Below are 57,671 nucleotides of genomic sequence, written 5' to 3' on the forward strand. Positions count from 1 at the left end.
CTGTCGGTTAGCATGAGCTCTTTTCCTTTTTTCATTTCTTGACGTTTTTTCGCGTCAAGCTATTTCAGTAGATGACATTTGTCATGTCTATCTAATCAATTAACATCTTTGGATGTCAGTAATAATCCTGCTCTTACATATTTATCATGTCTATCTAATCAACTAACATCTTTGGATGTCAGTAATAACCCTGCTCTTACATCTTTATTGTGTATATCCAATCAACTAGCATCTTTAGATGTCAGCAATAATCCTGCTCTTACATCTTTACGGTGCGATAATAATCAACTAATGTCTTTAGATGTCAAAAATAGTACTGTCCTTACGCGATTAGATTGTGGTTTTAATCAACTAATAGCTTTAGATGTCAGCAATAATCCTGCTCTTAAATCTTTACGTTGTAATAATAATCAATTAAGATCTTTAGATGTTAGCAATAATCCTGCTCTTATTTCTTTAAAGTGCAATAATAATCAACTAACAAGTTTAAATCTCAGAAATGGAAATAACACAACAATGTGGGCTGACACAACATTCCAAACAATTAATAATCCTAATCTTTATTGCATACAAGTCGATGATATCGATTATTCGATGGCGAATTGGAGTAGTTCGAGTTTTGATCCTTGGACTTCATTTGGCGAAGATTGTCTCTATGATATAGATTATCCAAATAGTATAAGTGGTAAAGTTCTAAAAGATATAGATTGCAATATTGATGATATGCCACAGGGTATTCAAAACATAATAGTAAAAACAGAACCATCAAATTTTTACGGAATAACAGATAGCTTGGGGTACTATACAATATCAGCCGATACGGGAAATTATCATGTGACCCAAGTACTTAACGATCCCCTGATCAATCCCATATGTCCGATGCCAAATTATCATTCTGTTTATTTTGAGTCATTGGAACAAGATACATCCGGATTAAACTTTTTTAATGCAATAGCAGCTTGTCCTTATCTTACTGTTGAGATAACTAGTAACCGTCGCAGGAGGTGTTTTAAAAGCCACACTTATGTAAGATACTGTAATAAAGGTTATGCTGATGCAACAGGAGTAGAGGTACATGTTCAGCTTCCAGAATATGTTCATCTTTTAAGTGCAGACCAGGCTTATACAGTTGATGCGGATGGTAGTTTTCTTTTTAATATTGGGGATTTAGCTCAAGGAGAATGTTCGCAGATTCATATCGTCGATTCCGTTTCTTGCGAAGAAGGCATTACTGGTTTAACGCAATGCACTAGGGCGTGGATACTTCCTTCAAATGATTGTGCAGAAAGTTTAGAGCCAAACATAAATCAATGGGATAAATCAACAGTTACTGTAAAAGGGGGTTGTGTCGGAGATACTGTTGTCCAATTTGTAATATCCAACTCTGGAGAATATGGAGTTGGGGACATGGATATTGCATCAGAGTACCGTATTTACGCTGATAATGAGTTAGTGCATACCGATATATTTCAGTTATTTGGAGGGGAGGAAATGATTGTTGAGGTTCCAGCTAATGGACAAACAATTCGATTGGAGGCTGACCAACATCCAATGTATCCAGGTAATAGTCATCCTCGTGAAACAATTGAAGCTTGTGGGGATGTTGAAGAGGCAATTAGTCTTGGTTTTGTGAATGCTGCCCCAATGGATGATGCAGATGTGAATGTAGAAATAGATTGCATAGAGATAAGGGATAGTTATGATCCAAATGATAAAAGCGTTAGTCCTCAGGGGGTAACAGAAAATAATTATTTAATGCTGGGAACACCATTAGATTATCTTATCCGTTTCCAGAACACCGGTTCTGATACCGCTTATACAATAGTTGTGGTGGATTCATTATCAGCCAACCTTGATATATCAACGATAGAATGGGGAGCAAGTTCTCACCCTTATACATTGAATGTGTCAGGTTATGGAAAACCAGTACTAAAGTTTACATTTAACAATGTTAATTTACCGGACAGTACGACTGATGAGGTAAATAGTCATGGGTTTGTTAAGTTCAAGATAGCACCATACAATAATATTCCGATGGAAACAGAAATCAATAATGCGGCTGATATCTATTTTGATTACAACTTGCCAGTACGCACGAATACTGCTCATGTAACAATTTCAGATACCGTGCTGATTGGTGATTTGATTAATGTTAAAATTATTACAGACATCACTGAGGACAAGTTATTAAACTACCAATTAATGCCAAATCCATTCTCAAATCATATAGATATTGTGTTTGATAAGTATTCAAATTATGACATCAAAATATTTGATCTGTTGGGTAACCAAATTTTAACAAAAACAACACGAGGAAGACAATATTCTCTTTCTACTTCAGAACTGCCAAGAGGAGTCTATTTGTTGCAGATAAAGTCAGATGAAGTCACTCGTGTTAAAAAAATGATTAAACAATAAATGCGTATATTAACAATAAAGCGTTCGAGTCATGAGTGGCATATTGCATGAGTGTCCAGAAAATTGCAGGAATTGAGTCTGCAGATTCATGACCTTTCCTAAACCAGCTTTTTATAACCAATCCAAATTAGCTAATCATAAAAATTTATTCTGATCAATTTTGTAAATTGGGTGAATTAAAAAATCTCAATTATGCCTCCAAACAAAAAGTTTATTAGCCTTAATTTTTAAGTGTAATATTTATACACACAATAACATAAAAGGATGACTTTATAAGGAGTATGTTATACACTTTTATATGCACGTACGTCAGCCACAAATATAAAATAGATAGCATGAGGAATACCAGATTAAATCCAGATATTGCAAAAAACATACTGGAAAATAATTTGAAAAGAGAACATAAAACTTTTTCTGAATTTGCATGCTTTAGTAAATCTGCAATCCGATTTGGAGAGGATAAAATCCCAGACAGAGAGAATATTCGTCCACCATTTTTTCATGATACAGATAAGATAATTCATTCACTAGCGTACACTCGGTATATTGACAAAACCCAAGTGTTCTATCTATTTGAAAATGATCATATAACTCATAGGGTTTTACATGTTCAATTAGTCTCAAAAATTGCAAGAGTGATTGGTAGAGCACTATCTTTAAATGAGGATCTAATTGATGCAATCGCACTTGGACATGACTTAGGACATGTGCCTTATGGACATGACGGAGAAAGAAAATTAACGGAACTACTTCAAAATGAAACAAATGAATTTTTCTGTCATAATGCCCAAAGCGTAAGAGCACTTCAACTACTTGAATTAAAAGGGAAAGGACTAAACTTAACACTTCAAGTTCTTGACGGAATACTCTGTCACAATGGGGAATTAATGCTTGACCAATACAATCCAGATTATCAAAAAACAAAAGAGAAATTTTTAAAGGAATATGAAAATTGTTGGAGAGTAGAAGATTATAGTAAAAAGATCATATCTATGACTCTTGAGGGCTGTGTTATGCGAATCTCAGATGTGGTTGCCTATATAGGTCGAGATTTAGAAGATGCAATTACGTTAGGATTAATTGAAAGAAGTGATATACCAAAATCTGTTGCTGAAACAATTGGAAATACTAATGGACAAATTATCAATAACCTTGCGCTTGATATCATAAATAATAGTTTCGGTAAAAATTACATAAAAATGTCCGATGAAAAATATGAAGCACTAAAAGAATTTTACAAATTTAGTACAGAAGCGATTTATCAAAATCCTAAAAAGTCTAATCAGGATGATAAAATCAAAAATATGTTTGACGTGCTTTTTGATAAATACCTAATTGACCTGCGAGAGAATAATCTAAGTTCAACTATTGTGAAGTACTACATTAGAAATATGAGTAACGATTATAGGGAGAAAACATCGCAACCAAGAATTGTCTGTGATTATATTGCAGGTATGACAGATGACTATTTCAATAAAGAATTTAAAGATGTGATGATTCCCCATAGTTTTGGATATAAAGTGTAAAAAAGTCAGTGGCGAACATTTTATATAAGTAATGGCAGTAAAAGCACTAAATATCAAGGTTTGTAGCCTGCTCAAACTGAATAGCAGTTTGACAGGAAACTATCATGCAATCTGTCAGTACTAATTCAAACTACCGTTATTCCCATGCTTGGAGTTGACATGAAAATATAAACCAATAGTTAATAACAGAATTATGAATTTTGACATTAGAGAATTAATTGTAATACTATTTCTTGGACTTTTATGGTATCTATTAATTGGAAGGTTTTGGTTAAGGGCGTTACTTTCAGGTGTTAGAATTACTCCAACCCAGATCATTTTAATGAGACTTCGAAATAATCCTGTTAATCTTATAGTAAATGAGCTTATTAAAGCTGCAAAGGGAGGTGTAATTGTTAGTCGAGATGAGTTAGAAGCTTGCCACATGGCTGGAGGTAATGTAAGCAATGTTGTTGACGGACTTATTTACGCAAATGCACACAACATTGAATTAGATATAAAAACTGCAATGAAATTAGACTTGCAAAGGCATAATATCATTAACCACCTAATAAATAAATAAAAGCCAGGACACAACAATTTATTATATGGTAGATTGATCTTCGAACGAACCTTTAGAGGATTACCCAAACACAACATCTACCTCCAACAATCCAAAGCTATCTTTCTGTCGCTTGATTTTTTATACCTTTATACAATCCGTTTTAGCGGGCATTGTAAAACTAAGAATTGACTAATGATTTACGACGATAAATCTTTTCACCCTGATATGTTGGAGAATCCGGAAGTGCATCAAAAAATTATTGATGCGTTACCCATTCCGATTTTTTACAGAGATGTAAAAGGCGTATATATCGCCAGTAATAAGGCCTATGAGAAATTTATCGGCCTGACAAAGAATCAACTTATTGGTAAAACGGTATTCGATCTTCAACCGAAGGAATTGGCTGAAATCTATTCGGCCAGGGATCAGGAATTGATGCAAAACCCGGGAGAACAGGTGTATGAAACCAAGTTTCGTTATACGGATGGCACCATGCATGATGTAGTTTTTAACAAGGCTGCCATTTTGAATGATGAGAATAACGTAATCGGAATTGTAGGGTCTATATTTGACATTACCGATCGGAAAAAAGCAGAGCGTAAGTTGGAAAAAGCACAGGAGGGAGCGGTAATTGCCTCTGCAATGATGCATAAAATTAGGGCTGGTGTTATTATTGTCGATCAGGATTTAAAAGTGATTGATTCGAATAACGGGTTTGCCAAATTGTTTGGTGAAGAGATTGAGGAGCTTTTTGAAACCATTCCCGGATTAGCTGGAGCTGATTTAAAAGAATTAGTTCCGGAAGTAGTGTATAAAATGTTTACTTCCTTAATGGCATCCGGTGAGAACACCATTGAGCGAGACCTAAAGATACAGAATAAATTATTGCATGTGTCAGTGGTTACCATTCATAAAAACAGGGTGGTTGGAGCCTTGATTCGTGATATGTCTGCTCCTTCGCTGGTTCGCGAGGAAATTATCAGCAGGGCACAGCGGGTGAACAAGCAAAACCTGGAAACGGTACAAAAGATTGCCTTTTTACTCGGGGAAAATGCTTCGCTGACAGAGGCTCTGTTAAATTCAATCATCGAATCTTATAAATACGGCGAAGAGTAAACATGACAGATTATCACATTGAAATTGAGTTTCAACAAAACCGTCCAAAGGGTGAGGTGGTATGTGGCGATGTGTTTTATACAAGACGTATTCGGGAAGAAGGACGGACAATATTGGTGTTGTCTGACGGAATTGGGCATGGTGTAAAAGCCAATGTCCTTGCAACCCTCACCGCATCAATGGCATTAAATTACAGTTCATTTCATACCAAGCCGGAAGTAGCTGCCAATATTTTTATGCGGGCACTGCCAAAGAGTGCCGATGGAAAAGAAAATTACGCAACATTTACCATTATTGAAATGGAGGATGAGGGGCTGGTGCGCATCATCAATTACGATAACCCAACCGTTTTAATTTTTAGAAATGGGAAACAGTATTTTCCAAGAGAAGTTGAAACCAGTATTCGCGGGAAAGAAAATGAAGGGAAAATATTAAGGATCCGGCAGTTTACTCCGCAAAAAGAAGATCGCATCATTTTTATGACCGATGGCGTTGACCAGTCGGGTTTGGGAACCAAAAAATATCCAATGGGCTGGGGGCTGGAAAATATAGCCTACTTTATTGAAAGTCAGTTGGAGCGTGAGCCCAATATGTCTGCCGGTAAGTTGGTTCGTAAAATTGTTTCGAAAGCTGGGTTGAATGATGATTTTGAGGTGAAAGATGATACCAGTTGTGGCTCTGTTTACTTTAGGGAGCCTCGCGAGTTTATGCTGATTACCGGACCACCTTTCTATAAAATTAAGGATAATGATTTTGTACAGCGCATTCAGGATTTTAAAGGGAAGAAGATAATCTGTGGAGGAACAACGGCGGAGATTATTGCCCGCGAGTTGGACTTGGAAGTGCATATTCAGCACCGTTATCATACCGAAGGAATTCCACCGGCTGCTGAAATGTTTGGTTTCGATATGGTGACGGAAGGCATTTTAACTTTAGGACGTGTTGAGGAAATTCTGGAATCCTATAACAGTGAAACGCGACTTGGAGAAACTCCACCAGAAGAAGTTGTAAAGTTGTTGTTAAAGCACGATTACATCCATATTATTGTTGGTACCCGCATTAACTGGGCGCATCACGATCCGGATCAACCCGTAGAATTGGAAATTCGGAAGTTTGTAATTAAGCGAATTGTGAAATTGCTGGAAGAGCAGTTTTTTAAGCGAGTACTTGTTGAATATGTTTGATTCTTCCAGACAGTTCTTTCTAAAAAAAAGTTAACAGCCCCGAGGTACCGGGCCAAGGCTGACGGACCTTTTGAAGGAAAACTACGGTTTGGCAATGGCATTCGACCCAACTTGTCGGTCCTCCTTAAATACGGCCGTATACGCGTTTACGCTGCGGATTCTTTTCCCTTGTTTTCTGATTCAAAGCTCCCGTAGGCCAATTAATATCGGCTTTTCTATTTATTATCTCCGTTTACTAGGATTTATCAACCAAAAATGCTGTGTGGGTTATTCTCTTTAGCTTTCAGCAGGTGTTGATCGGAGCGAGTACTTCGGCCGTCAGAACGCCCGGGTGAGGGTTCGTTTTGACAAGATTTTTGTTTCCTTTTCATTGATTGGAAAAGGAAAAACTAGTCCGGCTTGAGGACAAAGAATTTGAATTTTCCATTTGAGTCGGTGATTTGTAACAAGTTATATAAACTGGATATTCTATTCAAAATTCCAGAACCAATAAAGGGCACCTTAATTCAATGTCGAAAAGATTTTATTGTTCTGCTTTTTTACTCTTTAGGAAATGTGTTGAAAGCAAAAAAGGCCGGAATAACCGGCCTTAAATATAGTTTTTAATAGTATTATACCATTGGGTATTTCTTAAATACTTCTTCCGATTTCATTAAAATATCAACATATTGAGCACGCTGATAAGCGAAAGGATCTTTCAGGTTTTTCCTTGAAAGTTTTCCTTTGAAATCATCGATCGATTTGTATCCTTTTTTATCCATCCATGCTGAAAGTCCGTCGAGAATAGTTTTTACAACGGATGGATGATTTCGGTATATTACCGAAACAATCTGAACAACATCAGCACCAGCAAGCAATAATTTAATAACGTCTTCAACATTGGAAATGCCTCTGCTGGCACAAATACTGGCGTCAATATTTCCATGTAGCAAGCCCGCAAATCGTAAAGAAAGCTGGTGTTCTTTCTCGTGACTCAAATCCCAGGGATAGTGAAATACTTCATCGTCAATGTCAATTTCCGGTTGGAAAAAGCGATTGAAAAGAACGTAACCATCGGCACCGGCTTCATCCAGTTTTTTAATGAAATTCAAGGTGTTTGTGTAAAATGGGCTTAGTTTCACACTCACCGGAATTTTCACCGCTTTCTTGATGCTTTTAACAACCTGAACTTGTTTCTTTTCAATATTTGTACCTTCAACTTCAAAATAACCTGGAGTAGCGTAAAGATTGATTTCCAATGCATCTACCCCTGTTTGTTCAAGTTCTTTGGCATACTCAACCCATGTTGTTTCGTACAAGGCATTTAAACTGGCAATAACCGGTACGGAAGAATTCTTCTTCAAAGTCTTAACGTTGAAAAGGTGCTCTTTGGGGCCTGCATGCTCAATGTCAGGGAACAAACGAGTCATTTCAGCATTTCTGTTTTCATATTCATGAAGTTCATCATCAAGCTGAATACTTTCCAATTGAATTTGTTCTTCGAATAAAGATTTGTAAACAATTGCAGCAACGCCTGCTTCTTCGAGCTGACTGATAACTTCGGGTTTGTTAACCAGGTTACTGGCTCCCAGGATAATGGGGTTTTTAAGATTAAGCCCCATATAGGTGGTTGATAAATTTGCCATATGGTAGTTTTTAGTTTACATTTCAGTAACATAAACTACATTAAATGTCTTTTGTTCAAATTGAAAAATGAAAAGTTTGCAGAGTCTTGATTATTAGCTTTAAAAGAATATTGTTGTTGATTTCCTAGCTACGCGCAAATAGGCTGAACAGAGAATTAAAAACTCCACTTCAAGCGGGCAAACAGGAGCTGTCCGATGTCGCCAAATTCGCTTCCTTCTTCTCCAAAAAATAATTGTCCGGTGAGCATAAACTCCAGATTGTTAAGAATTGAATAGGTGAATGCCGGACCAAAATAGAAAGAACCATCACTTGGATTAATAATTCCGGTTATGTTTGAACCCAATAACGGGGTGATTGGATAGGAAACTTGTCCAAATAATGCATATTTGGCAAATGACAAATATTTGGCTGACAAATCGTTATTGAAAAACGGATCAAATCCACCTGCTTTGCCGGTTTTGCCGTGGCTATTATACAGAACACTTGCATGGATATAAAGTGAATTGCTAAATGTATAATCTCCGGAGATGGACGCTACCGTTGCTGTTTCAGAGCCTGAATCTTTCTCTCGTGGTATGAATTGAGTGATTTCACCTCTGAAACCACCGCCATAAATATCTCCGGCCCATCCGCCACCAATAACCATATCCTGGCCAACCCAGCCTCCCATTAACTGAATGTCGTAATCCCATTGTGAAAAACGGAACAATCCGGCTAAAGCCATTTCGTTTGCATTTTCTCCAAGCTTGTAAACCAACTCGGCCGAAGAAGTCATACCGGTATAATATTGTACCCGCAAAGCATCTGTTCCGGGCCGTTCTTCATAATCAAAATCAAAGTATGAAAATGAATTAAAAACGTCATTTGGATTCCATACCAGGTTGATTCCCCAATTGATACGTTGCCGCCCAACCCGAACTTGCCAGTTGCCTTTCATCCAATCAAAATAAGCCCGGTCTATCATAGAGTGCATGAACCAACTGTTTCCTGAAAAGGGTACAGTTGAAAGGTTTACAAACCCATTGTCAACATCTACAGTGGATTGGTAGCCTGGAAATTCACGAACTAGATTTCCAGACATCAATCGGTTCCTCATATCTATAGCAACTGTAATTTGGTCGTTTGCATAATATCTAAAATTCAATCGATTGTGAATTGTATTTGTTGTGAGGTGATCCAGATCAAGTCCCGGTATGGATTGTTCGGGAGTATAATACATGAATAACTCCTTAACATAGCCATCAAGTGTTACTTTATCCTGTGCATGTAAAACCACAGGAAGTATGATTATAAATAATACAAAAATGCGTTTCATCCTGTTGAATTTTCAGGGTAGAGATAGGAGCAGACCTATAACTACCTTGAGTTTTGTGAAATTAAAAGAGATCGGCTATTTGTTATTTTTCAATGAAATCATCAGTGAATTCAATGGTACAGAAATAGCGATAAGTCGGGTGAGTATCGGCAGCAACACCAATCTTTTGAAACTCCGGATCCAAAATGTTATTGCGGTGTCCTCTGTTGGAAACTCCATCATCTATTAGCATGGAAATGACTGCATGTCTGGCATCCTGATGCCCATAAACAATATTTTCAGCTAATCGGGATTGCCACTCTCCAAATCTGCGTAATCGTACATCGGTCGTCCATCCGCTTTTTGTTATATGTCCAGATCCTCCATACGTTTTTTGGTCGTTAACCAGTAACTTCGCACCCTGCGATAAGCCCTTGGAAGGAAGCAGGGCAGGAGCAGATTCAGCTGTTTTTAAAGCTTGAATGCATTCGTTTAATGCAACAACACCTTCTCTTGTTTTTAAAGGAATTTCCCCCGGATAAGTGAATTTCAGCCCATCGAATGTTGAACGTAGAGGCTCCAGGTATTCTGTTGCATAGCGTGCCGGGTCACTTCTAACTTTATTTATTTCCAAGATGATGTCTTTCTCATATTGCTTCAGGTAGACCGCTTTTTCCGCAGTATTTAGCGATGTCGACCATGCTTGTCCACTTGAGGTCTCAGCTAACAGGCTTGTATTTGTAGGGATAAAATTCAAAAAACAAGCTAATGTCAGAATATTAAGAATTGCATTCATAGTATTTAGTTTTTGCGGATATCGCTGATTATTTGTCCATCTTCGAGCGTAATAACCCTTCTTGCTTTATTCACCACTCGTTGATCATGAGTACTAAATATAAACGTAATTTTTTCTTTTTTATTAAGTTCTTCCATGATGTCGAGCAGGTTTTCTGTCGACTTGGAATCCAGGTTGGCCGTCGGTTCGTCAGCTAAAACGAATTTTGGTTTCGATGCCAAGGCGCGTGCTACGGCCACTCGTTGTTGCTGCCCACCAGAAAGTTTAGAAGGACGACTGTTTATTCTGTCGCCAAGTCCGACATGTTCCAAAAGCTCGGCTGCCCTATCCTGACGTTCCTTTTTACCAACACCCTGAAGTTGCATGATGAATTCCACATTTTCCATAGCTGTTAGAACCGGTATCAAATTGTATGCCTGAAATACAAAACCAATGTTGTGTAAACGAAAATCAATTAATTCTGAAGATTTAAGATTTTGTATATCTGTTCCTCCAATTTGAATGTCGCCGGTTGTCGGCAAATCCAGACCACCAAGCATATTTAGAAAGGTAGTCTTTCCAGATCCCGATGGACCAACGATTGCTGTAAATTCACCTTGCTCAATTTTAAGGTCAATTCCATTCAGGGCGTTTACTTTTACTTCTGATTCGTTGTATATCTTTTTTAAGTCTTTAACTTCTATTACGTTCATGATTTTAAATTTAATGGTTGTTTTACATGTCGATTCTTACAGCTTCTGCTGGTTTCAATCGTAATGCTTTTAAGGCCGGATAGATTGCTGCGATGATACCGGTAATGATTACCATAACAGCAATTTGAAAAGAGACAGAAGCGGGTAGGTGAGTGAATACAAGTGTATCGTAACCCATCGATTTGTAAGCTGTTGACCAGGTTCCCAAGTCGATTCCCTGGATACCAAACCAAAAGTTCAATGCCCAGCCCAGGACGATGCCACATACACCACCGAAAAGCGACAGTAGGACAGTTTCAAGCAGAATCATCATAAATACCCTGAATTTATTCATTCCTACAGCCATTAGCATTCCCAGCTCCTTGGTGCGTTCAAGAACAGCCATTAGCATGGTATTGATGATTCCAAAGAGAAGGGCCATCAGTATGATTCCGATGAAAAAGACCATTGTCACTCCGAAGCTACTTTCAACCAGGCTAACTTCAGGCATGACTTCCCTCCATGTTTTTACATCGAGACCAGGAAGTATTTCTTTGATCTGGCTGGTAATCGGATTTAATTGATCGTTGTTTTCTAGCAAAACAGCAATTTCATGACAAGCTTTTTCGTCCATTGACATGACTCTGGCAAGGTCTGATTTTTTCACAAAGACAGAGAATTCATCATAAGCCGAATTGGAAGTTTCATAAATGCCAACGACTTTAAATGCAGCACCCGTAATATTGCCATGCATGTCCTGCAAAGTGATCACCACTTTAGATTTAACTTTCACCTTCATTTTATCAGCCAGTTTCTGACTGATTACAATAGGGTTTCGTTTATTGCTTTCAAACCAAGTTCCATCATTCAATTTTGAGTAGAGATTGGTTACTTTCCTTTCCTGCTCAGGAATTACTCCGGTGACTTTCACTCCTGCACTTGTGGCTGCAGACTGAATCATCGTGTTAATAATAATTCGTGCAGAGGAGGCCTCGACTCCTTCAATATTTTGAATCTCTGTTGAAATTGAATCACAGACAGGAATGGTAAACTTTTTATCAGGATTCGTCAAATAATTTTTATGATGAATCTGAATGTGTGAAGACTCCGTTTTGATTGCTGAATTGATCCGCTGATCAATCATGCCTCTGTAAAAGCCCATATAGAAAATGCCGGATGCCAGCCCTAAACAAATTGCAATCAAAATGATGAGGCTTCGGCTTTTGTTTCTCCATATATTTCTCCAGGCAACTGCTATAATCATGATTCTTAATTTTAAATTATGCACGAAGAGCTTTGGTTAATTTCAGCTTGGTTGTTCTCACAAGCGGATAAATGTATACCAATAGCGTAAGTATAAAAATGATTAGTAACTGGCGTCCAAATACAAACCATTGAGATGAGAAGTACATTGCAGGTTCAAAACCAAATTCTTCGTAAACCTTTCCGGTTTCACCGGTCAGTGGAATCGGGTGATAAACTAAGTATTGAATTAGTGGGAAACTGATCACAAAACCAACGAATACACCAGCGAAGCCGATAAGTATCGTTTCGAAGAATAGAATTTTGCTGAGTTGACTTTTTTGCATGCCAATGGCAACCAGAATTCCCATTTCCTTGCGCCTTTCTGCCATCATCATAATAATGGTACCAAAGATTCCAAAACCAACCAGAGCATATAAAATTCCTTTAGTCAAATAAGCACCTGATCGGTCTGCATCAATCATGTTTTTTGTAAGGGGATCCATCTCGTCCCATGTCATGACTTTGTAATTGGAACTTAGTTGGCTTTCTAATTGTCGTTTAGTTTGATTTACATTATCGTATTCATCAAGCATTATAACCAGCGAGGTGAGTCTGTCTGGAACAGAGTAAAAATCCTGCGATGTTTTCAGTTCGATGTAGCCACCCAGGTTATTCATTGTTGGTGATGGGAACTTCAAAATTCCCCGAACCGGAAATAATCCAGCAGCACTGGCACCATGGTATCCCTGGCTGAGAAGCACAAGTGTGTCATTAACAGTTACTCCTAGATTTTTTGCAAGGTTTACAGCTAGCAGGATTCCATTGTCATTTGATTCCAGGTAGCTTCCCTCGACAATCCAGTTTGAAAGATTCGTCATCTGATTTTCTTTCGTTGGATCGATTCCAATTACTGCTGCTCCTTTGGTGTTTTCTTCAAAAGACATCAGGGCAAACGACTCTAATCGAGGCACGGTAGATTTAACTGCAGGCAGTTGATTAATTGCCATATCAATTGAATCGGTTGGTGTGAATGTATGATCGATTGTTTTCTCCTCCCAATATTCCGGATGATGAATTTGGATGTATCCGGAATATAAACCAACTACATTATCAATCATTTTTGAATAAGTTCCTTCCTGCATGGAGGTCATGAACGTACTGAGCAAAACTCCGAAGAAAATGGATGCGATGGTAATAGCAGTCCTTCGCCTGTTTCTCCAGATGTTTCTCCATGCCAGTTTTAGATTTGTATTCATAGTTAATTGGTTTATTTAATTACTGACTGATTGATTTATTGATTAACTGAATTACTGAATTACTGATTGGTTATTACAGAGCTAGAGTTTTTTCTGGCCTTTGACATAATCTTAAGTATTTCCAAGCTCTCTTGATGAAGTTTTAATGTGATTTCATTGTTACTTATTTTAGATAAGATCAATAATTCCAACCACATTTCGGTTTCATCAGCTTCTTCTACAACTATACTGAGTTTGCTGAAGAATTCATTTTTAGAGCGGGCTCTGGATGCAGCCCTGTAATTTGCATAAACCGAACTGCCGGAACGAATAAGTTGCCGTTTTATTACTCTACTTTCATCATTCGAAGGAAGTTGTTTTGTAAAAACAATTAGATCGAGAACAAAGCTTTTGAGCCGATCTTTCATTTTTTCTCTGAATTTTATTTTAGATGATTGATCCATGAGTATATGTTCTTAATAAATAACTACTTCAATTTTTTTATCTAAAATTCAGTTCCTCAGTCCTTCTGTTATTCACTCCAGCATTGCTCATCTTATCCGTTTCATATTCTGTATTGAGAAAAATGATTCCTTTAAATTCACGTCGAAATCAATTTCTTCGAAAATCATGATGGTTTTTTGTCCGGGTTTATCTGATGGAATCATTTCAAGATGAGTGGGCATGATGCGGTCATCCATTTGTTTGATATCAGAAAGAATTTCGGTGTTGACAAGGTCTTCATCTTCATCATAAAATTCAGCTTTTAGCCAAAGAAGTTCTTTTTCGCTTACCCACATGTAGATTTTGCCCCAAACTACGGCGGCATCTTCCAGTGGAATTAATTCAATTTTGTAGCATTCATATCCTTCAATAAGTTCTTTGCCTAACAACTTGTGGTCGTAGTCTTTTACCAGAGACGATTCTTTAACCAAATCATCGTTGGTGAAATCTGATCCCATCCAGGATTGCATCATCATGGATGGAGGAATCTTAATCATTCGCTCAATACTGGGGACCCAGTTCCACATCTCACTTTCTCTTTTTAAGAATACCTGCCCTTTTTCTTTTGCAGGTGCAGTAATGTAGATGAGTGAATATTCATTACCTAATGTCCAGTTTTTCATTGAAATAGTCCTCGACCAACCCGGACGTTGGATAGTCATTGTAAGTTTACCAGTGCTGGATGTTCCTCTAAATTTTTCATCAGCTTGCCTTACAATATCCTTTACATCTTGACCAAATGTGAAAATGGATGAGAACGTTAATAATAATAAGATTCTTGCTTTCATGATTTTGAGGCTTTATTTGTTTCTAGAATTCGTTTTATGGTATTTATTATTTTTTCAATCATAACATCAATCGGGAACATATCCGGAGTTAACACTGCGTACATCATGGCTCCTTCAAGCATACTGTTAATGGCAATTAAATCGCCTTCAGGATCTGCACTTCCTTTATTCACTATATATTGAAACATCATTTCCATTATTGGTTTTGTTTGTTCCGCATAAGAATCCATCAGACTTTCGGCAACAACAGGTTGTAACATAAGCGAGTAGAATAGTTTCCAATATCTCGGATTTCGTTTTACGATCTCGAAGCTCTTTCTAATGAATGCAAAAAACTCTTCATCTGACAAGACCCCATCATGATTTAAATCGATGTTTCCAAAAAAGACTTCGAATCCATTTGAAATAATATCCTGTAAAATATTTGATTTGCTTTCGTAATAATTATAGGTAAGTCCTTTTGATATGCTTGCTTTCTTTGCAATCTGGCTAATTGAAGTTCCATGGTAGCCATATTCGGCAAACAACTCAAGGGCTGTCTGCCGAATTAATTCTTTCTTCTCTTTTCTGATCTGTTCAAATTGTTCTTCTGTCCGAGGCATATCTTGTTTTTTAATGACTGAACGGTTGGTCAAAATTAGGGAGCCTGATTTATTAATCAATGCTTTTTGTGTTAAATTAAAGTTAAATGACCGATTGGTCATTTGTTTTGTTGCTGATTTATAGAGTTGATAGGGATTTAAGGTGTAAGAGTATTTTTATGCAATCGAATTCACTGTTTTAGTTATTTCAGTTATATTTGTTATGCGTACACGGAAACCAAACTAAACTACCTAATATGGAAGATACCAGACGAAACTTCATAAAGCAATCTGCTGTGATTACAGCTGGGATTGCAGCTTTTCCAACCATAATGAATGCTGGTTGTGCTTCTCCAAATGATAAAATAACGGTAGGATTAATCGGATGCAGGGGTATGGGCTTCAATGATCTGAAATCTTTTCTGAAAAATAAGGAAGTTGAATGTGTTGCAATGTGCGATGTGGACAAGCGGGTATTGGAACCGCGTGCTGCTGAGGTGGAAAAGATCACTGGTAAAAAGCCAATCATGTATAGTGATTTTAGAGACTTGATTGACAATAAAGATATTGATGCTGTTATAGTTGGAACGCCGGACCACTGGCATTGTTTGCCAATGGTATATGCTTCCGAAGCCGGGAAAGATGTCTATTGTGAGAAGCCGTTGGGGAATACTATTGAAGAGTGTAATGTAATGGTTGCCGCTCAAAATCGCTATAATAATGTTGTTCAGGTGGGGCAATGGCAACGAAGCCATTCACATTGGCTTGATGCTGTTGAATATTTACATGCTGGAAACATTGGAAGAGTTAGAAAAGTGAATGTATGGTCGAATGTCGGATGGAAAGGTTCAATACCAATTGTGCCGGACACAGAAGCACCGGAAGGAGTTGACTATGACATGTGGTTAGGGCCTGCTCCGAAACGCCCTTACAATAAAAATCGTTTCCATTTTACTTTCCGTTGGTTTTGGGATTATGCCGGTGGCTTAATGACAGATTGGGGAGTGCACTTGCTGGATTACGCATTGTTTGGGATGAATCAATATGTGCCCAACTCGATTATGGCTGTTGGAGGTAAATACGCCTTTCCGGATGATGCGATGGAGACACCGGATACCGCAACTACTGTTTATGATTTTGGTGACTTTGGAGTTGTTTGGGATCATACAATTGGGGTGTATGGTGCAAACTACAAAAGCCGAGGTCATGGTTTGGCATTTTTAGGTGAGTACGGAACGTTGGTTGTTGATCGAAATGGGTGGGAAGTAATTCCGGAAACCGTGAGCACCGGTAAAAAGGAAGGATATGATGGAGTGAAGCTGCAGTCTGCTGTTGGAGATGGCTTGGATATTCATGTGAGAAACTTTTTAGATTGCATGCGTGATCGTGATAAAACCCCAAATTGCAGTATTGAAATTGGAGCCCATATTGCCAGATTTGCTCACCTTGGGAATATTTCGTACCGCCTGGGACGAAAGCTGGATTGGGATGGAGATAAACAGCAATTTGTAAATGATGATGAGGCCAACGCAATGGTAAAAGCACATTACAGAGCTCCATGGACACTGCCGAAGATTTAATAAGCAAATTAGGATACAGCAAGGGACGATGTGAATCATCCCTTTTTTTATGCTTATTTTTTAGTTGAAATCATGTCAACTGGAAATGATTTGGTTGCTTCGCCAGCATAGAGGCTGACATGTGGGAACGGAATTTCAATTCCTTCGCGATCAAAGGCTTCTTTGATTTCAATGAAAAGGCTATTCTTAACAGCCACGAAGTTTGTTTTTTCAAACCAGGTCGCAAACAATATGTCTATACTGCTTGAGCCAAATTGCTGAAATAAAATCACTGGTTCCGGCTCTTCCAAACAAAGTGGATTATTTCTGGCAACTTCTTTTAATACTTCTACAACTTTTGAAAGATTTTCTTTGTATGCTACACTTACCGTTAAATCTAGTCGGCGTATTGGGAAGCGGGTGACATTCACTAATTCCGAACTGATCACTGTTTGGTTCGGGATTCGAATTAATAAATTGTCGTAGGTTTTGATTTTTATGGAAAGCAAATCAATAGAATAAACTGTACCTGTTTGAGTGCCAAGACGAACAACGTCACCCAGTTCAAAAGATTTTTCAGAAATCAAAAAGAATCCACTAATGATGTTTCCAATACTTGTTTGTGAAGCGATACCTATAACAATACCCAAAACACCGGCAGCACCAAATAATGCTGTGATGTCAAAATTTAGTTCGTTTAAAATTGTAAATGTGATAATGACAAAACCAGTATAAATAATAATACGGTTGACAATCATTCGTGATTGCTTTGACATTTTCCATGTGACAGTGCGTCTTACCAGAAATGCAAGTGCATAAAAGAAACCGAGTCCAAAAACTAATATGAATGCTATCCGGATAATCTTATCCAGATTTTCTGCATTGAAATATTGTGAAAAATCAAAATCCATATTTACTGTGTAAAGTGTTTAATGAAATGAAAGCTTTTCCCTAAAATATTTTTTGAACCGGCATTTCTTGCATGCGCAATCAGAACCGGATTTTCCCCGTGAATATTCTTTTCTGTTGAGTATAAAATATTGCTTATTTGGTCGGGACCTTTAAAATCAATGGAGACCAGGTTGGTAATTAGTTGATTCGATTTTCTATAGATATTTAGACTTTCAACATGTACAAGGAAGCGCTGCAATTCCAACGGAACATTCGAATTGTTATTAATTTTCACAGGACAAATAGCTTCAAAAGCAGTTGTCTTGGTAGAATCAAGTTGTAAAGAATAAAAGTCCCCAATGGCAAAAGCTACTTCACCATTATCAGCTTCACCAAACCAGGTATCAGATAGTCGAACCAATTCGTGTTCAGCCATCAGGTGATCAGAATCTGCCTGACTATAGTAAAGTTGTACGTTGCACGGTACTTTTAAAAATAACCTGATAGATTGCTTTGGACTGATTTTTATTTGGCTCTTCGTTTTAAAAACAATCGGTTTTACCGGTAGGGCTGGTAGTAAATGAATTTGTTCAGAGCGTCCGGTTTGAAAAACATTGCATTTTTCATCCTCTGGAAAATCTGAAATAGAATCGAATTTGATGGAAGAATTCATTTCATTCTTTTGAATCTCTGTAATTTTCCATCCATTACTAATTCGTTTAATCGAAAACAAACAACATCCTCCGGAAAATTGAAAGGAATTTCCCGCTTTACATTCGAATTTGCCCCAAACTGTTTTTTGTTTTTCCATTCATCAATAAACTTAGTTATAAACAAAAATAACGTAATTTTCATTCATATGTTGAATGAATATTCCTTGTTAAGGTATTGTTTCAAATAAATCTGAGTACCTTTTTTAGTATAAAAGAAGATCAATCAGCTGTAGCATTATAAATAAGACTCTAATTAGAACTTAACTGGAATAGTTTCGTTATTAAGAATAAATCTTAATAAAAACTTTAGCTATGAAAAAGAAATATATACTGTGGAAAAGTGTGGCAGCTTTAATTATCGCAGTTTTTTCTGTGAGTTCATGCCAGTCACCGGTGATGGAAGAGGAAACTTTCGAGTCTGATTTGGTGTTAAAATCTGCCTCAATTGGAAAAGTGTCATACATCGTACAGTTGAAGGATGAACTCGCTATTCAGTCGTTAAGGGGGCTTAAAGATTATCAATCGAAAAATAAAGAAATTAAAGGGTTGGCGCTGGGTTTATTGAAAAGGAATAACTTGGATGCCGAACTTGGCTATTTTTATTCCAATTCGATTATCGGTTTTTCAGTGAAGCTGCCACCCGGGCAGGCAAAGAAATTATTAGCTGACCAATCGGTAAAGTCCATTCATGAAGATAAAATAATTAGACTGGCACCACCACCAAAAAAGGAAAAACCAGGAAATGGAAATACAACCGATCCTGCACCAGTAACTTCAGCACAGGAAACGCCCTGGGGAATAACCCGGGTTGGAGGAGCAAGTGATGGAATAGGTAAGCGGGCCTGGATTATTGATACAGGTATTGATCTGGACCATGAAGATTTGAACGTAGATGCAAGTTTGGGCTTTTCAGCCTTTTCAAAAGGGAAAGATGCTTCGTTTGATGATGGTAATGGACATGGTTCGCATGTGTCTGGGACAATAGCAGCCAAAGATAATAATTTAGGAGTTGTTGGTGTTGCTGCAGGAGCGACGGTCGTTCCGGTGAAAGTACTAAGTTCTCGAGGTAGTGGGAGTTATTCTGGTGTAATTGCTGGTGTTGACTGGGTTGCTGCTCATGGTTCAAATGGTGATGTGGCTAATATGAGCCTTGGTGGACCTCCCTATAGTGATTTGGATGATGCTGTGGTTAATGCAAGCAACAATAGCGGAGTGATTTTCGTGTTGGCTGCTGGAAACGAGTCTGATGATGCCAATAATCATTCTCCGGCAAGGACAAATGGACCCAAAGTTTACACGGTTTCTGCAATGGATAGTTCTGATGATTATGCATATTTCTCTAATTATGGAAATCCACCGATTGATTTTTGCGCGCCCGGAGTTAGTGTTAAATCAACATATAAAGATGGAGGATACCGTACTTTAAGCGGAACTTCAATGGCAGCTCCACACGTGGCAGGAATCGCTTTATTGGGAACTGTCTCAACTTCTGGAACTGTTAATGGTGATCCAGATAACAATCCGGATCCTATTGCTCATCAATAGTATTTTGTAAACGCGACACATAAATTAGTTTTCTTAAATCCCGAAAACCTCTTACGTAAATGTGAGAGGTTTTTTGTGCGATTTAAAACTTCTTTGAGTATGCTTTCAGATCGTAATTTATATTGCGTCAAAACTTGAGGATTGATATCTTCGCCGCATGATTTCGAAACCAATTGTAAGTATTGCAGGCAAGGAAGGACCTTTTCTAAATGTTATTAACGCACTGAAGCAGTTAGATTTATCTCCTTTAAAAGACAAGCGCATTTTAATTAAACCAAACGTTGGACGTATTGCGCCACCTGAATCGGGGTACAATACCCATCCGGAGGCGGTTGCTGCCATTATTGAAACCTTGAATGAAATTGGTGTTGAAACCATTGCCATTGGTGAAAGTCCCATTGTTGGGGTTGATGTTTTTGAAGCTTTTAAACGAGCTGGTTTTACCGAAATGGCAGCTCGTTATGGAGTTGAATTGATTGATTTTAATTCGAAACCTCCCATTGTAAAGAACATTCCTCATCCAAGAATTTTAACGGAGACCAAAGTTTGTCAGCAGGTATATGATTTTGATGTGTTGATATCGGTGCCTGTAACCAAAACCCATATGCATACCGGTGTTACGCTTGGTATTAAAAATTTGAAAGGTTGTTTGTACCGTCATGAGAAAGTACGTTACCATCAATTGGAGTATTTGAAAAAGGTATATCCGGAGAAAACACTGGACTCTGCTATTTCTGATTTGGCATCCATATTAACACCGGATATGACTGTGGTTGACGGTTTTCTTGGAATGGAAGGATTAGGGCCGTCGGGAGGTAATCCTGTTAATTCAAACTTTGCAATTGCTTCGTTTGATCCGATGGGGGCTGATGTGATGGCTTGTCGGTTAATGGGATACGATGCCGAAGAAGTTCCTCATTTGAAGATTATTTCTGAGCGGAACAAAATGCCCATTAAGGTGGAAGATTATGAGGTTCTTCCTGCCAATTATGACGAGTATATTACTCAATACCAAAAGCCACCAACAAAAATATCCGTGGAGTTTCCGGGAATCGAAGTTCAGGATGTGGATTCATGCAGTTCGTGCCTGTCAACCTTAATGATGTTTTTAAAACGTTTTGGGGAAGATATGAGCCAATATGCATTGTGTGATGGCAAATTCCATATTGCCATTGGAAAAGGCATTGAAAAAGCGATGGACGGATCTGTATTTGTTGGCAATTGTACCCGGCATATGAAAGACAAAGGAATCTATGTAAAAGGATGTCCACCCGTACCTACCCGTATTTATGAAGCCATTGTTCATCACGAACCTGATAAGAACGAGGAGCCAATTTAATGCTAAGCGGATTCCCATCCGACTAATCGTATTTACTGAAAACTGTTTGGTTGAATTCATGTTATCAGTACCCTAATTGCGAATTATTCTGCATATAAATTTCATTAAGGAATAAACATCTATTGCAAATTTTTATAGGACAGTAGGGGGAATAGGTATATCTACAGGCAGATGTTTTATGCTAAAATCCTAACTTCCATCATAAAAAGACAATTCGGTTATTGTTATTTTTATCACGCAATTTTAAATACTGAAAATCAACTATAATGAAGAAACGAAATCCTATTTTTGTTCTTTTGCTAATGGCGCTGGTTGCCTGTAATATTACAAAAGAAACAAAGCAAGCTATGGAAAATCCATTTTTTGAGACGTATAACACACCGTTCCAGGTCCCACCTTTTGATGAGATTAAGTTGGAACACTATCTTCCGGCAATAGAAGAAGGGATAAAACAACATGATGCAGAAATCAATGCTATTGTTGAAAACGGAGATAAACCAACCTTTGAGAATACGATATTAGCCTTTGACCAATCTGGGAAAATGTTGGATCGAGTTGATAATGTGTTTAGTAATTTGAATTCTGCCAATACCAATGCGGATATGCAGGAGTTGGCTCGTGAGATTTCGCCTATGATCACGGCTCATGAGGATAATATCATGTTAAACAAAGGATTATTTGAGCGGGTAAAAGCCGTTTACGAACAACGTGCTGATCTTGGGTTGGATCATGAACAACTTCGGTTGGTTGAAAAATTCTATAAAGATTTTGAACGAAATGGAGCCAATTTGGATGAAGCCGGACAAGAAAAGCTGCGAGCTCTGAATCAGCAACTTTCAACGTTGCGTTTGCAATTTGGTGAAAATTTACTGGCAGAAACCAACAAGAATTTTCGATTGGTGATTGATAAGGAAGACGATTTAGCTGGCCTTCCAGACGGAGCGATTGCTGCCGCCGCTGATGAAGCAAAAAAAGCGGATTTGGAAGGAAAGTGGGTTTTCACTCTGCAAAAGCCTAGTATGATTCCTTTTCTGCAGTACGCGAAGAATCGTGATTTGAGAGAGAAAATATATCGCGGTTATTTCATGCGTGGGAATAACAATAACGACAATGATAACAAAGATATCCTGGCAAATATGGTTGAGTTGCGTCAGGAAAAGGCAGAACTGCTGGGCTTTAAGAACCATGCGGCATATATCATCGACAATAACATGGCGAAAACCCCGGAGAATGTATATGATTTCCTTTATAAACTATGGGAGCCTGCTTTACAACGATCTAAAATGGAGCGTGATGAAATGCAGGCAATCATTGACCGGGAAGGTGGTAAATTTGAATTGGCATCCTGGGACTGGTGGTACTATGCAGAGAAACTTCGTAAAGAAAAGTACAACCTTGATGAAGAAGAAATTCGTCCGTATTTTAGTTTGGATAACGTTCGAAATGGCGTGTTTTATGTAGCTACTAAGTTATATGGAATTCAGTTCGAAAGACGTGATGATATTCCCGTCTATCATCCTGAAGTTGAGGTATGGGAAGTTAAGGAAGCCGATGGCTCACATGTTGGAGTTTTGTATATGGATTTTCATCCTCGTGATGGAAAACGGGTAGGCGCATGGAATACTGGGTTCCGCGATCAGGAATATGAAGATGGCAAAAAAGTACAGCATCCAATTACGTCTATTGTTTGCAACTTTACAAGACCAAGTGGTGATTCACCGGCTTTATTAACATTTGATGAGGTTTCTACACTTTTCCACGAGTTTGGTCATGCGTTGCATGGATTGTTTACGGATGGGCCTTATCGCCGTACAGCAGGAAATGTACCACGCGACTTTGTTGAGCTTCCATCACAAATTATGGAAAACTGGGCTGCAGAGCCTGAAGTAATGAAAATATATGCCAAACATTATAAATCTGGTGAAGTAATACCTGATGAGTTGGTTGATAAGATTGTAAAAAGTGGACATTTCAATCAGGGATTTGCGACCGTTGAGTATTTGGCTGCTTCGGTCCTGGATATGGATTGGCACTCAAAAGAGTTTAATGGCGATGTATTGGCGTTTGAAAAAACATCAATGGACCGAATTGGATTGATTGATGAAATCATTCCTCGCTACCGAAGTACGTATTTCGCACATATTTTCTCCGGTGGGTACTCGGCGGGTTACTATGTTTATATATGGGCCGGCGTTTTGGATTCCGATGCTTTTGCTGCATTCAAGGAATCGGGAGATATTTTCAATCCTGAATTGGCTGCTAAATTCAGAATTTTGCTGGCAAAATCTGGTTCCGATGAAGGAATGAACGTATATAGGGCGTTCCGTGGGAAAGATCCATCGCCAGAATATTTATTAATGAAAAGAGGCTTGAAATAAGAATAGAAAACCCCGGAATTTCCGGGGTTCTTTTTTATAAAGCGGCGATTACTCGTTCCAATTTCTTTTTAACTTCTCCTGCTAATTCTTCAACTCCATCACTTTCAATTGCTTTCATCGAAGCTATTGGGTCAATTGCTGCAACCTCTGTTTTTCCTTCTTCCAATTCCTGCACAATAACATTACATGGGAGCATGGTTCCAATTTTATCTTCTTTTTGCAGGGCTTTATAAGCAAGAGGTGGATTACAAGCACCCAAAATCCGATATTTTCTGAAATCAACATCCAGTTTCTCTTTTAGCTTGGAGTGAATATCAATTTCTGAAAGCACACCGAAACCTTCTGTGCTTAATGCTTCTTTAGTTTTTGTAATGGCTGTTTCAAAATCTGCATTCAGTGTTTTTGCAATGTAGTACTTCATAATAGTTGATTTTTAAGATTATAGAGTTATTAAGATAACAACCATTTCGCAAAACGAGTTGTGAAAAAATGAGAATTTATTCTGGAATTTCTATTATTTCTTTTTGTCGTTCAATGATTTGAAATATACTTGAGCGGCTTTTTTAACTTTCCCGGAAAGTAGCAAGGCACTGATCATCGTGGGAAAAGCCATAAACGCAAAGGCAAAATCAAAAAAGCTTACTACGACACGAAGCTGTGATACTGCACCGATAACAACCAGTATAACTACAAAATAGAGGTAATAATGTTGGCGATGGGCTCCTGCTACGAAGCTTAAACATTTACTTCCGTAATAAGGGAATGAAAACATGGTTGAAAGTGCAAAAAAAGTCACACAAACAATTAAAATGTAGTGCCCAAAGACCGGAATTGCTTTATCGAAAGCATTTGCCGTAAGGGTAATTCCATCGGCATCCGTATTTTTCCAAACACCTGTTACAAGAATTGCCAGGGCTGTCATGGTGCAAATGATTATGGTATCAATGATTGGTCCAAGCATGGCAACCAACCCTTCACGTATTGGCTCGTTCGTTTTTGCAGCTCCATGAGCCATGGGAGCTGTTCCCATTCCCGCTTCGTTGGAGAATGCTGCACGTCTGACTCCTGTAATGATAATTGCGCCAAGCGAACCTCCTAGAACAGACTGAGCGGTAAAGGCATCTGTGAAGATTAATTTGAAAGCTGGAATAATTTCACTTGAATTTGAAAACAGGATAAAGAGGACAGAGATGATATAAATAACTGCCATAAATGGAACCATCTTTCCGGTCACTTTCCCAAGACGTTTTACTCCTCCTATTATAACCAGTCCAACGATAAAAGCAATTACTATCCCAATAATTAAATCACCAGTGAAATTCCCGGAAAATCCGTTGGGAACTAAAATGGAATCCCGTATAATTTGAGTGAGCTGATTGGATTGAAATAATGGTAGCACTCCGATCATTGCGACGATGGAAAAGAAATAAGCCATGGGTTTCCACTTTTTCCCGAGACCTTCAGTGATTACATACATGGGGCCTCCTTGTATTTGCCCTGCGCTGTCTCGTCCACGGTACATGACCGCCAGTGAACAGGTGAAGAATTTGGTGGAAACTCCTAGTAATGCAGAAATCCACATCCAGAAAATTGCTCCCGGTCCTCCCATGGTGATGGCAACTGCAACACCACTGACGTTTCCCATTCCGATGGTTCCGGCAAGTGCGGTCGATAAAGCCTGATAATGTCTTAATTGGCCTTCCTCGTTTGGATCATCATATTTACCCCTGAGAATCTGAATTGCATGCCCAATGTATTTGATCGGGGCCAAACGGGAAAGAAGTAGAAAATACAGCCCACCACCCAAAAGCAAAATAAGCAATGGTGTTCCCCAGATAAGGTTAGATAAATATATAATGGTTTCTCCAATTTGTTTCATGTGTGTCAAGGAATGGTGCTTTGACTAGTAATATCGATTAATGTCAGCTTTCGGATGAATGGGTGTCCCGTGGCACAAATTATCGGCCAATTGCCTGGCAAAATACGGTGCCAACATCGTCCCCTTTGAGCCCAAGCCATTAAAAATACCGAGCTGCTCATGTTGGGGATGAATGCCAACAATTGGTCTCCGATCATGCGAAGTTGGCCGAATGCCAGTTTGATGATCAATGATTGTATACTCATCTGTGAATATTGCTGCCAGTTTTCTTTGAAGTTCAATTCGTGCCTGTTTCGAAATTTTTTCTGAAGTGTCCTTCCAATTGTAAGTAGCTCCAAGCCTATAAATTCCATCGCCCTCGGGCATTAGAAACATGGCTTTGTTCAAAATGAAATTAGACCGATAACTTTTAGGTTTTATGCGCAGAACTTCCCCTTTGGTATGACGAAAATTTAATTGGGTGAAAAATGGATTTTCCGATTCCCTGTGACCATCACAGAAAATGATTTTCCTGGCTTTAATTCCATTGTAACTTACTTTTTCATTCTCTAAAACCAATTTTTGGTAGTCAATTTTTTCTGAACGGAGTTGACTTTTAGTTTTAAACTCCTGCTTTAATTTGGCAATCAATTTGCTCAAATTAACTCTTCCACTTTTTACCACTTCTCCAATTCCATGAGGTGAACGTATGAATGCATGTGGAAAAAAGTCAATTCCAACACGGATGTATTCGTGGAGTTGATTTTCAACTGTTTTGCTTTTCCAGAAATCAGCTTCACCTTCACCCAGAATTTTTTTGATGGCTAAAGGATAAAAGAACTGCGTTTTGAATTGATTCTCAAGCCGTGTATAAGTGTCGATTAATATTGGGTATAGTTCATCGATCAGCCAGCTTTTCGTCATTCTTCTAAACACTACTGGATTAACTAGACCTGCAGCAACTTCTGAAGCTTTTGCTTGATTGGGATCATCAAAAATGATAAACGTTTTACCTCGATTTGCCAGTTCCCAGGCTAATAAAGTACCAGCGAGACCTTGACCACTTATGATAAAATCTACTTCCATTTTCATTATGACAAAAGGAATTAGAAAATGTTCAGCCATTGCTTCGCAATGCCGAAGCGAAAGTTGTTCAGATTATTATTAACGCAAAGTAGCCTCTACCAAAACTGGAAGATGATCAGATGGATAGCGATTGTTCTTGGAGTCAGTTAGCACGCCATATTCCAGAACAGATGATTTGCCCTGTACAAAAATATAGTCAATTCGTTGATCCAGCGGACTGTTAAAATCAAAACCATTGAAAGTACCTTCCGGGCCATAAGCTGGGCTAAGTGTGGACTTTTTAGAATCGAAGAAAGCTTTCTCAATTCGTGCAATCGGTTTTGTTTCTGGCGTTAAATTGAAGTCTCCCATCAGGAAAACCGGAAATCCTTTTTCATTTAGCGTTTCAATTTGATATAGGATCAAACGTGCAGATTCATCTCTTGCAAGTTCTCCAATATGATCAAAATGTGTGTTGAATACCCAAAAAGAATGGTGCTTGTCATAGTCTTCAAGCAATACATAGGTGCAGATTCGGGGTAGGGCAGCATCCCAGCTTTTACTTGGAACGTTTGGTGAAGTGGAGAGCCAAAACCAACCATGTGATTTCAGTTGATATTTTCGTGAATTGTAGAAGATTGGTGAATATTCACCTGCAGCTTTCCCATTATCGCGGCCTACACCCACGCGGTCGAAGCTCGGCATTTGATCTTCAATGTATGTGACCTGGTTATACAGAGCTTCCTGCAATCCAAAAACATCAACCTGGTGAAATTTGAGTAATGCGACTACATCTTCTTTTCTATTGTTCCAGTTATTTTCGCCATCCATCGGGTTATCATAGCGGATGTTATAAGTAATCAACCTGACATTTTGGGTGGTACCATTTTCTATGAGCAGGTTTGTTAGCATAAGAATGATTAGTAATTTTTTCACAGGTTGAATATTTGGTTATTTCTAATTTGAAGTCTCAATTTCTGGTATTTCTTCTATTTCGTCACAAAAGTTAAATTCCGGATATTCGCAAGAATGCTCTCCCGGAACAATAGTATGTATTTGATCTTTACTTCCGTTTAATACAAACTGGGAACAGAATTCCATAATTTCATCGAAGTAGTGATCCATTGGGTAGCCAGCAAGCCCGTGGTCTCCTCCACATGTGGAGTGCAGCCAATAAGGTTTGCCAAGTTGGCGAAGTCTTTCGGCAATCGCATAGGAACCGTTCAAAATTAAATAACCATCATCTCCCTCGGTGCAGTAATGATGAGGAGCACTTCCATAGGGAACCAGATTATCACAAGTCCCGTGAAAAAACATAGACGGAATGGCCGATTCGTCATAAATTTTTAAAAGGTTTGGGATGGCACCTGCCATGGCAACAACTCCTGCATAAGCAACCGGGCCAGAGTCCAATCCGTAGCAATAAGGTGGTTCGTATGCCGCATTAAGAACCATTTCGGCACCAGCACTACTTCCAGAGACAATTATTTTTTGAGGATCAATTCCCAAAGCTTCTCGTTGCTGAATTAGAAAGTAGGTTGCATCCTGCAAATCTTCCACAGCAGCATCAAACGTTTTTAATTTCTCATAGCTTGGGCAATCACAGCTGAACCCTGAAGGTTTTCCTTTTCGTGTTAAGCGGTAGCTAATAGAAACAGCCACATATCCACGCATTGCTATCTTCTTACAAAATGCTTGGATACCTTTGTCATTTCTGTTACCTCCGGAAAAACCTCCACCGTGTGCATATAAATAAACAGGTCTGGAGAATTCTGAATCAAACGCTGGTGTGTAGATGTCCAACTTTAACTCGTGGCTATCTTTTTGTGCGTATATATAAGTTTCAACGAGAACTGAATCAGTGATTTCCTCGAGGTATCTTTCTTGAGCAAAACTAATTGTTGATATTGCTAGTAATAGAATGCTTGCTATAATAATATTTTTCATTCTGTGAATTTTCGGGTTCTGGTTATTAAATCAGACCATAAAATTAGTAAAAATCAACGTTGTTGACGGGATTATGGATTTAAACTTATATACATATAATAATCGACTAGCATTGTTTGCATAAATTATTGACAGGTACTATTGTATTTCCCCCTAAAGAGCAAACATCAGTTGGCAGATTAGTAGCTTTTGTCCATTTTTTAGTAGTGTTGTGATTAAATAAGCATATGTTTGGAATGTGATTGCTGTGTTTAATTGATAAATGATTATGTATTTTACAACATGATTTTGAAAATAAGGATATTAGACATTTTTATTCCACTCTATATGTCGTAACTTTTTATTCATCTTCAAGTTTATAAAATTCAAAATCAGCTCCTATGGAAACCAAAAAATCGTGTTCAACGGCTAATGCAACTATTTTAGCTTGCCAAAAAATTGCACAAACTTTTTATGAAAACATTTTCGAATTATCATTGGTGCGCGAAGATTGGAATGTTGATTTTGCCAGCAATCTTCATGCCCGAATCATTGCGGCAAAAGCAACTCATCTGCTTTCCGAGTCTTTTTGTTCGCACACCAGTAAGCAACAACATGTTCACGAGATCATGTTTGCTTCGTTAAAAGATGTAAGCGTGGTTCGGGCGTTAGTTCGGGTCGATTTTAAAGAGGATAAGAAATTTCAAAAAACAGTATTTGAGAAATTGGGCTACAATACCTATTTCAGCGATGCAAAAAACGGAGATACGCATAGTCTTTATATGTTGCTGCAAGCGTTTAAAAAGAATTTGTCGCAAGAAATCATTAATAAACTAATTGGTAGTTCAATTTCAGAAATGCTGATTGACCGAATTTGTAGTTATGCTGATCAAATAAAAGAGTTTCAATCTTGTTTTGATCTGATCAATCATTCAACTCTATTAACAAAAGAGGGAAAGAAGGAAGTTCAGGAGATATTTACGATTATAAAAGACATTTGCAGGGTGGCAACTGCCTATTACATGTTTGATCCACTTAAAAGAGATCAGTTTTGTTTTTTCAGGGTGATGATTAATCTACGAAAACCAACACCAATATTAAATTAAAATAGAAAATCCCGGGAGTAAGAACCCCGGGATTTTTGTATATAGATAGAATTGCAATTATTCTTCTACGGGTTGACCTTCTTCTTTCTCTTCTTCTTCAACTTGTGGTTCATCTTCCGGCTCAATTCTTTTTAAATGAGGAGGAAGTTCTTCTTGTGCGTCATCCTTGAAATAAGGGAAAACATCAACGATGGTACTCAATGCCATTGCCGTTGTGTGATAGGGTACTAAAATATAAGACAAGCCTTCTTCCAAACGGGTGAAAGCTTCTTTAAAGTCATCAGCAGCAACCAGGAAGTAGTTATTGATTTTCTTTTCCTTGCCAGCTTTTTCGTCAATCGTTACGATGCTGATTTTTGCTTTGTACCAAAATTCTCCATTATCATGTGGGTAGATTTCAATGATATTCGATTTTTTGATATTATCGATATGGAACTCCCCACGAATCATTTGCTGCATCTGTTCAATAATGCGTGCTTCAGCATCGGTAAACGAAACGGCATCTACCAGGTAAACTTCTCCAACTTTACGTTCGCGACCATCCTGATCGACTTTTACATATTTTACTTTGACCTCAAACCAGGTTTGCATAGTTCTATTTTTAAGTGAAGTGCAAAGATATTTTCTTCTGTGAGCTTGGACATATTTTTTAGAATTAGTTTTCCACAATTTATTGAAAGTAGACCATCTTTGTTGAAATCCAGAAGGGGTGTGAAAAATCATTGTATTTAAGTAATTTATTGAAAAACAATTTGTTTTATGATTTATAGGAGCTTCAAAACATTCTTTACAACACGTCCGTGTGCGTTAACAGTGTTTTTTTTTTCTAAGACCATTAAAGTATTTATCTTCGCCAAAACAAAAATGGATTGGTCCATATGATACAAATTCATCAATCTAAATATTACATCCTATGATTATTGGACTTCTAAAGGAAGAGCTTCCCGAGAGACGGGCTGCACTTTTACCGGAGCATGTCAAACACCTGGTAGATAAAAAAGTCGAGGTGTTGATTGAAAAAGGAGCCGGTGAAGCAGCTTTTGCAACGGATGAAAGCTATACCCAGGCCGGGGCGCAGGCGATACCGCGAGAGCAGGTGCTGCAAAAGGCCGACTTGTTGGTTCAAATTTCCGAACCAGACGAAAAATTACTTGGACAGCTAAAAGCAGAACAAGTATGGTTAAGTGAGTACAAACCTTTGTGGAACAAAGAGCTGGTGAAGAAATTTCAGGAAAAAGGAATTACCAGTTTCAGTATGGATTCCATTCCGCGTACAACCCGTGCACAGGCAATGGACGTACTTTCATCAATGGCAACAGTTGCTGGTTATAAAGCCGTGTTGGATGCAGCTTCGCATTTACCAACCTTTTTCCCCATGTTTATGACTGCTGCTGGTACTATTCGTCCGGCAAATGTTTTGGTTTTGGGTGCAGGTGTAGCCGGATTGCAAGCGATTGCCATTGCCCGTAAATTGGGTGCGCAGGTGGAAGCTTTTGATGTTCGCTCTGCAGTTAAAGAAGAAGTAATGAGCTTGGGTGCTCGCTTTGTAGAAGTAGAAGGTGCCAAAGAAGATGCTGCTGCCGGTGGTTATGCTGTTGAGCAAACCGAAGAATATAAAAAGAAACAGCAGGAAGCGATTAATGCACATGCTGCAAAATCGAATGTTGTAATTTGTACTGCACAAATTCCTGGAAGAAAAGCTCCTCTGCTAATTTCAAAAGAAGTAGTTGCCAGCATGCAGGATGGATCAGTCATTATTGATCTGGCTTCATCAACTGGTGGTAACTGTGAATTGAGCGAAGACAATAAAACGGTTGTGAAAGAAGGTGTGACTATTATTGGTCAATCTAATTATCCTGCTCAAATGCCTAAAGATGCCAGCAAAATGTTTGGCAAAAACGTAATCAATTTCCTTGAGTTGATGATTGCTGAAGATGGAAGCCTGAACCTTAATTTTGAGGATGATATCGTCAAAGGTACTTGTATAACCCATCAGGGAGAGGTGTTGAATGAACGTGTTAAATCTGTAATCGAATAAGCATCATGGAACAAATACTTCAGTTTTTCTTTACGTATAAAGAAGCCATATTTATCATTGCCCTGTCTATTTTTCTGGGCATTGAAGTTATATCCAATGTACCTTCCGTTTTACATACTCCGCTAATGTCTGGTGCGAATGCGATTAGTGGTGTTATTATTATCGGTGGAATAATCCTGGTTGGACATGCTGATGCCTCACGCATTTCACTCGAAATGATTCTTGGAGTTTTAGCTGTCATCTTTGGGACCCTCAATGTAGTCGGTGGTTTTGTGGTTACTGACCGCATGCTCGAAATGTTTAAAAAGAAGAAAAAATAGGAGGACATGATGGATAAAGTTATTGGAACATTAAACGGAATGCCCTTCACAATGGGGGAAACCTTGTTAGAGCTCAGCTACCTAATAGCAGCTTTACTTTTTGTTTATGGATTGAAATTATTGAGCCATCCGGAAACTGCACGCCGTGGTAATTTCTTAGCCGGCGGTGGTATGGTATTAGGAATGATTACAACGTTGTTATTGCATAAGAATGATGCAGGAGGCGGTATTCCTATGGCTAATGTGTGGATCATTCTTGCCGCAATTGGTGTGGGATCTGCTGTGGGTTGGATCATTGCCCGCAAAATTAAGATGACCGCCATGCCACAGTTGGTTTCATTTTACAATGCAACTGGTGGTGCTGCCTCTATGTTGGTTGCTTTACTCGAGTTCCCAAATGCTGACATGAGCAACTGGGGATCGGTTTTGGTGACATTACTTGGGATGATCATTGGTGCGGTGGCATTTAGTGGAAGTATGATTGCATACGGTAAATTGGATGGTAAAGTGGGGGATATTCGGTCAGGAATGGCGAAATATGTCAACTTGTTGCTAATGACCGGAACTTTTGGATTGGCTGTTTATATGATGCTTTCAGGTCATACACCTGAAGAACTGAGTTGGGCAATTTATTTATTAATGGCACTATCACTATTGTACGGGGTTATGTTTGTAATGCCGATTGGTGGTGCGGATATGCCAGTTGTTATTTCATTGCTAAACAGTTTTACGGGTATTGCTGCTGCGATGGCTGGTTTCATTTATCACAACCAGGCAATGATTTTGGGTGGTATCTTAGTAGGTGCTGCCGGAACAATATTGACCGTGCTGATGTGTAAAGCAATGAACCGTTCATTACTTAATGTGATTATTGGTGCTTTCGGCGGTGGTGGTGCTGCGGCCGGAGATGGTGACCAAGGGGTGATGAAAGAAATCAACCTGAGTGATGCCTCAATCTTGTTGAGCTATTCACAAAGCGTCGTAATTGTTCCCGGTTATGGATTAGCGGTTGCACAGGCACAGCATGTTTGCCACGAACTGGATACCTTGCTTTCTTCAAAAGGAGTTAATGTGCGTTATGCCATTCACCCGGTTGCCGGACGTATGCCTGGCCATATGAATGTGTTGTTGGCTGAGGCTGATGTTCCTTACAACCAGTTGGTTGAAATGGAAACAATCAATCCGGATATGCCAAATACCGATGTTGTGGTTGTAATTGGAGCAAACGATGTGGTAAACCCTGCAGCGATTACCGATCCTTCAAGCCCGATTGCCGGAATGCCAATCATTAAGGCTTTCGAAGCGAAAAACATCATCGTTATGAAACGTGGTCGTGGTAAAGGTTATGCCGGAATTGAAAACGAATTGTTCTTTGGTGAGAAAACACGTTTGTTGTTCGGAAATGCTAAAGACAGCCTGCAAAATTTGGTTAACGAGATTAAGAGTTTATAAAAGATTTGCGAGATGCGAGTCTTGACTAAGGAGTAATAAATATCACTATATATAAATGGCATCTTTCATTTTGAAGGATGCCATTTTTTTGTTTGGCCTCGACTGCCTGTCAGAGTCTCAAAGGCATTAATAAAAACTGCCCTTGCAATAAATTTTGCTATCCGCTTAGCCGGTAATCGGCTTAGTGGATAATCAACAGATACATAAAAAATGGTTAAGTTTAATTTGTTAACTTGTAAACTTAATTTCTGAACCGGATAAATTCTCCAAAGCAGACATTGAAATTAAGATAATAAGGACAATGTACGATTTCAAAAAGACATCGTAAACTATGTAAACTTCATCTTGAGTTGTATATAAATGAAATTGATTGTAACAATAATAACTTCACTTCTATGTTTAAATTCTTTTTGTCAGAGCATGGATGATACTTCTTTGATTCTCGACAACAAGACATTCGTATTGACCCAAGAGCAACCAGGAGAATCCCAATATTTAATTGTCAAAGATTTGAAGAACCGTGTTTTAGATGAGATTGTGTTGGAAAAAGAATATGACCCTTATAAATTCGGAGCAACGAGTTTAGGGAAACGAAATGTCGCTATAATTGCGGGACGTCATCAATTTTTCGTTCTTGATTGCAATTCAAATCAAATTATCAAAAAATTCAAGGCTACTAAACGAGGATATGCTCAAGACGGACAAAGTGGAGTTTTTTGTGCATATAAATTTATCGATAATAGTAAATACTTGTTGGCAAACGCACTTGACTTTGGCCTTTTTTGCTATGATATTAAGAATTTGAATAACATTAAGACTGTTCATTTTTACAAATCAGATTCAATATATTTCAAAGGAAAATACTACTTCCTTGACTTGGATCAGGACGATTACTATAACATGCTACTTGCTTCTTGTGGTAATTATAAAACAGAAATAAAATCTGAAATTTTATTTAAAGATATTTAGCTTCAACAAGACAAAAACGTGATAGATCGAATTGTACAGAACAGATATTTAATTTTTAATCAGGTAAGCGGAGATTCCAATAATTCCGAATTAATTGTTGATATGGAATCTGGAACAATATTGAGCACAAAAAAGCAAATATTACCTGATTAGCCGTTTTTCGGCTTAGCGGATGATTGATAGTTATATAATAATCGATTAAAAGAAATAAACTATGATTCAAATCAAATCACTAAAATGATGAAAGTATTATTAAGTATTTCTTCATCTTTAATTTTACAGGGAGCACTTTTCAGACTTCAACATTACCCGTATGGCATTCAAATTTTATGGGTTGGGATCGTTTCCAGCCTAGCTTTAAGTTATTTTGAAGTAGCGCGACTTCGAAAAATTGTAAATGCATTGGAAAGCAAAAACCAAGAATGAAAAGGCAGCTATACAATATAACTGCCTTGAGATATAGCGAGGCTTAGGCTTTATTTTTCAAAATGGTTGGTGCTGTAATAGACAAATGAGTTGGTTATTTTACCGTCTTCATCGAAATAGTGAGTCGCCATCATAGGGATTTGGATTTTTTCTTCGTTTTCCCATCTTGTTAACACCCACCACGAATAGACCGACCAAATATCTCCTTCTTCATAGTGAATGCAATCGGGATATCCGTTTTGTTCCAGCTTAAATTTTACATCCCCGGAAACGAATTTGGTCACTTCCTCTTTCATTTCTTCCAGTCCCAATGACTTTCCAACAGGCATGGTTGTGTTCATAAAGCGGGCTTTTTCGGTAAAGTAACTTGCCCACGCTTCAACATCCTTTTTGTAGTAAATATCGTTCATCATTTTGCGAACAGTGGAAATTAATGGATGATTGATATACACATCACCATTTCGCCTGGTTGTTTGACTGTTCTGAATTTCTTCAAAAATGTTGTTGTTAAAGTAGGAGTGCATGAAGTTAATTTTTCCATCATCATTAAAACGATAAAGGTTGTGCATCTGTAGATCCACAATGATGCCTGTTTTGATGTGGGTAGCTGTAATTCTTAGCCAGTCCTGAACCCAAAGTCCGCCCTCCTTGTACTCTAAAGCATCGGGAGATGCAGGTTTGTCATCTTTGATTTCGAGGTTTTCAAATTCCTTGTTCCACCATTCAAAGGTACCGTTCAGACGTTCGTTTGGGATCTTATTATAATCCCCATTGGCTCCGCGCATAAGCGAGTCAGCAAAAAAACTTAAATATGTATCCTTATCCCCCTTTACAAAAGCATTCCACATATTTTTTGTTTTTTCAATGGTGTTGTGTTCCGAATAAATTGTCCCGTTTTTAGTTTGGGAGAAAGTAATAGAGGTCAGGAAGGCCAGCGTTAGAAAGATTGTAAGTTTTTTCATAACTGTAGTTTTTTAGTTTTCTCAAAATGAGCATAAATAACCAGTGGTTATTGGAGAGAGAAAAGGAGCCTAAATAAGTTACGAAAAAGCAAAACGATATAAAATGATTAATTTACAGTCTTCAATGATCAAAAGGCTACAAATATCAAGTACTTGTAAGTATGTCGAAGGAAGTGATTCCTTAGCAGTTAAAAGGTGATAGCTATTTTTAGTGGCTATCAATTCCATAAATCATATAGAGGGAGTGTTCGATTGTTGGGAGGATTTCGTTGCAATATTCGGTAACTGCTTTCACGCTGCCGGGGAGGGTGTAAATGAGTGTTTGATTTTTCAATCCTGCAATTCCCCGGCTTAATAAAGCAGCTGGTTTTTCCATCCCGTATTTTACACGAATTAACTCCATGATTCCCGGGATTTCTTTGTCAAGCAGTGGTTTTACTGTTTCCGGGGCAAGGTCACGAGGGCCAATTCCAGTGCTGCCTGTGGTAATAATGACATCCACTTGTTCGGCTGTTGCCTTTTCAATAAGAGCTTTCAGGTGTTCGCCATCATCAGCAATTAGAATCTGCTCAAATTCAACAGGGCGTTTAATATTATCGAAATGTTTTTTTGCCAGGTTTTTGATTTGAGGGCCACTTTTATCAGCATATTCCCCACGGCTTGCCCGATCGCTTAATGTAATAATCATCACCTTGATTATTCGGGGGTGATAGATGAGTGAGTCGCCACTTTTCAGTCTCCCATGTTTAACGACTCGTGCAAAAATGCCTTCTTTGGGCATCACGCAGTTCCCTACTTCTCGAAAAATACTGCAATTATCACCGTGGCATTTTTTACCAATCTGGGTAACTTCCAGCTCAATATGGTCGCCAATAAAACGGTCAAGCGGTTTGGTTTCGTGAAGCAGCAGCCCTTCAGTTGTGATATTTTCAGCAAACTCTCCAAATTTGATTTTTCTGCCTGCCTCTTCAGAGAATTTCTCAATGCTTTCGTTCGCTAATAAGCTGACCTGACGGTGCCAGTTTCCCGAATGGGCATCACCCACCACACCAATTTCAGTGAGATCAATTTGATCAACAGGCTTTTTTATCGTTCCCTTTTTCTCAGAGACATTAACAGAAAGTACACTGACTTTAGCATTCATACACTTCGCTTTTAAAGGTCGTTTTTAGTTTTGTTGATTAACCGGATGTTCTCCATTACCATTGTTTTATCAACAGCTTTACACATGTCGTAAATGGTTAGCAAGGCCACTTGCACTCCGGTAAGTGCTTCCATTTCCACCCCGGTTTGCCCAATGCATTTTGAGGTGCAGATAGCCAAAACTCCATCATCTTTTAACTCGCAATTGACGCTTACTTTGGTTAACTGCAATTGATGACAGAGAGGAATGAGTTCGCTGGTTTTTTTAGCTGCTTGTATTCCTGCGATTTCGGCAACAGTTAAAACGTCGCCTTTTTTTATTTGGTTTTCGCGAATCAGCTGGATGGTATCAGTGTTGAGACGAATAAAACCTTCGGCAGTTGCGGTTCTTTGTTGAGTTGTTTTACTTCCAACATCCACCATTTTTGCACTTCCTGAATCATCAATATGTGTTAGCTTTTTCATCTTATATAGTTCCAAATTTTATTCAATAATTCAATCCTTCAGTAATTCCGTCAATCAATTCTTCCGTCAATCAATCCATCAATTAGCCTCCGATGTTATAAAACTCGCCAGATCGGTTGAAAGTGCCAGTGCGGGGTTTATTCCCTATGGCAATATTCAATGCCTTTTCCGGTCCCAATTTTCGGATGTTGTACGCCAGATCACTAAACAAACATGGTTTTACATCCCCATTTGCCAATAAACGAATTCGATTGCAACGGCTACAATTGCCACCTTCGCCACCTTCAACTTTTGAGAATTCGCCATTTTGCAGATTCATCTGGTGGATAAACCGAAGGTCTAATTGGTTCTTTTGACAGAAAGATTCCAATTTCAATAGTTCGTCATTGGGTTCCCCCATTAATACAGCATTTATTTTTATAGGATGGAAGCCTGCAGATTTAGCAGCCTTTATTCCTTTAAAGACTTCGTCAATATCTCCGTTGCGTGTCAGTTCGCAATATCGGTCTGGATTTATTGTATCCAAACTGATGTTTACCCGGTTTAATCCAGCACTTTTCAAATCGGTTGCATATTTATCGAGTAAGATGCCATTGGTTGTCATAGATAAATCTTTGATCCCTTCGATAGCAGCCAACTTTTCAACTAAATCCACTATTCCCTTACGAACCAATGGTTCACCGCCGGTCAGCCGAACTTTATTTATTCCATTGGTAACTGCTAGTCTGGTAAAAGCTTCTATTTCCTCGAAACTTAAAATATCATCATGATGCATCAGTTTGATCCCATCAGAAGGCATGCAATAGGTGCATCGCAGGTTACATCGGTCGGTTACCGAAATGCGCAGGTAGTTGATATTTCTTTTAAAGCGGTCGTACATAGACTGTTTCACCTTTCTTTATTTGATTGATGCCTTGTGGAATATTCATGAAGCCAAATGACTGATTATAGGCATGAATATGTGCTGACCCATGATAGGAAATCAACACCACTTCGTTTTGATCATTGATCGATACAGGAACAAATTCTTCCCGATCAGATTTCCGTCGCTGGAAATTTTGAGCCAATGGAAGGGGTAGGGAAGGTGACTTCCAATCAAATCCCATCAGCTTGTATAGGAAGGGTTTGACAAATATCTCAAACTGTATGAAGGAGGAAACCGGATTGCCTGGCAGCCCGATAATATATTTGTTTTCTTTCACGGCAAAAGTGGTGTGTTTGCCGGGTTTTACGGTCAACTTATTAAATAGGATTTCAAAATCGAGATTTTTAATGACAAGAGGAACATAGTCAAAATCACCGACTGAAACTCCACCCGAAATTAAGGTTACATCATTTGCCTTAATGGATTTTTTAATTGTTTCATACGTACTTTGTTCATCGTCTTTTACAATTCCGTAATAAGCAGCCTGACAATTACAATTTTCGGTTTGCACAACCATTTGATGGCCGTTTGAATTTCGGATTTGTGAGGTTTGTGGCAATGTGTCAGGTTCAACCAATTCGGAGCCAGTTGAAATAATTCCAACTTTCGGTTGCATGTATAGTTCCGGTTGAGTACATCCAACAGCTGCCAGCATTGCAATGTGTTGAGCTTTTAACAACGTTCCTGCAGGCAGCACCAAATCACCTTTCAGTAAATCTTCGCCCAATAGGCAGATATTGCTGTTGGTTTTGTTGCCTGTGAAACGGATTTTATTGGGGGCAATTTTTTCACTTTGCTCCACCATAAAAATAGTGTCAGCACCCTCAGGAACTTTGGCGCCCGTCATGATTTTGGAACATTGCCCTGAGTGGATCGTTTGTGTTGGAGCTTTCCCTGCAGGAATTATTTCCAACAGATCAAGTACTTTTTCCAAATCCTCTTTTTTGCAGGCATAACCATCCATCGCTGATTTGTTGAAAGGAGGCATGTTCATATCTGAAAAAACATCCTTGGCAAGAACTTTCCCGGCAGATTGCCGAAAATCAATTTTTTCAGTGCTGGTAGGATGTGCTTTTGAAAAAGCAATATCCAAAGCTTCTTGTAAATTTATCATTTCCGGATGCTCCATTTTTTTTCAAATTTGATAATAGACGGTGAAGGGGAAAATGTTTTCCCGTCCGATTGAATGGTTTTATCAGCTATTTTCATGGTGATTGCACTTGACGGTTTCACTAAATCTTTATCCATGTAAACAACTAAAAATAATCCTGGTTGCATGTATTTATGCAAAGCTGCCGACTCAATCAATATTGGTTTTTCTGGCTCCAGGTAAGGGAAAAGTGCAATAAATCCCTCGTCCAAATATTCGTCTTTCGCTTGCAGGTAGAAAGACCGATGAGCTCCTCTCTGCAAAAAAAGCGAACTGTCCTTGTTGGTGGACTGGTTTGTTTCTTCAAACAATCGGTAGCCTTGATTTTCTGATAACAATTTTAATCCAGAAGTTTCATCATGGAAGTGCGGAGTGGTTTTTATTGCGATGGGAGACAAGTCTTTTACCGTTTCAAGAAGCTGACAAGTGAACGTTGTTTTACCAACGTTCCGCCTGGTTCCTGCAATCAATAGTATGTTTTCCCAACTTTTATTCATAAAAATTCCCCAAACCTAAACCGGAAAGGGGAATTACGCACAATCTATTCTAATTGATCAAAGATCCACGTCCATCTCCTTTCCAAAGTCATTCCCGAGCATTCGGGAAATCGGGAGGCTAAAACGTTTCCATTTTAACCCATCGGTTCATTTGGCATATGATTTTCACTTAGCGAAATGAACTCGGAGTTATTTGATATGCAAATATACAAATATCTGAATTTGTTTGTTTGTGTTTAGCTAATTTAGATTGATTCAATAAATGTGAAAAAAATACTGGTATTAGTTTTCAATTATTTCCTGAGCCATTTCACGACTCACGGTATCATTTTGTTTGGTCGATGGTCGGAGGATAAGCCGAATTCCACGATCGTAAGTGATGTAATTCCATATCCAGTTTGCAAAAACAACTGCTTTGTTTCTGAACCCAACCAATGACATTAGGTGAACTACAATCCAAACAAACCAACCAGTAAAGCCGCTTAATCGAATATTAAAGGGTAAATCAGCAACAGCTTTATTTCTGCCAATAGTTGCCATAACTCCTTTATCGTTATAATGAAATGCCTTTAAGTTTTCGTTTTTCACCAATCTGGACAAGTTTACTGCCAGATGTTTTCCCTGTTGAATGGCAACCTGAGCTACTCCAGGCAATCCTCTCGGATAGCCTTTTTGCTGCATATGAGCAACATCACCAATTGCAAATATATTTTCATAAGGTGTTTTTGATTCTATATTTCTGAATACCTGATTAAACTCGTTCACCATTAGCTGTCCTCTGAATAAACTGGTTTGATCAAAGCCACTTATCAGGTTCCCTTTAACACCTGCCGCCCAAACCAGTGAATCTGTCTCAATACTTGTACCATCGTTCAATTTTGCTGTTTTCCCATCGTATTCAGTTGTCCGGCAATTCAATTTTACCTGTACTCCCATTTTTGTGAGATACTTCAAGGTTTTATCTGCAGATTCTTTTGACATTGAAGGTAGTAATCGATCTTCACCCTCAATGAGGATTATCTCCATTCCGCTGAGATTTAATTCCGGATAATCAGAAGGAAGAACATTGTTTTTCAATTCAGCCAACGCACCACAAATTTCAACACCGGTTGGTCCACCTCCAACCACCACAAAAGTCATCAATCTTTTCTTCTCATTCTCATCGGTAATAATTTCCGATTTTTCAAATTCCTGGAAGATGTGACTTCTCAAGTCAAGAGCATGAGTAACTTGTTTTATTGGGAACGCATGTTTGGCAATGCTTTTATTATTGAAGTAATTGATTTGTGCTCCTGTTGCGATAATTAAAAAATCGAAAGATAAAGACCCGATGGAGGTATACAGTAGTTTTTTTTCCGGATCTACCTCATTAACCTTTAACATTCTGAAAAAGATATTTTTTCGGTTTTTCATGATTTTGCGCAACGGTCCTGCGACAGAGTCTGGTTCAAGACCGGCAGTTGCCACTTGATATAGAAGTGGTTGAAATGTATGGTAGTTATAGCGATCCAACAGAATCACCTGAAAGTCATTTTTACTAAGTTTTTGTAATAAGTGAATTCCGCCAAAGCCACCACCAACGATAACTACTCGGGGCTTATTTGTGTCGGGAATATTCAGAGAAAAAAGATTTGAAGGCTCGCTCATTCTTATCCAATTTAAATATTCTTACTAGTCAGTAAAAATTACCCATAATTTTTTAAAGCTGAGGTTATAGAAAATTCTTCGGTGTAGCTAATACCAAAAGAAACGGATACGAGCCACTATGTGTTCAAATTATTTACTAAAAGAATTGTAATTTATAGGGAAGAGGAAACATCCAATTTCTACTTGTAGAAATTCATTTCATCGAGGTATTTCCATGCTTTGGACGGAATAAAATGGCGAATGTCTTTTCCTTGCTTTATGGCTTTTCTAATAAATGAAGAAGATATTTCCATTAGCGGTGCATCCACGATTTTCACAAAGTTTGAAGCTTCATACTTTTCTTTAATAAAATCGGGACGGGGATAAACCAGTATCCTATAATTTTCAATGATAACTTCTGGATTTTTCCACTTGTGCAAGTATTTTAAATTATCGGATCCCATGATAAGCGTAAACTCATGAGTCGGAAAATCTTCTTTCAAATAAGCAAGTGTGTCAACAGTATACGATGGTTTGGGGAGCTTAAATTCGATGTTGGAGGCCCGAAACCGCACATCTTCCTCAATGGCAAGGTTCACCATTTCCAGCCTTTGATAATCATCCAGCAAATTACTTTTTATTTTGTGCGGACTTTGGGGACTCACTACAAACCAAACTTGGTCAAGATCTGTGAATTCAACCATATAATTTGCAATGGCCAGATGCCCGATGTGAATTGGATTGTATGTGCCAAAATACAGCCCGACTTTCATGATTTAGCTATTGATAAATTCGGTGACTAATTTTTCTGCATTACCAAGCGTTACAGGAAGATCCTGACTGACCAAAATGGTGTCAAATTTTGGTGCAAACGTTAATTCATATTCCGCTTTTGCCACCCTGCGATCAATTACTTCTGCTGAATCTGTAGAACGTCCTTCTAAACGATTACGTAATTCCTGTATTGACGGAGGTTTTATAAAGACTGCTAGAGCTTCAGCCCCATAATATTTTTTGATATTAATTCCACCTATTACATCAACATCAAAAATTACATGATTGCCTTTATTTCGAATACGTTCAACCTCTTCTTTTAACGTTCCATAGAATGTGCCCGAATAGACTTCTTCCCACTCCAAAAACTCATCATTTTCTATTTTGCTTTTAAATTCCTCATTTGAGAGGAAGTAATAGTCTTTTCCGTTTGTTTCGGTGTGGCGTGGTGGGCGGCTGGTTGCTGAGATCGAAAATTCAAGACCAAAATCTTGCTTTAGCAGATGCTTCACCACCGTCGTTTTACCTGCTCCCGACGGCGCTGAAAATATGATAAGTTTACCTTTTTTCATGATTTGTTATAAAATTCAAAAGTGAAAAGTAAAAATTCAATGTTTTAATTCGTAACCAAATTGTCTTTTGTTCTTTTCACAATGCTTCCTAAAATTTTCATCAGCTCTTCGGACTCACCAACTAAAAATCTGAGGTCTTCTTTGTTGACTTGATTCACTTTGTGAATTGAATTAATAATCCTTAGCCAATAGTTGCTTTCACGCATTTCTTTTAAAGCGATCTCTAATTTATATATGAAATCAGCCTTTGAAGAACCAGCTTGGGCTTCCTCGTAATTAGCGCCACTTGAAGTTGCTGATTTTGTGAGTTGATATCTAATTACTTTGTTTTCCGGATTCACAGGTAAAGTGCGCAAAAACTCAATAGTTTTTACTGAAAATTGAAAAAGTCTGTTGGCCAAATCGTTTTTCATAATTTTTCACTTTTGCCTTTTTCCTTTTGCCTTGTTTTAGAGTACGTTCAACATTTGCTCTTTGATACGTTCGAGCGCATCTTTCATTTGAACAACAATACGTTGAATATTGCTTTCGTTTGCTTTGCTTCCAAGAGTATTTATCTCCCTACCGATTTCCTGAGCAATGAAGCCAAGCTTTTTCCCTACAGAGTTGTCACTTTCGAGTGTTTCCATAAAATAGGTACAGTGATTAGATAAACGAACTTTTTCTTCGTTGATATCCAATTTCTCCATATAGTAAATAAGCTCCTGTTCAAAACGGTTTTTATCCATGTTGCCGTTTAGGTCAAATTCTTTTAGGCTGTCCTGGATTTTATTTTTAACATTTTCGATCCGTTGCTTTTCAAAAGGTTCAACTTGTGTTAACAGTTGCTCAATTTCCGCGATGTTATTTCGAATGTCTTTTTCAAGAGCAATACCTTCTTGTACACGAAACTGATCTACAGCTTCAACTACCTTTAGAAAGTTATTGTAAATAGTGTGCCATTCTTTTTCATCCAACTCTTCGTAAACTGTTTTTACAGCATCCGGCAATCGTAAAATCGATTGCATGATTTCCTCATTGATTGGTAATCCTAGGTTCGTTTGGACTCTGCTCAGTTGATTGAAATAATCAGTAACAATATTTTCGTTGATAACCGAATTACTTTGTATACCGAGATTTTCAATGTAAAGTGAGAAATCCATTTTTCCGCGGACTAACTTTTCCGAAAGGACTTTGCGGATTACAATATCTTTTTCCCTGTACAGAGCAGGGATTCTTGAATTAATATCCAGTTGCTTACTATTGAGTGATTTCAGTTCGAGAGTTATTTTCTTGTTTCCCGTTTCAAATTCGGCTTTTCCGTAGCCAGTCATCGATTTGATCATGTGCTAATTTTTTATCGTGCCCAAAGTTACAATTTTAAAGTGATTATTAAATCCCACAATTTGCATATGATTATCTGCTTAGTTTTGATCGTTCGTAAAAGTTATTGGAGGGTGACCTATTGGACTTAATGGATTTTAATTAAAATGGCAAAAATGGATTGAGGCTTGATGATGAATGCAGATAATTCTATTCATTATCATTTTATTGGGAAAACATTTTTAGTAAAAGTTAAGCCCTTTGCCAAAGTTAAAATAGTAATAACCCAATTGAAGTGGTTTCTTTCATCAAAGATTGTAATTTTGAATTTTCACAAAATAATCAGCAGATGAATGATAAATTAAATGCTTTTGGCGAGTTGCTTGAGATAATGGATGAATTGCGGGAAAAGTGTCCGTGGGATCGAAAACAAACTTTTGAATCGCTTCGAAAGTTAACCATCGAAGAAACCTACGAGCTGGGAGATGCTATCCTTCAGGCTGATTTGAATGAGATAAAAAAAGAGCTTGGAGATTTATTGCTTCACATCGTTTTCTATGCTAAAATTGGTTCGGAGAAGAATGCTTTTGACATTACTGATGTTATCAATTCGTTGAATGAAAAGTTGATTTATCGTCATCCGCATATTTATGGAGATGTGGAGGTTGATAATGCCAGAGAAGTTGAACAAAACTGGGAATCGTTAAAACTTAAAGAAAAAGATCGAAAAAAGAAGACTGTTTTGGAAGGTGTTCCCTCATCGTTGCCAGCATTGGTTAAAGCGAACCGAATTCAGGAAAAAGCCAGTGGGGTCGGATTTGATTGGGAAAAGCCTGAGCAGGTTTGGGAGAAAGTAAAAGAAGAAGTGAATGAGCTTCAGCATGAAATAACCGAAAACAATAAAGATAAAGTTGAAGCCGAATTTGGAGACCTGTTTTTTGCAATGGTAAATGCTGCTCGTTTGTATGAAATTGATCCTGAAGCTGCATTGGAACGTACGAACTTAAAATTTATGAAGCGTTTCAATTACCTGGAAAGTAAAACGCTGGCGAAGGGAAAAGACTTGAAGGAGATGAGCCTTGCAGAAATGGACAAGTATTGGGATGAAGCCAAGAAGATGGAGTAAAATAAAATCTTATTCAATTTTAAGTTTATAGGATGACAGTAGTCCAGCCAGGTTATATCCCGAAAATTTGCACCCTTTCATCTTATTCTGGTTCGGATCCATATTAAAATCAATGGCCGTTCTGAAATCTGCTTTTTCAAGATTAGACATATTAAAGTATGCGCCGGCAAGATTTGATGAATCAAATACAGCTTCTTGCAAATTACATTCTGAGAAGTCAGCTTCAAGCAGCGAACATGAAATGAACTGCGTTTTTTTTAATTTCTTTTTAGTGAAGAGTGAATAATCAAGTTGGCAGGTATCAAATTGGACTTCGAACAGGAAATCGTTACAAATGCTGAAATCAAGTCCCATCAATTTACAATTTTTGAATTCAATATTTTTAAATCCAGTATTTGACGTTTTTACCATAATTAGACTGCAACTTTCAAATTTACAATCCAGAAAATCAGTATCTCCCAGGTTGCAGTTTGCGAAATTGCAATTGTTGAAAATACAATTATCAAATTCAATTCCTGCAATTTCCTCTTTTGAGAAATCGATCTGACTATATGTTTTATCGTAATTTGCTTGTTCTATCATAGCTGTTCGATTAATGAGTCTGCAATGTATTAAAATACTATTTGTACATGGAATAAAGAGATCATTTATTGTGAAGAATAAATTTTACCATAATTTTGAGCAAATTCCCCGAAGAAGTTATGTAATAACAAGCAGTATGAAAGCTAAAATTATCAGTCTTTGTGTTTTAATATTCTTACCAACATTTCTTTTTGCTCAGATTGATACCGTTCAATTTAATAAACATTACCTGAAAAAGTATTGGACGGATGTTAAGTCAATTGTTGTATCACCAACAAAATGGGATGGACAGGATTGGACTAAGTTTGGAGTGTTTACTGGAATTACTGCATCGATGTTATTTGTGGATGAACCCATTTCTGAAGGCTTTCAAACGTTTCGTATTTACACTGGCAATGGTGGCGAAAAATTCGCCGCGAATGTGCTTGAGCCTTTTGGTGCAGAATATTCACTGGCTGTAATGGGATCATTTATGGTTTATGGTTTATTGGCAAAAGACATAAAAAGCCAGTCAACTGGATTACTTGCTTTGGAAAGTTTTTTGTTGTCGAGTGCATTTGTCCGCATTCCAAAATTTCTGGCAGGAAGAAGTCGGCCTGATTCTGGCATGGACGTTTCAGCTTTTGAATTTAACGGATTTGGGAAAGGTAGTAGTTTTCCCTCCGGCCATACGATTGCAGTATTCGCTGTTGCATCAGTAATAGCTAATCAGTACTCGGATACCAAATGGGTTCCTGTGGTTTCATATTCTATTGCAGGGCTGGCTGGCCTTTCCAGAGTGTTTGATCATCGGCATTGGGCAAGCGATGTTTTTACCAGTGCAGTATTGGGTACATTGATTGGAAATTTGGTGTCGAAAAGAAATAAAGATTCGCGTATTTCGTTGGTTCCTTATTACTCAAATTCAGTAAAAGGTATTAAATTGGCACTGACTTTGTAAATAGCCTATAAAAAACCTGTATGAAAAAGATAGTTTACCTCATTTTGACCACCCTGATTATTGGTTCCTGTTCATCAGGAAAGAAAGCATTAGAAGAAGGTAATTACCTGGAAGCGATTGAAAAAGCTGTGGACAGGTTAAGTAGTGATCCGGATAATCGGAAGGCTAGAAATGTCCTTTCCGAAGGTTATCCAATGGCCATGGAATATTATCAGGAAGAGATTGATCAGGCATTGAGTGGAAATGATCGTTTCAAATGGGGAAAAACTTTGGGCATTATGGAACGTGTAAACCACGCCAGTGATCTAATTAGAAGGGTGCCCGCTGCCAGAAAAATTATTTCTTTTCCGAAAACGTACACGAGTGAATTGAGCAATGCACGAGAGCGTGCTGCTGAAGAAAGATATCAGGCAGGAGTGAGTAGCCTGGAGCGGCCAACAAGGGAAGATGCTAAAGAAGCCTATTATCATTTTAGGGAAGCAGATCGTTTGGTGTCCTCCTATAAAGACGCACTTTCAAAGATGTTTGAAGCCAAGGAACGAGCAACTTTAAATGTAATTATTGAACCGATCCCGGTTCCTTCAAGAAGATATGAGTTATCAGCCGAGTTTTTCTATACGCAGGTTATTGATCGAATGAATCAACGGTTTCCTGCCGAAAGTTTTGTGAACTTTTATACGCCGGAGGAAGCTGAAAAAGGTGAGCTCAAGTATCCGGATATGGTGGTGGCTCTCGAATTTCTTGATTTTTATGTTGGGCGTCCGAATCATTTCGAAGAGGAGCAAACTCTGACGCGTGATATCGAGAATAAAGTTGAGGTGAAGGTTGGAAGAGATTCTGTTCGTTATGAGACAACAACTGTTCGTAAGCGTGGTAAAATCAGAATTGTTACTGATGAAGTTACTTCTGGTGGTTTGATGAATGTGAAGGTTGAAGAATTTCAAGCTGAGAAAATGTTGTTGGATGATCAGGTTCCTGGTGAGTTTATTTGGAAAAATCAGTACGGCATTTTTGTTGGTGATGAGGAAGTATTAACGGACGATCATAAACGAATTCTTAGTAATAATGCAGTACCGCCTCCAGGTCCGCAAGACTTGTTTATAGAATTTACTCGACCAATCTATGTTCGTTTGACCGATCGCTTATCAAGCTTCTTTCGGCGATATAACTAATAAAAAATAGAATTGTTTAAAAGGGGAGTTTAAAACCCACAGTATTCATCATCCTGAATTTATTTCAGGATGACCTGATCTCGGACTTTCGTGGCTGCTTTTTTGTGCCTAATATTTTGGTAATGCCTGGTAGTTGGCCAGTCCTCCTTTGCTGGTTTCTTTGTAAGTGTTGGAAAGGTCTTTGCCGGTTTGGTACATAGTCTCAACCACCTCATCAAAACTAATCCGGTGATGTCCATCACTCATCAATGCATAAGTGTTATGTGCCAATGATCTTTCGGCAGCCATTGCATTTCTCTCGATACATGGTATTTGCACTAATCCAGCTACTGGGTCGCAGGTCAGACCAAGGTGATGTTCCAAGCCCATTTCTGCTGCATATTCTATTTGGTTGACGGTGCCACCCATCAATTGAGTCGCGGCGGCTGAAGCCATTGCACAAGCTGTTCCTACTTCTCCCTGGCAACCTACTTCTGCACCAGAAATAGAAGCATTGTATTTCACCAGATTGCCAATTAATCCTGCTGTTGCTAATGCCTTGAGGATTTGTGTTTGATTTATTTTATAGACTTTTTGGTAGTACTTTAGAACTGCTGGTACAACGCCACTCGCTCCACAAGTTGGTGCTGTTACGATGAGTCCTCCAGAGGCATTCTCTTCAGAAACGGCCAATGCAAAAGCAAATAGAAAGGATCGTTTCTTGAATGGCCCGGAAAAATTTTCAGCTTTTTGCTTAAAGGAAGCTGCTTTTCGTGGTAATTTTAATCCACCGGGAAGTGTTCCTTCGTTTGAAAGTCCACGCTTAATGGAATCATTCATAACGCTCCAGGCCTCCGATAGGTGATCCCAAATTTCTTTTCCCTCGCATAGCTCAACAATTTCCCACAATTGTTTCCCGTTTTTGTGGCACCAATTCAAAATATCGTCTAATCTGGTTAATTCATATATTGGCTTATTCTCATTACGGTCTCCGTCCATAATAATTTTACCACCACCAACGCTATAACTAATATTTTCATTTAGCAGTTGATCATCTTTTGTATAAGCTTGAAGTTTTATTGCATTAGGATGAAAAGGGAGAAATGTTTCAGGTTCCCAAATAACTTCTAACGGGTAGTTTTTAAAAACTTCGTCAACGGCAAAATCTGTTAGGTGTCCTTTTCCTGTTGCGGCCAAACTTCCATAAAGTGTGCATTTAAAACGGGATGCTGTGTTATTCTCTTTTAAGAAAAGTTCTGCTGCAAGCCTTGGCCCCATTGTGTGACTACTGGATGGGCCATGACCAATGCGATATAATTCACGAATAGATTCCATTTCAATGTTTTTGACAAATAAAGAGGTAACTCATGAACGAAATACTTACAAAAATCAGGTTTTGTTTAATTTAAGATTCAGTTTACAGGAATTCTTTTACTCGGAAGCAAGGTTAGAAATTTAAAACTAACTTTAAGCATTGATATTAGTAGAAAAAAATTGTTTATTGCTTCGTTAAAACTGATTTCAAAATATGAGAATACTGGAGAAATTGCAGCCACAACCATTGTGGAATTATTTTGAGGACATTTGTCAGGTTCCTCGACCATCTAAAAAAGAAGAAAAGATCATCGCTTTTTTGCTTGATTTTGCGAAGAAAAATAATTTGGAAGCAAAAAAGGATGAGATTGGAAATGTGTTGATTCTTAAGCCAGCAACTCATGGGAAAGAAAATACCCCAACAGTTATTTTGCAGTCTCATATCGATATGGTTTGTGAAAAAAATAGCGATAAAGTTTTCAATTTTGAGAAAGATGCAATCGTACCAATCATCGATGGTGACTGGGTTCGGGCTGATGGGACAACGCTTGGATCAGACGATGGTATTGGAATGGCCGCTCAAATGGCAGTTTTAACTGCTAATGATCTTTCTCACGGACCCATTGAATGTTTATTTACAGTTGATGAAGAAACCGGTCTTTCGGGAGCATTTGCCCTTCAGTCTGATTTTATGTCCGGTAAAATATTGATTAACCTTGATTCTGAAGATGAAGGAGAATTATTTATTGGCTGTGCCGGTGGTATTGATACCATTGGAAATTTGGAAGTTGTGAAAGAGAAAACCCCAGGGAATTCTTATGCAATAAAGATCATGGTTCGCGGATTGCTGGGAGGGCATTCAGGAGATGATATTAACAAGGGCCGTGGAAATGCTAATAAAATTCTTGCCAGATTTTTGTGGAATGCAGTAAGGAATTATGGCGTTCGAATTGCTGATTTTAATGGTGGGAATCTCAGAAATGCAATTGCCCGTGAAGCATCTGCTGTGGTTATCGTACCTGCGGTGCAAAAGGATCAGCTAATTAGCGAAATCAATAATTTTTCTGATGTTGTGGAATTTGAGTACGAACGTACGGAACCAAACTTGGTTGTTGATTTCAGTTCTACAATCATGCCCAAACGAGTTATGACACAAGCAAGTCAGGAAAACTTCCTAAATGTTCTATATGCATGTCCGCATGGTGTCCTTGAAATGAGTACCCGCATGAAAGATATGGTCGAAACTTCCACGAATTTAGCATCTGTGAAATTTATTGCAGAAGAGCAGGTTCAAATTGTTACCAGCCAGCGTAGTGAGTTGGATAGCCGAAAGTATCTTGCTTCTGAAATGGTTCGTTCTGTATTTGAAATGGGCTCCGCTACTGTTAAAAATTCAGATGGCTATCCTGGCTGGACACCAAATCCAGATAGTAAAATTCTAAAGATTGCTGTTGATTCCTATAAAAAGTTATTTGATACCAAGCCTATTGTAAGATCAATTCATGCAGGCTTGGAATGTGGTCTTTTCCTTGAAAAATATCCTGATTTGGATATGGTCTCAATTGGACCTACTATTCGCAATGCCCATTCTCCAGACGAACGTATTCAGATAAAAACTGTTGAGAAATTCTGGAGACATTTAGTTGACGTTTTGGAAGACTTATAATTTTTGAACTTGAATTATTTAGAATAACAGTAATTCTAAATAAGCAATTTTTGTAATTCTTTTTTCCGTCTTTTTTATTCAAGCCAGCGATGAAAAATAATTGAAATTCAATAAAATATCCTACCATTTCGGTAGGATATTTTATTTAGTCTAACTTTAAATAGACGCCATTGTCACTTTGCTCATTTGTTCGATCTAAATTAATTTCTATGTTTATCCCACCAAAACGATAGGAAAAGTAGTATAAGATGAAGACAAGGATTAAGGTGTTTAAAAAGAGTGTGTTAGTTGCGTTGTTTGTGTCGTTAGTATGCTTGGCAAATGCACAAGATCAGTATAGAATTGATGCAACAAACAGCAGTATGACGGTTGAGGGAACCTCCACAATCCATGATTGGGAAATGGAAGTGGGGACCGTTAATGGGCAACTTACTTTCGGGGAAGAAAGTAGTTTGGAAAGTTTAAGTTCAGGAAATCTCATAGTAGATGTTGAATCACTTAAAAGTGATCACAGCCTGATGAATAAAAAGACCTATGAAGCTTTGAAAGAAAAATCTCATCCTCAAATTATAGTAACACTGGTCAGAGTATTAAAAAATGAAAATCCAGTGATGGCTGAGATAGATGTAACTATTGCCGGGAAAACCAAACGGTTACAGGAAGATTTCAGCATTAAAGATTCTACTGAAGGGAAAGTAGTAATTGAAGGTGATGTTACTCTAACGCTAGCTGACTTTGGTGTAAATCCTCCTGTTGCGTTGATGGGTACTATCAAGACAGGCGGTGAAGTGACCGTGAAGTACAATCTAACGTATCAAAAATAAAAGGTTGCTTAGCAAGTTGTGAAAGCACCTGATCTATTATTAATCAATTTATTATATCAACAATGAAAAAGTTTGCAATTCTCTTCGCAACATTATTTGTTGCAATGATTTCTTTTGGGCAAAATTTTGAAGCACCAAAATTAAACCCAGAAGATTTCGAAAATGTAAAAGTGAAAGTTGGTGCTGACTTTGCACTACAACTTCAATCAATAGATCACGAAGCGGGTGTAGCTCTGATCGATCTGAAACATAATTTTAATTTGCCAACTGCAAATATGAGTATTACTGCAGAATTGGCTCCTGGTATTCAATTGTATATAAACAACTACCTATCTTCTCGTCACCATAATGAAGCATGGGTTGAAGGCGGATATCTTACAATTGATAATCTTCCGTTTTTACCAGCTGCAGATAACATTATGAAGTATCTGACTATTAAAGCCGGTGTTATGAACCCGAACTATGGTGATGCTCACTTCTTTCGCAGTACAAATGCTGACGTCTTGAACAATCCATTTGTTGGAAACTGGATCATGGATAATTATACGACTAACCCCGGAATGGAAGTGATGTTCCGTGACAAAGGTTTTCTTGCAGTATTAGGTACAAACAACGGAAGAATGAATTATGGTCGTGGTGGTGATCTGGGGGATGATTTAGTTTTCAACTGGAAGTTAGGTTACGATACAGACATCAATGAAAATTTGCGTGTTCGAGCATCTCTTTCTGGTTACCACGTTGGTGAAGGCCACAGCGGATCTTATTTGTGGGATGGGGACCGTGCCGGCGCTCGTTACTACAATGTAATGCAAACAGCTGCTGCTGAAGGTGATAATTTTAGGTCAGGACGTTGGAGCCCAGGTAGTGGACAAACTGAAATGAATAGTTACCAAGCCAACCTCTTTGTGAAATTCCACGGCTTAGAAATTTTCGGTATTTATGAAGATATGAAAGGTGTTAAAGGAGGAAATGACCAGCACTTTACGCAAACTGCACTGCAGGCAATTTACCGTTTTGGTAGTTTCTATGCTGGAACTCGTTTGAATAAAGTTTCAAATAACAATGACTCTAATGTAACTCGCTGCAACCTCGGTGGCGGTTGGTTTATGACCGATAATGTTCTCATAAAGCTTGACTATGTTGATCAGAAATATGAAGGAGTAGCTCACGGAGATATTGATGGTGGAAAATTCAATGGATTGGTGGTGGAGGCTGCTATCTCATTTTAAATAGTTTTAGTTATAAATGTGGTCACCTGTTATTTACAGGTGGCCATTTCCTATTTTTGTAATGAATAATAAGTTGAGGTATTTTACAATACTGATCATTTTTTCCCCATTTGTAACATTTGCAAATATTCCTTCAGGTGAATCAGATCTTAAAAGTTATCTCTTTGATGAAATTATCATTAAGGGAATGACAAATGTGAAAGCTTTTCAACTTAGTTACAGCGAAGATCAGTTTACTAAAATTTCTTCTGAAACTAAATTCGGAGAAATAAATAAAAATTTGATGATCTCAATTCCTGCTAAAAACATAAAAGCAGAATCAAAATTGATGCTAGCCGATTTTCTCAAGCTGATTAATGCCAAAGATTATCCAGAGATACATATTAAAATTGACCCAAAAGTTACCAGCAAATTTCAGAAAAGAAATCGATTAGAACATGGAATTCAATTAACAATGAACGGAATAACAAATAATTATACTTGTTCATCGGAAATTGAAAACGGTAAACAAGAAGAAAAATGCTTATTAGGTACCCTAAAAGTAAAACTTACTGATTTTAATATTGAGCCCCCTCAAAAATTTTTTGGAATAATTAAGGTAGAAGAAGAAGTATTTATTAGCTTTAAAATACTTTTTTCGACTGTATAAAAAACCAAAAATTGAAGTTTAGTACTAAAACTAGATATGGTATTCGTGCGATGCTAGAAATAGCTTCCGATGAAACCCAAAGCGGGGTTTTTCAAAAAGATATTGCGGAAAGACAGCAAATTTCGGTGAAATACCTCGATCAGATTATTCATGCGCTAAAAGCTGCTAATCTCATTGTGAATTTAAGAGGACGAAAAAGTGGTTATATATTGACCAGATCGTCAAGTGAAATTACAATGTTAGATATCCACCGTGCTTTTGAACCTGGTATTTGTGTAATTGATTGTTTAAGCAGCTCTATAGAATGTGATAGGGAGGCAAAATGCCGTGTCAAGGGATTTTGGGGTGAGTTGAATAATCGAATTCTTCATTATTTTAAATCAGTGACTTTACAGGATATGCTTGATGGGAAAATTAAACTGGATTAGTTTTATCTAGTAATAATTGCATGTGTTCCTCTTCTGAGTCCATTCTTATGATTTGATATTATACTTGAAGAATGTTTCATTTTTTTTGAAACAATAAATTTTCAGTTGCAAAATGAATATATTTGGGGAAAACCAAATTGATATATCATGCAACTAAAACCTTCCATTTTTATCTTATCCACTTTATTGTTTATTACTTTTCTGATTTCATGTAACTCTCAAAAAGAACAATGGACGCACTTAAGAGGAAGTAATCTTGATGGGCATGCAACTTCTGCCGCTCCTGTGAATTGGTCTGAAACAAATAATATAACCTGGAAAACGAAGTTGAGTGGAAAAGCATGGTCATCACCCGTAGTATGGGATGATCAAATTTGGATGACTTCCGCCACCAGTAACGGGGATTCACTGTTTGCATTTTGCCATGATTTTAATTCCGGGCAACTTCTAAAAAAGATAAATCTTCTGGAACCCAAAAATATTCAAGTTATTCATTCAACTAATAGTTACGCTTCATCAACTCCTTGTATTGAAGATGGCTTTGTGTATGTCCATTTTGGAACGTATTTGACAGCTTGTATTAATACTAAAAATTTCGAAGTGGTTTGGAGTCGGATGGATATGAATTGCGAACACATGCAAGGAGCTGCTTCCTCTCCAATTATATATAAGGATTTATTGATTGTCCATTTGGAAGGTACAGATGTTCAGGATATTTATGCATTGGATAAGCACACGGGTAAAACGATTTGGAAAGTTGGTTGTCCGGATGAGAAGGTGTATGAAGAGGAACCGCCGGTTTCCCGAAAATCTTATCAAACTCCGATTATTGTAAATATTGATGGCAAGGATCAGTTGATAACAAATAGAGCATTATTTGCGATTTCATATGATCCGAATACCGGAGAAGAAAACTGGCGAATTTATTATGGCGAAGACTCTTCCGTGAGTATGCCTGTTTACTACAATGGATTGGTAATGGTGAATTCAGGATGGGTAGTTTCGCAGGGATTACCCTATTTTGCACGACTTTTTGCAGTTGATCCAACAGGGAAAGGTGATGTGACTGAAACCAACATTGTTTGGGAGACAGGCAAAAATGCTCCGCAAACCTCTACACCTGTTGTTGTTGATAGTTTGATGTTTATGATTGAAGAAAGAGGGAATGTGAGTTGTTTGAATCCGGGAAATGGTGAAATTTACTGGGAAGAAAAACTAAAGGGACATTTCAATATTTCTCCAATTTATTCAGGAGGAAATATCTACTTTACCAATACAAAAGGTGAAACTACGATTATTAAAGCAGCTCCAATATTTGAAAAGGTTGCTGAAAATGAATTGGATGGTGTGTTTAAAGCTACTCCTGCCATACTCAGAGGATCAATTATTCAAAGAAGCGATAAGTATTTGTATCGAATTGAAAATCAAAAATGATAGGCACCTCTTAATATTACAAGCACTACGCCGAATCCGTATAGTAATCCGAAAATGATTTTATTATGGCGGGCGAGCCAGTTTGGTAGGTAAATGTCGAAGTTATCTTTAGTGGAGCTGCTGTATTTTTTAGCAACTAATGTAAGTGGGCATGACCACTTGAACATCAGAAGTGTTATCGATTCCAAACCAACCATTGCAATAGCATACCAAGTGAATCTGTTGATTTGATTTGCAAGAGCAGCATAATCTATATAAAAAATTAATCCGGCAAAGAATCCCCATATGAGGGTATGGATTAATTTTAATTGAATTAGTTTTCTTTTTGCAGTTTCCATTGGTAAAATAAAACCCGGGTTTTTCCCGGGTTTCAATTATTAATATTCCATTTCTAATTCAGTATCATGTATTTCATGCCAAGGCAAACCATGCTGGTTTAGCGCTTCCATAAATGGATCCGGATCAAATTCTTCAACGTTGAAAACGCCTTCTTTTTTCCATAATCCTTTTAAGTACATCATTGCTCCAATCATGGCTGGCACACCTGTTGTATAGCTTACAGCCTGTGTTCCGGTTTCTGCATATGCCACTTCATGATCGCAATTATTGTAAACGTAATATGTTTTTTCCTTGCCCTCTTTTAATCCTTTAATGCGGCATCCGATTGAAGTTTGACCTTTATAATTTTCGCCCAGATCGCCAGGGTTTGGCAATACTGCTTTCAAAAATTGAATTGGTACAATTTCTCTTCCTTCGTAGATTACAGGCTCAATTCCTGCCATGCCAATATTTTGTATCACACGTAAATGCGTAAGATACTCTTGTCCAAAAGTCATCCAGAAACGTGCCTGTTTAATGGTTGGGAAATTTTTAACCAATGATTCCAACTCCTCGTGGAAAATCAAGTAAGACTCTTTTGGTCCTATCTCCGGATAATTCAACGGTTTGTGAATCTCATGAGGCTCAGTTTCAACCCACTTCCCATCTTTCCAATATTTTCCTTTTTGGGTTACTTCGCGAATATTGATTTCAGGATTGAAGTTGGTGGCAAAAGCTTTTCCATGATCACCGGCATTACAGTCAACAATATCCAGGTATTGAATTTCATCAAAATGATGTTTGGCCGCATGAGCCGTAAAAATGCTGGTTACTCCAGGATCAAAACCACATCCCAAAATAGCAGTAATTCCAGCTTCTTTAAACCTGTTTTGATAAGCCCATTGCCATTTATATTCAAATTTAGCTTCATCTTTAGGTTCGTAATTGGCTGTGTCCAGGTAACTGGTTTCGGTTTCCAAACAGGCATCCATAATCGGAAGATCCTGATAAGGTAATGCAACATTTACAACCAAGTCGGGTTTAAAACTGCGAATCAATTCTACCAACTGAGGTACATTCTCCGCATCAACCTGTGCTGTTTTAATACGATTGCCTCCAATTTGCTCAGCAATTTGGTCGCATTTTGCTTTGGTGCGACTGGCCAACATGATTTCTGAAAATACTTCAGGAAGTGCAGCCATTTTAGTGGCAACAACTGTTCCCACGCCTCCTGCACCGATAATCAATACTTTTCCCATTTAATTTTTTGTGGTTTTAAAAAGTTATTAATGAGTACCAAAGGAAATAAATTTTTTAGTTCCTCAAAATAGTATTTCGCAGAATTTGACAAAAAAACGAGTATCTAAATTCTGTTGTTTTTTAATTAGTAATTTATTGTTGGTTAACGTATTCCGACAGTAATTTGTTTAAGTTAAATGCCATGGATTTGGTATTTCATTTCCCTGCATTCTGATCCGCCA

General features: G+C 38.0%; 57 protein-coding genes and 1 riboswitch (1 of these 58 running past the window's edge). Of the genes, 24 read left to right on the forward strand and 33 right to left on the reverse strand.

Annotated elements, in window-relative coordinates:
- Window positions 1-108: 108 nt before the first annotated feature.
- From ACUNWD_RS16510 to ACUNWD_RS16530, 5 genes are all read left to right on the forward strand, one after another.
- Window positions 109-2,418: a T9SS type A sorting domain-containing protein gene (locus tag ACUNWD_RS16510; RefSeq protein ID WP_445588947.1), complete on the forward strand. Its 2,310-nt coding sequence runs from the start codon at window positions 109-111 to the stop codon at window positions 2,416-2,418.
- Window positions 2,419-2,753: 335 nt separating this feature from the next.
- Window positions 2,754-3,944: a deoxyguanosinetriphosphate triphosphohydrolase family protein gene (locus ACUNWD_RS16515; protein WP_445588948.1), complete on the forward strand. Its 1,191-nt coding sequence runs from the start codon at window positions 2,754-2,756 to the stop codon at window positions 3,942-3,944.
- 193 nt (window positions 3,945-4,137) lie between these two features.
- On the forward strand, window positions 4,138-4,506 hold the full coding sequence (locus tag ACUNWD_RS16520; protein ID WP_445588949.1) for a flotillin-like FloA family protein: 369 nt from the start codon (window positions 4,138-4,140) through the stop codon (window positions 4,504-4,506).
- 174 nt (window positions 4,507-4,680) lie between these two features.
- Window positions 4,681-5,604, forward strand: a complete 924-nt coding sequence (locus ACUNWD_RS16525; protein WP_445588950.1) for a PAS domain-containing protein — start codon at window positions 4,681-4,683, stop codon at window positions 5,602-5,604.
- 2 nt (window positions 5,605-5,606) lie between these two features.
- Window positions 5,607-6,788: a SpoIIE family protein phosphatase gene (locus ACUNWD_RS16530; protein ID WP_445588951.1), complete on the forward strand. Its 1,182-nt coding sequence runs from the start codon at window positions 5,607-5,609 to the stop codon at window positions 6,786-6,788.
- A gap of 611 nt (window positions 6,789-7,399) precedes the next feature.
- Here ACUNWD_RS16530 and ACUNWD_RS16535 read toward each other — a convergent pair.
- From ACUNWD_RS16535 to ACUNWD_RS16575, 9 genes are all read right to left on the reverse strand, one after another.
- Entirely contained in the window at window positions 7,400-8,413 is a 1,014-nt protein-coding gene (locus tag ACUNWD_RS16535) for a dihydroorotate dehydrogenase-like protein (protein WP_445588952.1), read from the reverse strand.
- Between the two features lie 155 nt (window positions 8,414-8,568).
- Complete coding sequence (locus ACUNWD_RS16540; RefSeq protein WP_445588953.1) at window positions 8,569-9,729, reverse strand: hypothetical protein; 1,161 nt, start codon at window positions 9,727-9,729, stop codon at window positions 8,569-8,571.
- Window positions 9,730-9,811: 82 nt separating this feature from the next.
- Window positions 9,812-10,504 (reverse strand): CAP domain-containing protein, encoded by a 693-nt coding sequence (locus ACUNWD_RS16545; protein ID WP_445588954.1) that lies wholly within the window; start codon window positions 10,502-10,504, stop codon window positions 9,812-9,814.
- 5 nt (window positions 10,505-10,509) lie between these two features.
- Window positions 10,510-11,196, reverse strand: a complete 687-nt coding sequence (locus tag ACUNWD_RS16550; protein WP_445588955.1) for an ABC transporter ATP-binding protein — start codon at window positions 11,194-11,196, stop codon at window positions 10,510-10,512.
- Between the two features lie 22 nt (window positions 11,197-11,218).
- Window positions 11,219-12,439 (reverse strand): ABC transporter permease, encoded by a 1,221-nt coding sequence (locus ACUNWD_RS16555; protein WP_445588956.1) that lies wholly within the window; start codon window positions 12,437-12,439, stop codon window positions 11,219-11,221.
- Window positions 12,440-12,455: 16 nt separating this feature from the next.
- The gene (locus tag ACUNWD_RS16560) at window positions 12,456-13,676 is read right to left on the reverse strand and encodes an ABC transporter permease (protein ID WP_445588957.1); all 1,221 of its coding nucleotides are present in this window, start codon (window positions 13,674-13,676) and stop codon (window positions 12,456-12,458) included.
- Between the two features lie 59 nt (window positions 13,677-13,735).
- Complete coding sequence (locus tag ACUNWD_RS16565; RefSeq protein ID WP_445588958.1) at window positions 13,736-14,083, reverse strand: four helix bundle protein; 348 nt, start codon at window positions 14,081-14,083, stop codon at window positions 13,736-13,738.
- A 123-nt stretch (window positions 14,084-14,206) separates the two neighbouring features.
- The gene (locus ACUNWD_RS16570) at window positions 14,207-14,947 is read right to left on the reverse strand and encodes an outer membrane lipoprotein-sorting protein (protein WP_445588959.1); all 741 of its coding nucleotides are present in this window, start codon (window positions 14,945-14,947) and stop codon (window positions 14,207-14,209) included.
- Window positions 14,944-15,549: a TetR/AcrR family transcriptional regulator gene (locus ACUNWD_RS16575; RefSeq protein WP_445588960.1), complete on the reverse strand. Its 606-nt coding sequence runs from the start codon at window positions 15,547-15,549 to the stop codon at window positions 14,944-14,946. Before ACUNWD_RS16575 ends, ACUNWD_RS16570 begins: the two co-directional genes overlap by 4 nt.
- Window positions 15,550-15,785: 236 nt before the next feature.
- Here ACUNWD_RS16575 and ACUNWD_RS16580 point away from each other — a divergent pair, with 236 nt between their 5' ends.
- Window positions 15,786-17,108 (forward strand): Gfo/Idh/MocA family protein, encoded by a 1,323-nt coding sequence (locus ACUNWD_RS16580; RefSeq protein ID WP_445588961.1) that lies wholly within the window; start codon window positions 15,786-15,788, stop codon window positions 17,106-17,108.
- A 53-nt stretch (window positions 17,109-17,161) separates the two neighbouring features.
- Here ACUNWD_RS16580 and ACUNWD_RS16585 read toward each other — a convergent pair whose 3' ends face one another.
- Window positions 17,162-17,998: a mechanosensitive ion channel family protein gene (locus ACUNWD_RS16585; protein ID WP_445588962.1), complete on the reverse strand. Its 837-nt coding sequence runs from the start codon at window positions 17,996-17,998 to the stop codon at window positions 17,162-17,164.
- Window positions 17,999-18,000: 2 nt separating this feature from the next.
- Window positions 18,001-18,789 (reverse strand): DUF432 domain-containing protein, encoded by a 789-nt coding sequence (locus tag ACUNWD_RS16590; protein ID WP_445588963.1) that lies wholly within the window; start codon window positions 18,787-18,789, stop codon window positions 18,001-18,003.
- A 214-nt stretch (window positions 18,790-19,003) separates the two neighbouring features.
- Between ACUNWD_RS16590 and ACUNWD_RS16595 the strand changes: the two genes are divergently transcribed.
- The 3 genes from ACUNWD_RS16595 to ACUNWD_RS16605 all read left to right on the forward strand — a co-directional run bounded on the left by ACUNWD_RS16595 (window position 19,004) and on the right by ACUNWD_RS16605 (window position 23,953).
- Window positions 19,004-20,236, forward strand: coding sequence for a S8 family peptidase (locus ACUNWD_RS16595; RefSeq protein ID WP_445588964.1), 1,233 nt, complete (start codon window positions 19,004-19,006; stop codon window positions 20,234-20,236).
- Window positions 20,237-20,393: 157 nt separating this feature from the next.
- Window positions 20,394-21,575, forward strand: a complete 1,182-nt coding sequence (locus ACUNWD_RS16600) for a DUF362 domain-containing protein (protein WP_445588965.1) — start codon at window positions 20,394-20,396, stop codon at window positions 21,573-21,575.
- A 266-nt stretch (window positions 21,576-21,841) separates the two neighbouring features.
- Window positions 21,842-23,953 carry a M3 family metallopeptidase gene (locus ACUNWD_RS16605; RefSeq protein WP_445588966.1) on the forward strand — a complete coding sequence of 704 codons (2,112 nt, stop codon included), beginning with the start codon at window positions 21,842-21,844 and terminating at the stop codon, window positions 23,951-23,953.
- Between the two features lie 34 nt (window positions 23,954-23,987).
- Here the strand turns inward: ACUNWD_RS16605 and ACUNWD_RS16610 are convergent, their stop codons facing one another.
- From ACUNWD_RS16610 to ACUNWD_RS16630, 5 genes are all read right to left on the reverse strand, one after another.
- A complete protein-coding gene (locus ACUNWD_RS16610; RefSeq protein WP_445588967.1) occupies window positions 23,988-24,374 on the reverse strand; it encodes a DUF302 domain-containing protein in 387 nt (128 codons plus the stop codon).
- Between the two features lie 93 nt (window positions 24,375-24,467).
- Window positions 24,468-25,832: an alanine/glycine:cation symporter family protein gene (locus ACUNWD_RS16615; RefSeq protein WP_445588968.1), complete on the reverse strand. Its 1,365-nt coding sequence runs from the start codon at window positions 25,830-25,832 to the stop codon at window positions 24,468-24,470.
- A gap of 24 nt (window positions 25,833-25,856) precedes the next feature.
- Window positions 25,857-26,903 carry an NAD(P)/FAD-dependent oxidoreductase gene (locus ACUNWD_RS16620; RefSeq protein ID WP_445588969.1) on the reverse strand — a complete coding sequence of 349 codons (1,047 nt, stop codon included), beginning with the start codon at window positions 26,901-26,903 and terminating at the stop codon, window positions 25,857-25,859.
- Between the two features lie 72 nt (window positions 26,904-26,975).
- Window positions 26,976-27,812, reverse strand: a complete 837-nt coding sequence (locus ACUNWD_RS16625) for an endonuclease/exonuclease/phosphatase family protein (RefSeq protein WP_445588970.1) — start codon at window positions 27,810-27,812, stop codon at window positions 26,976-26,978.
- A gap of 21 nt (window positions 27,813-27,833) precedes the next feature.
- Window positions 27,834-28,823: an alpha/beta hydrolase gene (locus tag ACUNWD_RS16630; protein ID WP_445588971.1), complete on the reverse strand. Its 990-nt coding sequence runs from the start codon at window positions 28,821-28,823 to the stop codon at window positions 27,834-27,836.
- A 380-nt stretch (window positions 28,824-29,203) separates the two neighbouring features.
- Here ACUNWD_RS16630 and ACUNWD_RS16635 point away from each other — a divergent pair, with 380 nt between their 5' ends.
- Window positions 29,204-29,908, forward strand: coding sequence for a hypothetical protein (locus ACUNWD_RS16635; RefSeq protein WP_445588972.1), 705 nt, complete (start codon window positions 29,204-29,206; stop codon window positions 29,906-29,908).
- A gap of 57 nt (window positions 29,909-29,965) precedes the next feature.
- Here the strand turns inward: ACUNWD_RS16635 and ACUNWD_RS16640 are convergent, their stop codons facing one another.
- Window positions 29,966-30,499: a DUF4494 domain-containing protein gene (locus tag ACUNWD_RS16640; RefSeq protein WP_445588973.1), complete on the reverse strand. Its 534-nt coding sequence runs from the start codon at window positions 30,497-30,499 to the stop codon at window positions 29,966-29,968.
- Between the two features lie 322 nt (window positions 30,500-30,821).
- Here ACUNWD_RS16640 and ACUNWD_RS16645 point away from each other — a divergent pair, with 322 nt between their 5' ends.
- From ACUNWD_RS16645 to ACUNWD_RS16665, 5 genes are all read left to right on the forward strand, one after another.
- A complete protein-coding gene (locus ACUNWD_RS16645; protein WP_445588974.1) occupies window positions 30,822-31,946 on the forward strand; it encodes a Re/Si-specific NAD(P)(+) transhydrogenase subunit alpha in 1,125 nt (374 codons plus the stop codon).
- Window positions 31,947-31,951: 5 nt separating this feature from the next.
- Window positions 31,952-32,266, forward strand: coding sequence for an NAD(P) transhydrogenase subunit alpha (locus tag ACUNWD_RS16650; RefSeq protein ID WP_445588975.1), 315 nt, complete (start codon window positions 31,952-31,954; stop codon window positions 32,264-32,266).
- Window positions 32,267-32,272: 6 nt separating this feature from the next.
- Entirely contained in the window at window positions 32,273-33,718 is a 1,446-nt protein-coding gene (locus tag ACUNWD_RS16655) for an NAD(P)(+) transhydrogenase (Re/Si-specific) subunit beta (protein WP_445588976.1), read from the forward strand.
- 420 nt (window positions 33,719-34,138) lie between these two features.
- Window positions 34,139-34,687, forward strand: coding sequence for a hypothetical protein (locus tag ACUNWD_RS16660; RefSeq protein ID WP_445588977.1), 549 nt, complete (start codon window positions 34,139-34,141; stop codon window positions 34,685-34,687).
- 237 nt (window positions 34,688-34,924) lie between these two features.
- Window positions 34,925-35,113, forward strand: a complete 189-nt coding sequence (locus ACUNWD_RS16665; protein WP_445588978.1) for a hypothetical protein — start codon at window positions 34,925-34,927, stop codon at window positions 35,111-35,113.
- A 50-nt stretch (window positions 35,114-35,163) separates the two neighbouring features.
- On the opposite strand, the gene ACUNWD_RS16670 is transcribed toward ACUNWD_RS16665, so the two are convergent.
- From ACUNWD_RS16670 to ACUNWD_RS16720, 11 genes are all read right to left on the reverse strand, one after another.
- Window positions 35,164-36,075 carry a nuclear transport factor 2 family protein gene (locus ACUNWD_RS16670; protein WP_445588979.1) on the reverse strand — a complete coding sequence of 304 codons (912 nt, stop codon included), beginning with the start codon at window positions 36,073-36,075 and terminating at the stop codon, window positions 35,164-35,166.
- Between the two features lie 208 nt (window positions 36,076-36,283).
- Window positions 36,284-37,219 carry a molybdenum cofactor synthesis domain-containing protein gene (locus tag ACUNWD_RS16675; RefSeq protein WP_445588980.1) on the reverse strand — a complete coding sequence of 312 codons (936 nt, stop codon included), beginning with the start codon at window positions 37,217-37,219 and terminating at the stop codon, window positions 36,284-36,286.
- A gap of 11 nt (window positions 37,220-37,230) precedes the next feature.
- Complete coding sequence (moaC, locus tag ACUNWD_RS16680; RefSeq protein WP_445588981.1) at window positions 37,231-37,683, reverse strand: cyclic pyranopterin monophosphate synthase MoaC; 453 nt, start codon at window positions 37,681-37,683, stop codon at window positions 37,231-37,233.
- Between the two features lie 82 nt (window positions 37,684-37,765).
- A complete protein-coding gene (locus ACUNWD_RS16685) occupies window positions 37,766-38,575 on the reverse strand; it encodes a GTP 3',8-cyclase MoaA (protein ID WP_445588982.1) in 810 nt (269 codons plus the stop codon).
- The gene (locus ACUNWD_RS16690; RefSeq protein WP_445588983.1) at window positions 38,547-39,737 is read right to left on the reverse strand and encodes a molybdopterin molybdotransferase MoeA; all 1,191 of its coding nucleotides are present in this window, start codon (window positions 39,735-39,737) and stop codon (window positions 38,547-38,549) included. Before ACUNWD_RS16690 ends, ACUNWD_RS16685 begins: the two co-directional genes overlap by 29 nt.
- Window positions 39,719-40,255: a hypothetical protein gene (locus tag ACUNWD_RS16695; protein ID WP_445588984.1), complete on the reverse strand. Its 537-nt coding sequence runs from the start codon at window positions 40,253-40,255 to the stop codon at window positions 39,719-39,721. The genes ACUNWD_RS16690 and ACUNWD_RS16695 overlap by 19 nt, the downstream gene beginning before the upstream one ends.
- Before the next feature lie 59 nt (window positions 40,256-40,314).
- Window positions 40,315-40,456: riboswitch (molybdenum cofactor riboswitch) on the reverse strand.
- Window positions 40,457-40,537: 81 nt separating this feature from the next.
- Window positions 40,538-41,902, reverse strand: a complete 1,365-nt coding sequence (locus tag ACUNWD_RS16700; RefSeq protein ID WP_445588985.1) for an NAD(P)/FAD-dependent oxidoreductase — start codon at window positions 41,900-41,902, stop codon at window positions 40,538-40,540.
- A gap of 179 nt (window positions 41,903-42,081) precedes the next feature.
- Window positions 42,082-42,654 carry a nicotinate (nicotinamide) nucleotide adenylyltransferase gene (gene nadD, locus ACUNWD_RS16705; RefSeq protein ID WP_445588986.1) on the reverse strand — a complete coding sequence of 191 codons (573 nt, stop codon included), beginning with the start codon at window positions 42,652-42,654 and terminating at the stop codon, window positions 42,082-42,084.
- A 3-nt stretch (window positions 42,655-42,657) separates the two neighbouring features.
- Complete coding sequence (gene gmk / locus ACUNWD_RS16710; RefSeq protein ID WP_445588987.1) at window positions 42,658-43,227, reverse strand: guanylate kinase; 570 nt, start codon at window positions 43,225-43,227, stop codon at window positions 42,658-42,660.
- Between the two features lie 44 nt (window positions 43,228-43,271).
- On the reverse strand, window positions 43,272-43,640 hold the full coding sequence (locus ACUNWD_RS16715; protein ID WP_445588988.1) for a four helix bundle protein: 369 nt from the start codon (window positions 43,638-43,640) through the stop codon (window positions 43,272-43,274).
- Window positions 43,641-43,676: 36 nt separating this feature from the next.
- On the reverse strand, window positions 43,677-44,552 hold the full coding sequence (locus tag ACUNWD_RS16720) for a YicC/YloC family endoribonuclease (RefSeq protein ID WP_445588989.1): 876 nt from the start codon (window positions 44,550-44,552) through the stop codon (window positions 43,677-43,679).
- Window positions 44,553-44,878: 326 nt separating this feature from the next.
- Between ACUNWD_RS16720 and mazG the strand changes: the two genes are divergently transcribed.
- Entirely contained in the window at window positions 44,879-45,655 is a 777-nt protein-coding gene (mazG, locus tag ACUNWD_RS16725; RefSeq protein WP_445588990.1) for a nucleoside triphosphate pyrophosphohydrolase, read from the forward strand.
- A 9-nt stretch (window positions 45,656-45,664) separates the two neighbouring features.
- On the opposite strand, the gene ACUNWD_RS16730 is transcribed toward mazG, so the two are convergent.
- The gene (locus ACUNWD_RS16730) at window positions 45,665-46,237 is read right to left on the reverse strand and encodes a pentapeptide repeat-containing protein (protein WP_445588991.1); all 573 of its coding nucleotides are present in this window, start codon (window positions 46,235-46,237) and stop codon (window positions 45,665-45,667) included.
- A gap of 136 nt (window positions 46,238-46,373) precedes the next feature.
- Here ACUNWD_RS16730 and ACUNWD_RS16735 point away from each other — a divergent pair, with 136 nt between their 5' ends.
- On the forward strand, window positions 46,374-47,177 hold the full coding sequence (locus ACUNWD_RS16735; RefSeq protein ID WP_445588992.1) for a phosphatase PAP2 family protein: 804 nt from the start codon (window positions 46,374-46,376) through the stop codon (window positions 47,175-47,177).
- A 20-nt stretch (window positions 47,178-47,197) separates the two neighbouring features.
- Complete coding sequence (locus ACUNWD_RS16740; protein ID WP_445588993.1) at window positions 47,198-48,349, forward strand: hypothetical protein; 1,152 nt, start codon at window positions 47,198-47,200, stop codon at window positions 48,347-48,349.
- Window positions 48,350-48,457: 108 nt separating this feature from the next.
- Here ACUNWD_RS16740 and ACUNWD_RS16745 read toward each other — a convergent pair whose 3' ends face one another.
- Window positions 48,458-49,663 carry an L-serine ammonia-lyase gene (locus ACUNWD_RS16745; protein ID WP_445588994.1) on the reverse strand — a complete coding sequence of 402 codons (1,206 nt, stop codon included), beginning with the start codon at window positions 49,661-49,663 and terminating at the stop codon, window positions 48,458-48,460.
- 193 nt (window positions 49,664-49,856) lie between these two features.
- On the opposite strand from ACUNWD_RS16745, the gene ACUNWD_RS16750 reads away from it, so the two are divergent.
- The 6 genes from ACUNWD_RS16750 to ACUNWD_RS16775 all read left to right on the forward strand — a co-directional run bounded on the left by ACUNWD_RS16750 (window position 49,857) and on the right by ACUNWD_RS16775 (window position 55,872).
- Window positions 49,857-51,308 carry an aminoacyl-histidine dipeptidase gene (locus tag ACUNWD_RS16750; RefSeq protein WP_445588995.1) on the forward strand — a complete coding sequence of 484 codons (1,452 nt, stop codon included), beginning with the start codon at window positions 49,857-49,859 and terminating at the stop codon, window positions 51,306-51,308.
- A gap of 248 nt (window positions 51,309-51,556) precedes the next feature.
- Window positions 51,557-52,132 carry a YceI family protein gene (locus tag ACUNWD_RS16755; protein ID WP_445588996.1) on the forward strand — a complete coding sequence of 192 codons (576 nt, stop codon included), beginning with the start codon at window positions 51,557-51,559 and terminating at the stop codon, window positions 52,130-52,132.
- Window positions 52,133-52,194: 62 nt separating this feature from the next.
- Window positions 52,195-53,361, forward strand: a complete 1,167-nt coding sequence (locus ACUNWD_RS16760; protein ID WP_445588997.1) for a hypothetical protein — start codon at window positions 52,195-52,197, stop codon at window positions 53,359-53,361.
- 61 nt (window positions 53,362-53,422) lie between these two features.
- The gene (locus ACUNWD_RS16765) at window positions 53,423-54,010 is read left to right on the forward strand and encodes a YceI family protein (RefSeq protein WP_445588998.1); all 588 of its coding nucleotides are present in this window, start codon (window positions 53,423-53,425) and stop codon (window positions 54,008-54,010) included.
- An 11-nt stretch (window positions 54,011-54,021) separates the two neighbouring features.
- Window positions 54,022-54,438 (forward strand): RrF2 family transcriptional regulator, encoded by a 417-nt coding sequence (locus tag ACUNWD_RS16770; RefSeq protein ID WP_445588999.1) that lies wholly within the window; start codon window positions 54,022-54,024, stop codon window positions 54,436-54,438.
- Window positions 54,439-54,585: 147 nt separating this feature from the next.
- On the forward strand, window positions 54,586-55,872 hold the full coding sequence (locus tag ACUNWD_RS16775) for an outer membrane protein assembly factor BamB family protein (RefSeq protein WP_445589000.1): 1,287 nt from the start codon (window positions 54,586-54,588) through the stop codon (window positions 55,870-55,872).
- On the opposite strand, the gene ACUNWD_RS16780 is transcribed toward ACUNWD_RS16775, so the two are convergent.
- The 3 genes from ACUNWD_RS16780 to ACUNWD_RS16790 form a co-directional block, all read right to left on the reverse strand.
- Window positions 55,863-56,210: a hypothetical protein gene (locus ACUNWD_RS16780; RefSeq protein WP_445589001.1), complete on the reverse strand. Its 348-nt coding sequence runs from the start codon at window positions 56,208-56,210 to the stop codon at window positions 55,863-55,865. The two genes, ACUNWD_RS16775 and ACUNWD_RS16780, sit on opposite strands and share 10 nt — an antisense overlap.
- Window positions 56,211-56,249: 39 nt before the next feature.
- The gene (locus tag ACUNWD_RS16785) at window positions 56,250-57,449 is read right to left on the reverse strand and encodes a saccharopine dehydrogenase C-terminal domain-containing protein (RefSeq protein ID WP_445589002.1); all 1,200 of its coding nucleotides are present in this window, start codon (window positions 57,447-57,449) and stop codon (window positions 56,250-56,252) included.
- A gap of 168 nt (window positions 57,450-57,617) precedes the next feature.
- Window positions 57,618-57,671 carry the 3' end of a methyltransferase RsmF C-terminal domain-like protein gene (locus tag ACUNWD_RS16790; RefSeq protein WP_445589003.1) on the reverse strand. It continues 1,332 nt past the right edge of the window, so only the last 54 of its 1,386 coding nucleotides appear in the window; its start codon lies beyond the right edge, outside the window — the gene reads right to left on this strand; the stop codon is at window positions 57,618-57,620.

Source organism: Sunxiuqinia sp. A32 (assembly GCF_052690465.1).

Coding starts and splice junctions, on each gene's coding strand:
- ACUNWD_RS16515 (WP_445588948.1), top strand. CDS start 2,754: ATGAGGAATACCAGATTAAATCCAGATATTGCAAAAAACATACTGGAA.
- ACUNWD_RS16605 (WP_445588966.1), top strand. CDS start 21,842: ATGAAGAAACGAAATCCTATTTTTGTTCTTTTGCTAATGGCGCTGGTT.
- ACUNWD_RS16700 (WP_445588985.1), bottom strand. CDS start 41,902: ATGAGCGAGCCTTCAAATCTTTTTTCTCTGAATATTCCCGACACAAAT.
- ACUNWD_RS16520 (WP_445588949.1), top strand. CDS start 4,138: ATGAATTTTGACATTAGAGAATTAATTGTAATACTATTTCTTGGACTT.
- ACUNWD_RS16600 (WP_445588965.1), top strand. CDS start 20,394: ATGATTTCGAAACCAATTGTAAGTATTGCAGGCAAGGAAGGACCTTTT.
- ACUNWD_RS16585 (WP_445588962.1), bottom strand. CDS start 17,998: ATGGATTTTGATTTTTCACAATATTTCAATGCAGAAAATCTGGATAAG.
- ACUNWD_RS16580 (WP_445588961.1), top strand. CDS start 15,786: ATGGAAGATACCAGACGAAACTTCATAAAGCAATCTGCTGTGATTACA.
- ACUNWD_RS16745 (WP_445588994.1), bottom strand. CDS start 49,663: ATGGAATCTATTCGTGAATTATATCGCATTGGTCATGGCCCATCCAGT.
- ACUNWD_RS16740 (WP_445588993.1), top strand. CDS start 47,198: ATGAAAAAGATAGTTTACCTCATTTTGACCACCCTGATTATTGGTTCC.
- ACUNWD_RS16735 (WP_445588992.1), top strand. CDS start 46,374: ATGAAAGCTAAAATTATCAGTCTTTGTGTTTTAATATTCTTACCAACA.
- ACUNWD_RS16560 (WP_445588957.1), bottom strand. CDS start 13,676: ATGAATACAAATCTAAAACTGGCATGGAGAAACATCTGGAGAAACAGG.
- ACUNWD_RS16690 (WP_445588983.1), bottom strand. CDS start 39,737: ATGGAGCATCCGGAAATGATAAATTTACAAGAAGCTTTGGATATTGCT.
- ACUNWD_RS16610 (WP_445588967.1), bottom strand. CDS start 24,374: ATGAAGTACTACATTGCAAAAACACTGAATGCAGATTTTGAAACAGCC.
- ACUNWD_RS16595 (WP_445588964.1), top strand. CDS start 19,004: ATGAAAAAGAAATATATACTGTGGAAAAGTGTGGCAGCTTTAATTATC.
- ACUNWD_RS16670 (WP_445588979.1), bottom strand. CDS start 36,075: ATGAAAAAACTTACAATCTTTCTAACGCTGGCCTTCCTGACCTCTATT.
- ACUNWD_RS16650 (WP_445588975.1), top strand. CDS start 31,952: ATGGAACAAATACTTCAGTTTTTCTTTACGTATAAAGAAGCCATATTT.
- ACUNWD_RS16545 (WP_445588954.1), bottom strand. CDS start 10,504: ATGAATGCAATTCTTAATATTCTGACATTAGCTTGTTTTTTGAATTTT.
- ACUNWD_RS16565 (WP_445588958.1), bottom strand. CDS start 14,083: ATGAAAGATCGGCTCAAAAGCTTTGTTCTCGATCTAATTGTTTTTACA.
- ACUNWD_RS16675 (WP_445588980.1), bottom strand. CDS start 37,219: ATGAATGCTAAAGTCAGTGTACTTTCTGTTAATGTCTCTGAGAAAAAG.
- ACUNWD_RS16655 (WP_445588976.1), top strand. CDS start 32,273: ATGATGGATAAAGTTATTGGAACATTAAACGGAATGCCCTTCACAATG.
- mazG (WP_445588990.1), top strand. CDS start 44,879: ATGAATGATAAATTAAATGCTTTTGGCGAGTTGCTTGAGATAATGGAT.
- ACUNWD_RS16730 (WP_445588991.1), bottom strand. CDS start 46,237: ATGATAGAACAAGCAAATTACGATAAAACATATAGTCAGATCGATTTC.
- ACUNWD_RS16695 (WP_445588984.1), bottom strand. CDS start 40,255: ATGAATAAAAGTTGGGAAAACATACTATTGATTGCAGGAACCAGGCGG.
- ACUNWD_RS16645 (WP_445588974.1), top strand. CDS start 30,822: ATGATTATTGGACTTCTAAAGGAAGAGCTTCCCGAGAGACGGGCTGCA.
- gmk (WP_445588987.1), bottom strand. CDS start 43,227: ATGAAAAAAGGTAAACTTATCATATTTTCAGCGCCGTCGGGAGCAGGT.
- ACUNWD_RS16660 (WP_445588977.1), top strand. CDS start 34,139: ATGGATGATACTTCTTTGATTCTCGACAACAAGACATTCGTATTGACC.
- ACUNWD_RS16760 (WP_445588997.1), top strand. CDS start 52,195: ATGAAAAAGTTTGCAATTCTCTTCGCAACATTATTTGTTGCAATGATT.
- ACUNWD_RS16715 (WP_445588988.1), bottom strand. CDS start 43,640: ATGAAAAACGATTTGGCCAACAGACTTTTTCAATTTTCAGTAAAAACT.
- ACUNWD_RS16635 (WP_445588972.1), top strand. CDS start 29,204: ATGGAAACCAAAAAATCGTGTTCAACGGCTAATGCAACTATTTTAGCT.
- ACUNWD_RS16780 (WP_445589001.1), bottom strand. CDS start 56,210: ATGGAAACTGCAAAAAGAAAACTAATTCAATTAAAATTAATCCATACC.
- ACUNWD_RS16630 (WP_445588971.1), bottom strand. CDS start 28,823: ATGAAAAATATTATTATAGCAAGCATTCTATTACTAGCAATATCAACA.
- ACUNWD_RS16620 (WP_445588969.1), bottom strand. CDS start 26,903: ATGAAAATGGAAGTAGATTTTATCATAAGTGGTCAAGGTCTCGCTGGT.
- ACUNWD_RS16765 (WP_445588998.1), top strand. CDS start 53,423: ATGAATAATAAGTTGAGGTATTTTACAATACTGATCATTTTTTCCCCA.
- ACUNWD_RS16590 (WP_445588963.1), bottom strand. CDS start 18,789: ATGGAAAAACAAAAAACAGTTTGGGGCAAATTCGAATGTAAAGCGGGA.
- ACUNWD_RS16555 (WP_445588956.1), bottom strand. CDS start 12,439: ATGATTATAGCAGTTGCCTGGAGAAATATATGGAGAAACAAAAGCCGA.
- ACUNWD_RS16615 (WP_445588968.1), bottom strand. CDS start 25,832: ATGAAACAAATTGGAGAAACCATTATATATTTATCTAACCTTATCTGG.
- ACUNWD_RS16575 (WP_445588960.1), bottom strand. CDS start 15,549: ATGCCTCGGACAGAAGAACAATTTGAACAGATCAGAAAAGAGAAGAAA.
- ACUNWD_RS16755 (WP_445588996.1), top strand. CDS start 51,557: ATGAAGACAAGGATTAAGGTGTTTAAAAAGAGTGTGTTAGTTGCGTTG.
- ACUNWD_RS16775 (WP_445589000.1), top strand. CDS start 54,586: ATGCAACTAAAACCTTCCATTTTTATCTTATCCACTTTATTGTTTATT.
- nadD (WP_445588986.1), bottom strand. CDS start 42,654: ATGAAAGTCGGGCTGTATTTTGGCACATACAATCCAATTCACATCGGG.
- ACUNWD_RS16665 (WP_445588978.1), top strand. CDS start 34,925: ATGATGAAAGTATTATTAAGTATTTCTTCATCTTTAATTTTACAGGGA.
- ACUNWD_RS16550 (WP_445588955.1), bottom strand. CDS start 11,196: ATGAACGTAATAGAAGTTAAAGACTTAAAAAAGATATACAACGAATCA.
- ACUNWD_RS16540 (WP_445588953.1), bottom strand. CDS start 9,729: ATGAAACGCATTTTTGTATTATTTATAATCATACTTCCTGTGGTTTTA.
- ACUNWD_RS16535 (WP_445588952.1), bottom strand. CDS start 8,413: ATGGCAAATTTATCAACCACCTATATGGGGCTTAATCTTAAAAACCCC.
- moaC (WP_445588981.1), bottom strand. CDS start 37,683: ATGAAAAAGCTAACACATATTGATGATTCAGGAAGTGCAAAAATGGTG.
- ACUNWD_RS16530 (WP_445588951.1), top strand. CDS start 5,607: ATGACAGATTATCACATTGAAATTGAGTTTCAACAAAACCGTCCAAAG.
- ACUNWD_RS16640 (WP_445588973.1), bottom strand. CDS start 30,499: ATGCAAACCTGGTTTGAGGTCAAAGTAAAATATGTAAAAGTCGATCAG.
- ACUNWD_RS16525 (WP_445588950.1), top strand. CDS start 4,681: ATGATTTACGACGATAAATCTTTTCACCCTGATATGTTGGAGAATCCG.
- ACUNWD_RS16785 (WP_445589002.1), bottom strand. CDS start 57,449: ATGGGAAAAGTATTGATTATCGGTGCAGGAGGCGTGGGAACAGTTGTT.
- ACUNWD_RS16750 (WP_445588995.1), top strand. CDS start 49,857: ATGAGAATACTGGAGAAATTGCAGCCACAACCATTGTGGAATTATTTT.
- ACUNWD_RS16720 (WP_445588989.1), bottom strand. CDS start 44,552: ATGATCAAATCGATGACTGGCTACGGAAAAGCCGAATTTGAAACGGGA.
- ACUNWD_RS16570 (WP_445588959.1), bottom strand. CDS start 14,947: ATGAAAGCAAGAATCTTATTATTATTAACGTTCTCATCCATTTTCACA.